General features: G+C 68.8%; 46 protein-coding genes (1 of these 46 running past the window's edge). 27 read left to right on the top strand and 19 right to left on the bottom strand.

The window, feature by feature from the left end; all coding sequences use genetic code 11:
* From FFK22_RS16595 to FFK22_RS16550, 10 genes are all read left to right on the top strand, one after another.
* A protein-coding gene (locus FFK22_RS16595) for an ABC transporter ATP-binding protein (RefSeq protein ID WP_138891330.1) crosses the window boundary here: on the top strand, positions 1 to 336 show its end. 801 nt of this gene lie to the left of the window's left edge; only the last 336 of its 1,137 coding nucleotides appear in the window; the start codon falls outside the window, past its left edge; it ends in the stop codon at positions 334 to 336.
* A 328-nt stretch (positions 337 to 664) separates the two neighbouring features.
* A complete protein-coding gene (locus FFK22_RS16590) occupies positions 665 to 2,224 on the top strand; it encodes an FGGY-family carbohydrate kinase (RefSeq protein ID WP_138891331.1) in 1,560 nt (519 codons plus the stop codon).
* The gene (locus FFK22_RS16585) at positions 2,221 to 3,261 is read left to right on the top strand and encodes a 2-hydroxyacid dehydrogenase (RefSeq protein ID WP_138891332.1); all 1,041 of its coding nucleotides are present in this window, start codon (positions 2,221 to 2,223) and stop codon (positions 3,259 to 3,261) included. Before FFK22_RS16590 ends, FFK22_RS16585 begins: the two co-directional genes overlap by 4 nt.
* A 16-nt stretch (positions 3,262 to 3,277) precedes the next feature.
* On the top strand, positions 3,278 to 3,934 hold the full coding sequence (locus tag FFK22_RS16580) for a class II aldolase/adducin family protein (RefSeq protein ID WP_138891333.1): 657 nt from the start codon (positions 3,278 to 3,280) through the stop codon (positions 3,932 to 3,934).
* Between the two features lie 30 nt (positions 3,935 to 3,964).
* The gene (locus FFK22_RS16575) at positions 3,965 to 5,488 is read left to right on the top strand and encodes a glycerol-3-phosphate dehydrogenase (protein WP_138891334.1); all 1,524 of its coding nucleotides are present in this window, start codon (positions 3,965 to 3,967) and stop codon (positions 5,486 to 5,488) included.
* 199 nt (positions 5,489 to 5,687) lie between these two features.
* Positions 5,688 to 6,740: a class II aldolase/adducin family protein gene (locus FFK22_RS16570; RefSeq protein ID WP_138891335.1), complete on the top strand. Its 1,053-nt coding sequence runs from the start codon at positions 5,688 to 5,690 to the stop codon at positions 6,738 to 6,740.
* 2 nt (positions 6,741 to 6,742) lie between these two features.
* Entirely contained in the window at positions 6,743 to 8,005 is a 1,263-nt protein-coding gene (locus FFK22_RS16565; protein WP_138891336.1) for an FGGY-family carbohydrate kinase, read from the top strand.
* The gene (locus FFK22_RS16560; RefSeq protein WP_138891337.1) at positions 8,005 to 8,853 is read left to right on the top strand and encodes a TIGR01459 family HAD-type hydrolase; all 849 of its coding nucleotides are present in this window, start codon (positions 8,005 to 8,007) and stop codon (positions 8,851 to 8,853) included. The genes FFK22_RS16565 and FFK22_RS16560 overlap by 1 nt, the downstream gene beginning before the upstream one ends.
* Before the next feature lie 94 nt (positions 8,854 to 8,947).
* Complete coding sequence (locus FFK22_RS16555) at positions 8,948 to 9,697, top strand: helix-turn-helix transcriptional regulator (protein ID WP_138891338.1); 750 nt, start codon at positions 8,948 to 8,950, stop codon at positions 9,695 to 9,697.
* A 94-nt stretch (positions 9,698 to 9,791) separates the two neighbouring features.
* Positions 9,792 to 10,571: an SDR family oxidoreductase gene (locus FFK22_RS16550; RefSeq protein WP_138891339.1), complete on the top strand. Its 780-nt coding sequence runs from the start codon at positions 9,792 to 9,794 to the stop codon at positions 10,569 to 10,571.
* Positions 10,572 to 10,577: 6 nt separating this feature from the next.
* Here FFK22_RS16550 and FFK22_RS16545 read toward each other — a convergent pair whose 3' ends face one another.
* Positions 10,578 to 11,306 carry a TylF/MycF/NovP-related O-methyltransferase gene (locus FFK22_RS16545; protein ID WP_306770119.1) on the bottom strand — a complete coding sequence of 243 codons (729 nt, stop codon included), beginning with the start codon at positions 11,304 to 11,306 and terminating at the stop codon, positions 10,578 to 10,580.
* Positions 11,307 to 11,568: 262 nt separating this feature from the next.
* Here FFK22_RS16545 and FFK22_RS16540 point away from each other — a divergent pair, with 262 nt between their 5' ends.
* The 4 genes from FFK22_RS16540 (at position 11,569) to FFK22_RS16525 (ending at position 14,218) form a co-directional block, all read left to right on the top strand.
* Complete coding sequence (locus FFK22_RS16540; RefSeq protein WP_143956831.1) at positions 11,569 to 12,375, top strand: thioredoxin family protein; 807 nt, start codon at positions 11,569 to 11,571, stop codon at positions 12,373 to 12,375.
* 8 nt (positions 12,376 to 12,383) lie between these two features.
* Positions 12,384 to 12,959 (top strand): hypothetical protein, encoded by a 576-nt coding sequence (locus tag FFK22_RS16535; RefSeq protein WP_138891464.1) that lies wholly within the window; start codon positions 12,384 to 12,386, stop codon positions 12,957 to 12,959.
* Positions 12,960 to 13,026: 67 nt separating this feature from the next.
* Positions 13,027 to 13,446, top strand: a complete 420-nt coding sequence (locus tag FFK22_RS16530; protein WP_138891463.1) for a GNAT family N-acetyltransferase — start codon at positions 13,027 to 13,029, stop codon at positions 13,444 to 13,446.
* A 4-nt stretch (positions 13,447 to 13,450) separates the two neighbouring features.
* On the top strand, positions 13,451 to 14,218 hold the full coding sequence (locus FFK22_RS16525) for an alpha/beta fold hydrolase (RefSeq protein WP_138891462.1): 768 nt from the start codon (positions 13,451 to 13,453) through the stop codon (positions 14,216 to 14,218).
* A gap of 66 nt (positions 14,219 to 14,284) precedes the next feature.
* Here FFK22_RS16525 and FFK22_RS16520 read toward each other — a convergent pair whose 3' ends face one another.
* From FFK22_RS16520 to FFK22_RS16505, 4 genes are all read right to left on the bottom strand, one after another.
* Positions 14,285 to 16,936 carry an S-layer family protein gene (locus FFK22_RS16520; RefSeq protein ID WP_138891461.1) on the bottom strand — a complete coding sequence of 884 codons (2,652 nt, stop codon included), beginning with the start codon at positions 16,934 to 16,936 and terminating at the stop codon, positions 14,285 to 14,287.
* 278 nt (positions 16,937 to 17,214) lie between these two features.
* The gene (locus FFK22_RS16515) at positions 17,215 to 20,076 is read right to left on the bottom strand and encodes a PD40 domain-containing protein (protein ID WP_138891460.1); all 2,862 of its coding nucleotides are present in this window, start codon (positions 20,074 to 20,076) and stop codon (positions 17,215 to 17,217) included.
* Positions 20,077 to 20,252: 176 nt separating this feature from the next.
* Entirely contained in the window at positions 20,253 to 21,497 is a 1,245-nt protein-coding gene (locus tag FFK22_RS16510; protein ID WP_138891459.1) for a glycerate kinase, read from the bottom strand.
* A gap of 109 nt (positions 21,498 to 21,606) precedes the next feature.
* Positions 21,607 to 22,695 (bottom strand): hypothetical protein, encoded by a 1,089-nt coding sequence (locus FFK22_RS16505; protein ID WP_138891458.1) that lies wholly within the window; start codon positions 22,693 to 22,695, stop codon positions 21,607 to 21,609.
* Between the two features lie 240 nt (positions 22,696 to 22,935).
* Here FFK22_RS16505 and FFK22_RS16500 point away from each other — a divergent pair, with 240 nt between their 5' ends.
* Positions 22,936 to 23,868 (top strand): DMT family transporter, encoded by a 933-nt coding sequence (locus FFK22_RS16500; RefSeq protein WP_186002497.1) that lies wholly within the window; start codon positions 22,936 to 22,938, stop codon positions 23,866 to 23,868.
* Positions 23,869 to 23,945: 77 nt separating this feature from the next.
* On the top strand, positions 23,946 to 25,037 hold the full coding sequence (locus FFK22_RS16495; protein ID WP_138891456.1) for a hypothetical protein: 1,092 nt from the start codon (positions 23,946 to 23,948) through the stop codon (positions 25,035 to 25,037).
* A 120-nt stretch (positions 25,038 to 25,157) separates the two neighbouring features.
* On the opposite strand, the gene FFK22_RS16490 is transcribed toward FFK22_RS16495, so the two are convergent.
* From FFK22_RS16490 to FFK22_RS16480, 3 genes are all read right to left on the bottom strand, one after another.
* Positions 25,158 to 26,135, bottom strand: a complete 978-nt coding sequence (locus tag FFK22_RS16490) for an L-carnitine dehydrogenase (RefSeq protein ID WP_138891455.1) — start codon at positions 26,133 to 26,135, stop codon at positions 25,158 to 25,160.
* Entirely contained in the window at positions 26,125 to 27,048 is a 924-nt protein-coding gene (locus FFK22_RS16485; protein WP_221938642.1) for a 3-keto-5-aminohexanoate cleavage protein, read from the bottom strand. The genes FFK22_RS16490 and FFK22_RS16485 overlap by 11 nt, the downstream gene beginning before the upstream one ends.
* A 107-nt stretch (positions 27,049 to 27,155) precedes the next feature.
* Entirely contained in the window at positions 27,156 to 28,112 is a 957-nt protein-coding gene (locus FFK22_RS16480) for a GlxA family transcriptional regulator (RefSeq protein WP_138891454.1), read from the bottom strand.
* A gap of 158 nt (positions 28,113 to 28,270) precedes the next feature.
* On the opposite strand from FFK22_RS16480, the gene FFK22_RS16475 reads away from it, so the two are divergent.
* Positions 28,271 to 30,031 (top strand): VanW family protein, encoded by a 1,761-nt coding sequence (locus tag FFK22_RS16475; RefSeq protein WP_138891453.1) that lies wholly within the window; start codon positions 28,271 to 28,273, stop codon positions 30,029 to 30,031.
* On the opposite strand, the gene FFK22_RS16470 is transcribed toward FFK22_RS16475, so the two are convergent.
* Positions 30,004 to 30,741 carry a creatininase family protein gene (locus FFK22_RS16470; protein ID WP_138891452.1) on the bottom strand — a complete coding sequence of 246 codons (738 nt, stop codon included), beginning with the start codon at positions 30,739 to 30,741 and terminating at the stop codon, positions 30,004 to 30,006. The genes FFK22_RS16475 and FFK22_RS16470 overlap by 28 nt on opposite strands.
* A gap of 131 nt (positions 30,742 to 30,872) precedes the next feature.
* Entirely contained in the window at positions 30,873 to 32,462 is a 1,590-nt protein-coding gene (locus tag FFK22_RS16465; RefSeq protein ID WP_138891451.1) for a gamma-glutamyltransferase family protein, read from the bottom strand.
* 288 nt (positions 32,463 to 32,750) lie between these two features.
* On the opposite strand from FFK22_RS16465, the gene FFK22_RS16460 reads away from it, so the two are divergent.
* Together FFK22_RS16460 and FFK22_RS16455 are read left to right on the top strand one after the other, a co-directional pair.
* Positions 32,751 to 33,905, top strand: coding sequence for a porin (locus tag FFK22_RS16460; RefSeq protein WP_138891450.1), 1,155 nt, complete (start codon positions 32,751 to 32,753; stop codon positions 33,903 to 33,905).
* 118 nt (positions 33,906 to 34,023) lie between these two features.
* Positions 34,024 to 34,908 carry a DUF72 domain-containing protein gene (locus FFK22_RS16455; protein ID WP_138891449.1) on the top strand — a complete coding sequence of 295 codons (885 nt, stop codon included), beginning with the start codon at positions 34,024 to 34,026 and terminating at the stop codon, positions 34,906 to 34,908.
* Positions 34,909 to 34,921: 13 nt separating this feature from the next.
* Here the strand turns inward: FFK22_RS16455 and FFK22_RS16450 are convergent, their stop codons facing one another.
* Positions 34,922 to 35,977 (bottom strand): LysR family transcriptional regulator, encoded by a 1,056-nt coding sequence (locus FFK22_RS16450; protein ID WP_138891448.1) that lies wholly within the window; start codon positions 35,975 to 35,977, stop codon positions 34,922 to 34,924.
* Between the two features lie 543 nt (positions 35,978 to 36,520).
* Between FFK22_RS16450 and FFK22_RS16445 the strand changes: the two genes are divergently transcribed.
* Positions 36,521 to 38,098, top strand: a complete 1,578-nt coding sequence (locus tag FFK22_RS16445) for an ATP-binding protein (RefSeq protein WP_138891447.1) — start codon at positions 36,521 to 36,523, stop codon at positions 38,096 to 38,098.
* A gap of 95 nt (positions 38,099 to 38,193) precedes the next feature.
* Here FFK22_RS16445 and FFK22_RS42995 read toward each other — a convergent pair whose 3' ends face one another.
* Complete coding sequence (locus tag FFK22_RS42995) at positions 38,194 to 39,129, bottom strand: hypothetical protein (protein ID WP_186002496.1); 936 nt, start codon at positions 39,127 to 39,129, stop codon at positions 38,194 to 38,196.
* A 125-nt stretch (positions 39,130 to 39,254) separates the two neighbouring features.
* Between FFK22_RS42995 and FFK22_RS16435 the strand changes: the two genes are divergently transcribed.
* The 4 genes from FFK22_RS16435 (at position 39,255) to FFK22_RS16420 (ending at position 47,794) form a co-directional block, all read left to right on the top strand.
* Positions 39,255 to 40,136 (top strand): GyrI-like domain-containing protein, encoded by an 882-nt coding sequence (locus tag FFK22_RS16435; RefSeq protein WP_138891446.1) that lies wholly within the window; start codon positions 39,255 to 39,257, stop codon positions 40,134 to 40,136.
* Between the two features lie 119 nt (positions 40,137 to 40,255).
* Entirely contained in the window at positions 40,256 to 40,999 is a 744-nt protein-coding gene (locus tag FFK22_RS16430; RefSeq protein WP_138891445.1) for a dienelactone hydrolase family protein, read from the top strand.
* A gap of 425 nt (positions 41,000 to 41,424) precedes the next feature.
* A complete protein-coding gene (locus FFK22_RS16425; protein ID WP_186002495.1) occupies positions 41,425 to 42,345 on the top strand; it encodes a DUF4365 domain-containing protein in 921 nt (306 codons plus the stop codon).
* A gap of 223 nt (positions 42,346 to 42,568) precedes the next feature.
* Complete coding sequence (locus FFK22_RS16420; RefSeq protein ID WP_138891443.1) at positions 42,569 to 47,794, top strand: ATP-binding protein; 5,226 nt, start codon at positions 42,569 to 42,571, stop codon at positions 47,792 to 47,794.
* A 377-nt stretch (positions 47,795 to 48,171) separates the two neighbouring features.
* On the opposite strand, the gene FFK22_RS16415 is transcribed toward FFK22_RS16420, so the two are convergent.
* Positions 48,172 to 49,008 carry an AraC family transcriptional regulator gene (locus FFK22_RS16415; protein ID WP_221938641.1) on the bottom strand — a complete coding sequence of 279 codons (837 nt, stop codon included), beginning with the start codon at positions 49,006 to 49,008 and terminating at the stop codon, positions 48,172 to 48,174.
* An 83-nt stretch (positions 49,009 to 49,091) separates the two neighbouring features.
* Between FFK22_RS16415 and FFK22_RS16410 the strand changes: the two genes are divergently transcribed.
* Together FFK22_RS16410 and FFK22_RS16405 are read left to right on the top strand one after the other, a co-directional pair.
* Positions 49,092 to 49,820 carry an alanyl-tRNA editing protein gene (locus tag FFK22_RS16410; protein ID WP_138891442.1) on the top strand — a complete coding sequence of 243 codons (729 nt, stop codon included), beginning with the start codon at positions 49,092 to 49,094 and terminating at the stop codon, positions 49,818 to 49,820.
* Positions 49,817 to 50,830, top strand: coding sequence for a DMT family transporter (locus tag FFK22_RS16405; protein ID WP_138891441.1), 1,014 nt, complete (start codon positions 49,817 to 49,819; stop codon positions 50,828 to 50,830). The genes FFK22_RS16410 and FFK22_RS16405 overlap by 4 nt, the downstream gene beginning before the upstream one ends.
* Positions 50,831 to 50,948: 118 nt before the next feature.
* Here FFK22_RS16405 and FFK22_RS16400 read toward each other — a convergent pair whose 3' ends face one another.
* The 5 genes from FFK22_RS16400 to FFK22_RS16380 all read right to left on the bottom strand — a co-directional run bounded on the left by FFK22_RS16400 (position 50,949) and on the right by FFK22_RS16380 (position 55,372).
* On the bottom strand, positions 50,949 to 51,647 hold the full coding sequence (locus tag FFK22_RS16400) for a GntR family transcriptional regulator (protein WP_221938640.1): 699 nt from the start codon (positions 51,645 to 51,647) through the stop codon (positions 50,949 to 50,951).
* Positions 51,648 to 51,666: 19 nt separating this feature from the next.
* Positions 51,667 to 53,184, bottom strand: coding sequence for a tripartite tricarboxylate transporter permease (locus FFK22_RS16395; RefSeq protein WP_138891440.1), 1,518 nt, complete (start codon positions 53,182 to 53,184; stop codon positions 51,667 to 51,669).
* A gap of 58 nt (positions 53,185 to 53,242) precedes the next feature.
* Positions 53,243 to 53,749 carry a tripartite tricarboxylate transporter TctB family protein gene (locus tag FFK22_RS16390; RefSeq protein WP_138891439.1) on the bottom strand — a complete coding sequence of 169 codons (507 nt, stop codon included), beginning with the start codon at positions 53,747 to 53,749 and terminating at the stop codon, positions 53,243 to 53,245.
* 87 nt (positions 53,750 to 53,836) lie between these two features.
* Positions 53,837 to 54,853, bottom strand: coding sequence for a tripartite tricarboxylate transporter substrate binding protein (locus tag FFK22_RS16385; RefSeq protein WP_138891438.1), 1,017 nt, complete (start codon positions 54,851 to 54,853; stop codon positions 53,837 to 53,839).
* Between the two features lie 327 nt (positions 54,854 to 55,180).
* The gene (locus tag FFK22_RS16380; RefSeq protein ID WP_138891437.1) at positions 55,181 to 55,372 is read right to left on the bottom strand and encodes a hypothetical protein; all 192 of its coding nucleotides are present in this window, start codon (positions 55,370 to 55,372) and stop codon (positions 55,181 to 55,183) included.
* A 324-nt stretch (positions 55,373 to 55,696) separates the two neighbouring features.
* Here FFK22_RS16380 and FFK22_RS16375 point away from each other — a divergent pair, with 324 nt between their 5' ends.
* Complete coding sequence (locus FFK22_RS16375) at positions 55,697 to 55,891, top strand: hypothetical protein (RefSeq protein WP_138891436.1); 195 nt, start codon at positions 55,697 to 55,699, stop codon at positions 55,889 to 55,891.
* A 79-nt stretch (positions 55,892 to 55,970) separates the two neighbouring features.
* On the opposite strand, the gene oxlT is transcribed toward FFK22_RS16375, so the two are convergent.
* On the bottom strand, positions 55,971 to 57,290 hold the full coding sequence (gene oxlT / locus FFK22_RS16370) for an oxalate/formate MFS antiporter (protein ID WP_138891435.1): 1,320 nt from the start codon (positions 57,288 to 57,290) through the stop codon (positions 55,971 to 55,973).
* Between the last annotated feature and the right edge of the window lie 381 nt (positions 57,291 to 57,671).

Here is a 57,671-nt window from a genome sequence, read left to right as displayed (position 1 = left end):
GGCTTCCGCCTGCCGCATGCCGGTCCCGGCCTGGCCGAGGGCGGAAAGGTCCATCTCGGCATTCGCGGCCATGAGATCCGCGTCGGCACCGCCCGGGCGGGCGAGACACAGCTGCAGGGCACGGTGATCGCCAACCAGTGGCTGGGCGACCAGAGCCACATCGCGCTGGACGTCAACGGCGTGCGTCTGACCATCGTCACCGACCGGGCGCTGGAGGCGGCGGCGGATACGAGGCTGGCGCTGGCCCTGCCGGAATCAGCGCTGCACCTGTTCGACAGCGACAGCGAGATGGCGATCGCCCATGGCGGCCGCCCGGCTGTGGCGGCCGCAGCATGAGCTCGCAGTCCATGGCATTCGCACATCCCTCGAGCGCTGTGCGCGTGGCCTCTCCCGCTTGCGGGAGAGGTCGGAGACGCGAAGCGGCTCCGGGTGAGGGCCAGCCGGCCGTGACACCAGGATCACCGCTTCAGGATAGGGTGGGTCCTGCGCTCGCTCGCGGCCAGCCCTGTGAGCCTGGCGAGGCCGCTGGCCCTCACCCGGACATCCTTCGGATGTCCGACCTCTCCCGCAAGCGGGAGAGGCCACGCTCTCCTATGCTCGCGACGGCTTCTGCTTCATTGAGGCGCGAAGATCAGCAGGGTCGCTCCTCATCCAGGTGCCTCTCATGAGCCGGGACGTCCTGATCGGCCTCGATTCCGGCACTTCGGTGGTCAAGGCCGTGGCCTTCGACCTGGAGGGCACGCCGGTCGAGCATGCGGCGCGGCCGAACACGACCATCCCGGTCGACGGCGCCGGTATGGAGCAGGAGTTCGACCGTACCTGGGACGACGCCGCGCTGGTGCTGCGCGAGCTGGCGGCGAAGCTGGCGGCGCGGGGCCTGCGCGTGGCCGGCATCGCCGTCACCGGCCAGGGCGACGGCACTTGGCTGATCGACCGCGACGGCGACCCGGTCGGCCGCGCCATGCTGTGGCATGACGGACGGTCGGGTCCGATCGTGGCCGAGCTGCACAAGAGCGGCACGGCCAAGGCGGTGCAGCGCTTCACCGGCACCATGCTGAACATGTCGAACCAGTCCGGCCAGCTGCTGTGGCTGAAACGGCACCGGCCGGAGGCGCTGGCCCGCGCCGCCACCGCCTTCCATTGCAAGGACTGGCTGTATTTCCGGATGACCGGCGAGCGGGTCACCGACGTCTCGGAAGGCACCTTCACCTTCGGCGACTACCGCAGCCGCGAATACGCGCCGGAGGTGCAGGAGCTGTTCGATCTCAAGGACGAGGCCCGGCTGCTGCCGCCGATGGTCGATGGCGTTCGCCAGAACTCGGCGCTGACGCCCCAGGCTGCGATCGCGACCGGCCTGCCCGCCGGCACGCCGGTGGTGCTGGCCCCGGTCGACCTGCTGTGCGGCGCCCTCGGCTCCGGCCTCTACGACCCCGAGGGCCGCGCCGGCTTCACCGTGCTGGGCTCGACCGGCGCCCATATGCGGCTGGTGTTCGGGGCCGACCGGGTGACCCTGGGCGACGAGGTCGGCTACACCATGCCGTTCGTCGTCCCGGGCAGCTATGTCTCCATGGTCTCGAACATGGCGGCAACGCTGAACATCGACTGGCTGTGCGGCGTGGTCGAGGAGGTGGCGGCGGCCGCCGGGGCGACGCTGCCGAAACGGTCCGACCTGATCCGCCTGCTCGACGCCAAGGCGGCGGCGGCCAGGCCGGGGCGGCTGCTGTACCACCCCTTCATCGCCGAGGCGGGGGAGCGCGGGCCCTTCGTCGACAGCGCCGCCCGCGCCTCGGTGATCGGCCTGTCCGGCAGCGCCGGCGCCGGCGACCTGCTGCGCGCGATCTATGAGAGCCTCGGCTTCGCCAGCCGCGACTGCTACGAGGCGGTCGGCGGCACGCCGGCGGAGATCCGCCTGGCCGGCGGCGCCGCACGCAGCGCCACCGTCCGCGGCATCCTGGCCGCCGCCACCGACGCGCCGGTCCGCCTGGTGAAGCGCGAGGAGGTCGGCGCCGCCGGCGCTGCCATGGTGGCGGCGCTGAGCTTGGGCATCCTGCCCGACATCGACGCCGCCTGCGCCCGCTGGGTGACGCCGCTGCTGGCCGAGGCCGAGATGCCCGATCCGGCGCTGGTCGCGCAGTACGACCGCCTGTTCCCGCAGTACCGCGCCAGCTATCGGGCCCTGCGCCCCATCTGGCATGCCCTGGAAGACCTGAGGACCGAAGGATGACCGGACGTCGCGTTGCCGTGATCGGCGACCGCTTCATGCTGCCCAGCCTGTTCGTGGAGGCGCTGGAGAAGATTCCGGCGGCGCTCGATATCCGCACGCAGGAGCAGCCCTGGCCGGACGAGCCGATGGTGCATGGCTATGCCGGCACCGGCCTGGACGGGCTGAAGGAGTTCATGGGCGACCCGGACGAGATCGTCGATTTCATCGGCGACGCCGAGATCCTGGTCACGCATCTGGCCCCGATCTCGGCCGGGATGCTGGAGCGGCTGCCGGCGCTGAAGCTGATCGGGGTCAGCCGCGGCGGGCCGGTGAACATCGACATGAAGGCGGCCAGGGCGCGCGGCGTGAAGGTGGTGAACGCGCCCGGCCGCAACGCCAGCGCGGTGGCCGAGTTCACCATCGGCGCCATCCTGGCCGAGACCCGGCTGATCACCCGCGGCCACACCGCGCTGTCGCAGGGCCAGTGGCGCGGCGACCTGTACCGCGCCGACCTGACCGGCCGCGAGCTATCCGAGATGACGGTCGGCGTGATCGGCTACGGCCATGTCGGGACCAAGGTGGTGCGCCTGCTGAAGGCTTTCGGCTGCCGCATCCTGGTGACCGACCCCTATGTCCAGCTCGACCCCGCCGACAGCGCCGACGGCGTGCAGCAGGTGGCGCTGGAGACCCTGCTCGCCGAGAGCGACGTGGTCACCCTGCATCCGCGCGTGACCGCCGAGACCACCGGCATGATCGGCGCCGAGGCTTTTGCGGCGATGAAGGACGGCGCGGTGTTCGTCAACACCGCGCGCGGCCCGCTGGTCGACTACGACGCGCTGTACGACGCGCTGGTCTCCGGCAAGCTGCGCGGCGCGATGCTGGAGACCTTCGCGGTCGAGCCGCCGCCGGAGGACTGGCCGCTCTTGAAGCTGCCCAACGTCACCCTGACCCCACACATCGCCGGTGCCTCGGTGAAGACCGTCACCTACGCCGCCGGGCTGATCGCCGAAGACGTCCGGCGCTACCTGGCCGGCGAGCCCCTGCTCCGCCTCTGCTGACCCTTAGGAACCCATCATGGCCACCGAACTCGAGCTACGCACCAAGATCGTCGACGCCTGCCGGCAGATGAACGCCAACGGGCTGAACCAGGGCACCTCCGGCAACATCAGCGCCCGTTGGGGCGACGGCATCCTGGTGACCCCGACCGGCGTCCCCTATGACGAGATGACGCCGGGCGACATCGTCGCCATGACGATGGACGGCAGTTGGGAGCATGGCGACCACCGCCCCTCCTCCGAATGGCGCTTCCATCTCGACATCCACCGCCGCAAGCCGGAGGTGAACGCCATCGTCCACTGCCACCCGATGTATTCGACCATCCTGGCGATCCGGCACCAGGAGATCCCGGCACTGCACTACATGATCGCCTGCGGCGGTGGCAATTCGATCCCCTGCGCGCCCTACGCCACCTACGGCACGCCGGAGCTGTCCGAGCATGCCATCGCAGCGCTGCAGGGCCGCACCGCCTGCCTGCTGGCCAATCACGGGCTGATCGCCACCGGCTCGGCCCTGGGCAAGGCAATGTGGCTGGCGGTCGAGGTCGAGACCCTGGCCAAGCAGTATGTCTACACGTTGATGCTGGGCGGCCCGAAATGCCTGCCGGATGACGAGATCGACCGGGTGATCGAGAAGTTCAAGGATTACGGCCCGCGCCCGAAGCAGGCGGCCTAAGCAGCGATGGCGGCTGGGGCGGAGCAAGGGATGGAACCCGTCGTCGACCTGCTGGTGGTCGGCGGCGGCGTCAATGGCGCCGGCATCGCCCGCGATGCGGTCGGGCGTGGCCTGTCGGTGCTGCTGTGCGAGAAGGGCGACCTGGCCGAGGGCACGTCGAGCCGCAGCGGCAAGCTGGTGCATGGCGGCCTGCGCTATCTCGAATATTACGAGTTCCGGCTGGTGCGCGAGGCGCTGATCGAGCGCGAAGTGCTGCTGGCGGCAGCGCCGCACATCATCTGGCCGATGCGCTTCGTGCTGCCGCATGACAGCTTCCTGCGCCCGGCCTGGCTGCTGCGGCTCGGGCTGTACCTGTACGACCATCTCGGCGGCCGCAAGAAGCTGCCGGCCAGCCGCGGCCTGGACCTGCACCGCGCCCCCGAGGGCAAGCCGCTGCAGGACCGCTTCCGCCGCGGCTTCGAGTATTCCGACTGCTGGGTCGACGACGCCCGGCTGGTGGTGCTGAACGCGATCGGCGCGGCCGAGCGCGGCGCCGGGATCCTGACCCGCACCGAATGCGTGTCGCTGCGGCGGCGCGACGGGCTGTGGCATGCGGTGCTGCGCCCGGCCGGCGGCGGGGCGGACAGGGCCGTCGTCGCCCGCGCCGTCGCCAACGCCGCCGGCCCCTGGGTCGACAAGGTGCTGACCGGCGCCGCCGGCTTGAAGTCCGGCAAGAAGATCCGGCTGGTGCGCGGCAGCCATATCGTGGTGCGGAAGTTCTATGACGGGCCGCAGGCCTATCTGGTGCAGAACACAGACAAGCGGGTGATCTTCATCAACCCGTATGAGCACGGCTACCTGCTGATTGGCACCACCGACATCCCGCAGACCGGCGACCCCGACCAGGTCGCGGTCGACCCGAAGGAGGTCGAGTATCTCTGTGGTGTGCTGAACCGGGCGTTCCAGCGCCAGATCGGGCCGCAGGACGTGGTGCATTCCTTCGCCGGGGTGCGGCCGCTGTTCGACGATGACGCCGCCAACCCCTCGGCCGTCACCCGCGACTATGTCTTCGATGTCGACGATGAGGGCGGCCGCGCGCCGATCCTGTCGGTGTTCGGCGGCAAGATCACCACTTTCCGCAAGCTGGCCGAGCACGCGCTGGACCGGCTGCGCCCGTTCTTCCCGGCGATGGGCCCGGCCTGGACCGCGGCGTCGCCGCTGCCCGGCGGCGACATGCCCGGCGCCGATTTCGAGCGCTGGCTGGCGGAGTTCCGCCGCCGCCACCCCTGGCTGCCGGAGGCGCTGGCGCTGCATTACGGCCGGCTCTACGGCACCCGGGCCGATGCGCTGCTGGACGGCGCCGGGTCGACGGCCGATCTCGGCCGGCATTTCGGCGGCCTGCTCTATGAGCGCGAGGCGGCCTGGCTGCGGGCGCAGGAATGGGCGGAGGACGCCGACGACATCCTGCGGCGCCGGACCAAGCACGGTCTGCACCTGTCGCCTGAGGAGACCTTGGCCTTCACCCAATGGCTGGACGCGGCACCGGCTCCGGCTGCCCAGGCGGCGGGGCGGTGATGGGCTGGTTGAAGCAAGAGCCATCGCTTTGCCTCTCCCGCCTGGCGGGAGAGGTCGGACGTCCGCCAGGACGTCCGGGTGAGGGCTGGCACCGGCCTCGACAAAATCCCCTCACCCGGTCTCGCTCCGCGAGCCCGACCTCTCCCGCAAGCGGGAGAGGCAACGCAAAACTCTATCTGCCGGTTCGGGAGCCCTGCCCATGACCCTCGACCCAGCGACCGATCCCGATCTCCGCGCCCTGCGCACCCTCTCCGCGCAACTCGGCCGAGATCCCGATCGGGTACAAGCTGCCGGCGGCAACACCTCGCTGAAGCGCGGCGGCACGATGTGGATCAAGGCCTCCGGCACCTGGCTGGCCCGGGCCGAGGAGGAGGAGATCCTGGTGCCGGTGCGGCTCGACCCGCTGCTGCAGGCGATGCGCAACGGCGACCCCGCCGCCGAGACCGCCCGCGACTTCGTGGTGGCGGAGCACAATCCCCGCGGGCTGCGGCCGTCGATCGAGACCACGGTGCATGCCGTCTTCCCCTTCGCCGTGGTGCTGCATGTCCATTGCGTGTCGACAATCGCCCTGGCCATCCGCGCCGATGCCGAGGTGCTGTTGGCCGAGCGGCTGGACGGGCTGCCCGGCGTGGACTGGGCCTTCGTGCCCTATTGCAAGCCGGGCCTGACCCTGTCGCAGGCGATCGCCGCGCGGCTCAAGCCCGCCACCAATGTCGTGGTGCTGGGCAATCACGGGCTGGTGGTCGCGGCCGACGGCATTGCCGCGGCGGGCGAATTGCTGGACCGGGCCTGCGCCGCCCTCGCCATGCCACGCCGCCCCTCCCCTGCGACGCAGCCGGAGGCGCTGGCAGAACTCATCCGCGGCACGCCCTACCGGCTGCCGCAGGACCCGGTGGCGCATGACGCGGCGACCGATCCCGACAGCTTGGCGCTGGCCACGGCTGGGGCCTTCTACCCCGACCATGTGATCTTCCTCGGCGCCGCCCTCGCCATGGCCCGGATTCCGGCCGAGCTGGCGACTTTGGGCGAAGGGCCGCGCGCGCCGGCGATCGTCGGCGTGCCGGGCCACGGCGTGGTGCTGCACCAGGGCGTGTTGCGCGGCGCGGACGAGATGGCGCGATGCCTGGCCGATGTCGCCGGGCGGGTGCCGGCCGGCACCCCGGTCCAGGCCTTCACCCAGCCGCAGATCGACGAGCTGACCCAGTGGGATGCGGAGCAGTACCGGCAGTCGCTGAGCCGGCGGGAGGGGTGAGCATGACTGCGCGCGCGATCGGCATCGATGTCGGCACCTCCGGCGTGCGGGCGGTGGCGGTGGATTCCGCCGGCCGCCCAGTCGGCCGCGGCGCCATGGCGACCGACGGCCCAGGGCTGGACCCGCGCGACCCGGAGATGTGGTGGCTGGCCACGGTGGCGGCGCTGCGCCGGCTGGCGGCGGAGGCCGACCTGTCCCAGATCGGCGCCGTCTCGGTCGACGGCACCTCCGGCACCGTCCTGGTGACCGATGCGGCGGGACGGCCGGTCGGCCCGGCGCTGATGTACAACGATCCCTGCCCGGACGATGCGGTGGTCGCGCGGATCGACGCCGCGGCCCCGGCCGGCAGCGCCGCCCGCGGCCGCAGCTCCGCCCTCGCCCGCGCTTCGGTGCTGCTGCGCCGGCCCGGGGCGGTCAGAGTTCTGCACCAGGCTGACTGGGTCGCCGGCCGCCTGTCCGGCCGCTTCGACGTCACCGACGAGAACAACGCGCTGAAGACCGGCTACGACCCGGTGGCCCGGCGCTGGCCGGACTGGATCTTCGGGCTCGGCATCGACCCCGCCGCCCTGCCGCGAGCCGTGGCGCCGGGCACGCCGACAGGCCCGGTGGATGCGGCGGCCGTCGCGCTCGGCCTGCCGGCCGGCGCGCGGGTGGTCGCCGGCACCACCGATGGCTGCGCCTCCTTCCTCGCCACCGGGGCGGATGCGGTCGGCGATGCGGTCACGGCGCTGGGATCGACCCTCGTCATCAAATTATTGTCCGATCGACCGGTCGATTCTCCGCAGCACGGCGTCTACAGCCACCGCATGGGCGACCGCTGGCTGGTCGGCGGCGCGTCCAACAGCGGCGGCGCGGTGATCGCCCAGCTGTTCGGCCGTGACCGGCTGCCGGCGCTGACCGCGGCGCTGCAGCCGGACCGCCCGACTGGCCTGTCCTACTATCCCCTGCCCCGCCCGGGTGAACGCTTCCCGGTGGCCGACCCCGCGCTGGCGCCGGTGCTGGAGCCGCGGCCGCAGGACGAAGCATTGTTCTTCCAGGGCGTGCTGGAGGGCATCGCCGGGATCGAGGCCCGGGCCTATCGCCTGCTGGGGAAGCTCGGCGCGCCCGCCGTGACCTCGCTGCGCAGCGTCGGCGGCGGTGCCGCCAATGCCGGCTGGACCGAGATCCGCCGCCGGCAGCTCGGCGTGCCCTTCCTGCCGGCCTTGTCGGAGGACGCGGCAGAGGGTACAGCCCGGCTGGCCCTGGCCGGACTTGGAGCGTCTTGATGCCGATGATCGAACAGGTGGATGGGATCGGCGGCCTCGTCGACCGCTTCGGCACCTTCTTCATCGACCAGTACGGCGTGCTGCACGACGGGCGCCACCCCTATCCCGGCGCGATCGAGGCGCTGCGCCGGCTGAAGGACGCCGGCCGGCACATCGTGCTCTTGTCCAATTCCGGCCGCTCCGCCGCCTACAATGCGCGGCGGATGGAGACGCTGGGCTTCGCCCGCGACAGCTACGACCATTTCGTCACCTCCGGCGACGTCGCCCTGGCGCTGCTGCAGAGCGGCACGCTGCCGGTGTCGCCCGGCAGCGGCGCCCGCTGCCTGGTGATCTCCAGCGGCGAGGACCGCGGCTTCGCCGAGACACTGGGCTTCGCCGAGGCCGAGACCGGCGACGGCGCCGACCTGGTGCTGATCGCCGGCAGCCGCGGCCACCTGATCCCGCTGGACAGCTACCGCGACCTGCTGGCCCCGGCCGCGGCGCGCGGCGTGCCGGCGCTGTGCACCAACCCGGACAAGATCATGCTGACCCCGCTGGGCCCTGCCTTCGGCGCCGGCCGCATCGCCGAGATGTACGAGCAGCTGGGCGGCACCGTCACCTGGGTCGGCAAGCCGCATCCGCTGATGTACCGCCACGCCGCCGCCACCGCCGGGGTGGAGCGGCCCGGCGACGTGGTCTGCGTCGGCGACAGCGTCGAGCACGACGTCGCCGGCGCCCGCGGCTTCGGCGCCGCCGCCGCGCTGGTCCGCACCGGCATCCATGCCGGCATGGCAGAGGACGAGATGGCGCGGGAATTCGCCATCGTCGGCTGCGCCCCGGACATCCTGCTGCCCTCGTTCCGCTGGTAGTCTCGCCGCCCCGACAGGGCCTGCGGAACAATCCCGGCCTTGTTTCGTTTCTGGAACGATCTTTTCCGGGGGCAGGACGATTTTCTCACCCATCATGCCGGACGAACGCACCCTCAGCGACCTGATCGGGCGGGCCTATGACGCCGCCGTCGGGGACGAGGACTGGACCACGCTGGTCGCGGGGATGGCGCAGGCCGTCGGCGGCACCTCCGCCGTGCTGCGCTGGTTGGCGCGGCCGGCGGAGACGGCGGTCACGGTCAATCTCGACCTCGCCGCCCATCAGGCCTACGACGCCTATTACCACACCATCGATCCGGTCTGGCCGAAGCTGTTCGAGCTGCCGCCGGGCACGGCCGTCGACGATTGCGCCCTGGTGCCGGAGCCGGCGCTGGAGCGGACGGAGATCTACAACGACCTCTACCGCCAGAACCATCTCTGGTTCTGCCTGTCCTGGTACACGGTGGACATCGCGGCACAGCCGGTCTGCCTGGCGATCTACCGGCCCCGCCAGCGGCCGACCTACACGGCCGAGGAGCTGCGGCTGCTGCAGGCCGTGACGCCGCATCTCGACCGGGCGGTGCAGATCGAGGGGCGCATCGCCGCCGCCGCGGACCGGCGCAGGGCCGCCCAGCTGGTGCAGGCCGGGCCCGAGCTGACGGGGCGTGAGCGCGACTGCCTGGCGCGGATCGCCCAGGGCGCGTCGAGCAAGGGCATCGCCCGCCAGCTGACGCTGTCGGTCCACACCGTCAACGAATACATCGCCTCGGCGATGCGCAAGCTGCAGGCGTCCAGCCGCTCCGAGGCCGTGGCCACCGCCATCGCCCTCGGCCTGCTGGGTCCCTGAGCGACGCCCGCATCCATGGGGTGACATCCGCCGCCGGACGTCGCACCCTGCCCGCTCCGCACGAAGCACCCGCCGGGGCGGGAGGAGACGGACGATGGATCTGGGACTGGCGGGCCGCAAGGCCCTGGTGTGCGCCGCGAGCAAGGGCCTCGGCAAGGGCTGCGCCCTGGCGCTGGCGCGCGAAGGCGTCGAGCTGACCATCACCGCCCGCGGTGCCGAGGCGCTGGAGGCGACGGCCGAGGCGATCCGCCGCGCCACCGGCGCCAAGGTCACGACCGTCGCCGGCGACATCACCACGGAGGCGGGCCGCGAGGCCGCCCTGGCCGCCTGCCCCGAGCCGGACATCCTGGTCAACAACGCCGGCGGCCCGCCGCCCGGCGATTTCCGCGACTGGGACCGCGACGCCTGGATCAAGGCGGTCGACGCCAATATGCTGACCCCGATCTTCCTGACCAAGGCGGTGGTCGACGGCATGGCGGCGCGCGGCTTCGGCCGCATCGTCAACATCACCTCGAGCGCGGTGAAGGCGCCGATCCCGGAGCTGGGCCTGTCGAACGGCGCCCGGTCCGGCCTGACCGGCTTCATCGCCGGGGTCGCCCGGCAGATGGCCGGCAAGGGCGTCACCATCAACGGACTGCTGCCCGGCGCCTTCGACACCGACCGGCTGCGCGGCGGCATCAATGCGGCGGCCCAGCGCTCGGGCCAGGATGCCGAGGCCATCGCCGACCGGCGCCGCGCCGCGATCCCGGCCGGCCGCTTCGGCCAGCCGGACGAGTTCGGCGCGGCCTGCGCCTTCCTGTGCAGCGTCCATGCCGGCTACATCACCGGCCAGAACATCCTGATCGACGGCGGCGCCTTCCCCGGCACGCTCTGACCTGGATCAGGCGCGCCGGCGCAGGATCGCGTTCGGACCGTCCTCGAGCGCGAAGTCGGGGCGGCTGCGCAGGAACTCGTCCGTGGCCGTGCGGCAGCCGGCATAGTCGTGATAGTCGTCGATGATGACCATGCCGCCCGGCGACAGCCGTGCCCCGAGGAAGTCGAGGCAGAGCTTGACCGGGTCGTACCAGTCGCAATCGACATGGGCCAGCGCGACCTGCTGCACCTGCACATGGGGCAGCGTGTCCTCGAACAGCCCCTTGTGCAGGGTCACGGTCTTCCCGTCGACGGGAACGCCGTGGCCCGCCATGGCCTTGCAGACATCGCCGAAGAGATCCTTCCGGTAGCCGTAATAGTCATCCCCTTCGATGCCGACCGACTTGCCGCTGACGATCGTCTCGTAGCGGGACTTGGCGTCGGTCTCGTCCTTGTCGGAGGTCGGCGGCGGGATCATGCCGAACACGTCGAAGCCATGAAAGTGCCGGCCGCCCCTCTTCGCGAAATCGGCGAGGAGGATCGCGCTGCCGCCGAGGGCGACGCCGAATTCGAGGATGTCGCCGGGGATCCGCTTGTCGACCACGGCGGCACCGGACGCCTCCAGCCGCGCCAGCTTCTGCGGCGTGAGATAGGTCAGCTTCTCCTTCACCACCTCCCGGGTCAGCGACGACAGCCGCGCCGATGCCATCATGCTTTCGGCGCGCCGGACCACGCGGCCTATGACTGAGTTGCTCACCCGACTGCCCCCATTCTGATCAGGCCGGCATGCTGCCGTGCGGCCCTTCGCCGGACAAGGGGAATTGCGGGCCGGCCGCCAACCAGGCTTGACGCAGAAGCCTGCCGCCCCTAAAGTTAACTTACAGGTTAAGTTTATACCTCACCACTGCCGACGGGCAGGGCTGCCGAAAAATTCGTGACGGCCGCCGTCGAGATCGAACCGGCCCGCTCGACCATATCGAGAGGCAATTCGCCCGACCACCCGAACCCTGGAGGACTCCATGCAACCCACCCGGATCGCATCCCGCGAGGACTGGCTGTCCGAGCGCAAGGCGCTGCTGGCCGAGGAGAAGGCCCTGACCCGCGCCCGCGACGAGATCAGCAGCAAGCGCCGCGCCCTGCCCTGGGTCCGGATCGACACGCCCTATGTCTTCGACGGGCCGCAGGGCCGGGAGACTCTGGCCGATCTGTTCGCCGGGCGCAGCCAGCTGATCATCTACCATTTCATGCTGGCGCCGGGCTGGGAGCATGGCTGCCCGAGCTGCTCGTTCCTGGCAGACACCGTCGACGGCACGCTGGTGCATCTGGCCGCCCGTGACGTCACCTTCACGGCGGTGTCGCGCGCACCCTTGGCCGAGATCCGGCGGTTCCAGCAGCGCATGGGCTGGCGCTTCAAATGGGTGTCGTCGCATGGCAGCGACTTCAACCACGATTTCGGCGTCTCCTTCACGCCGGAGCAGATCGCCGGTGGCACCACGCCGTACAATTACGGCGAATTCCCCTTCCCGGCCGAGGAGCTGCCCGGAACCAGCGTCTTCGCCAAGGACGATGCCGGCGCCGTGTATCACACCTATTCCTCCTACGGCCGCGGCGGCGACCTGCAGCTGACCACCTACAATTATCTCGACCTGGTGCCGAAGGGCCGCGACGAGGACGGGCTGGCCTTCACCATGTCATGGGTGCGCCATCACGACCGCTACGAGACCGGCCCGGCGCTGGACCCGGCCGCGACCTACCAGCCGCCGAAGCAGGTCGAGTCATGCTGCGGCCCGGCCGAGGCCAAGGTCGACGCCCAGACCTTCGCCTGAGGCGGGCCGTGGAGGCGCTGTGGCCCTGGCTGGCGGTCGCCGGGCTGGGAGCCTGGCACGGGCTGAACCCGGCGACCGGCTGGGCCTTCGCCACAGCCCTCGGCCTGCGCCACCGCAGCCGGCGGGTGGCGCTGCGCTCGCTGGCCCCGATCGCGGCCGGCCATCTGCTGTCGGTCGCGCTGGTGGCCGCGGCAGCGACCGCCGGGCTGGTGATCGACCCCGCCTGGCCGCTCGCCGGTGCCGGTGTGGTCCTGCTTCTCTGCAGCGCGGCCCATGCCGTGCGCCGGCACCGGCCGCCGCCCGGCCTCGCCATGGGCTTCGCCGGGCTGACCTTATGGTCGTTCCTGATGGCGACGGCGCATGGCGCCGGGCTGATGCTGGTGCCGGCCCTGGTGCCGATCTGCCTGTCCGGCGGCCCGGCCCTGACCGCCTCCGGTTCGCTCGCCCTCGCTTTGGCCGCCGTCGCCCTGCACACCGCGGCGATGCTGGCGGCGACCGGACTGGTTGCCGCGGGGGTGCAGCGCGGCATCGCCCGCTGGTCAGGCCGACTTGGGCACGGGATCGGACCAGTCCGTCGGTCCTGACCGCTCGGGCTTTCGCAAGCCTCGGAATCCGTTTCGAATCCGCCCGGGATGGTGCAGTCTCCCGGCCATGAGCGAACGCATCCTCTACGGTCGCGAGCAGGACCTCGACGTCGCCGAGTTCCGGCGCGTGCTGGTCGAGTCCGGTCTCGGCCGCATCCGCCCGGTCGACGACGAACCGCGGCTGCAGGCGATGATCGACGGCGCCACCCTGATCGTGACCGCCCGGCTGGACCGGCCCGGACGGCCGCTGGTCGGGGTCGGGCGCGGCGTCACCGACTCCGTCTGGTGCTGCTACCTGTCCGACCTTGCCGTCTCGCCCTCGGCCCAGGGGCTCGGCGTCGGCAAGGGACTGCTGGACGAGGCGCGCCGGCAGCTCGGGCCGCAGGTGAGCCTGTACCTTGCCTCGGTGCCGGATGCGGTCGGCTTTTACGAGCGCGCGGGGATGACGCGGCTGACCGATGCCTTCTCGTACAAGCGCGAGCGCTGACATCATGACCGATCTTCCAGCCCGTCCGTTCCACGGCCGCGACGGCGTCCAACTCGCCTATCGCGAGTTCGGCGAGGGCCGGCCGCTGGTGCTGATCCACGGCTTCTTCTCGACCGCCACGGTCAACTGGCTACGCTACGGCCATGCCGCGGCGATCGCGGCGCGGGGCTATCGCGTGATCATGCCGGACCTGCGCGGCCATGGCGACAGCGCCAGGCCGCACGATCCCGCCGCCTATCCGCCCGACATCCTGGCCGATGACGGTCTGGCGCTGGTCGAGCAGCTCGGCTTGACCGACTACGATCTCGGCGGCTATTCGCTGGGCGGGCGGACAGTGGTGCGGATGCTGGTGCGCGGCGCCGCGCCGGGGCGGGCGATCGTGGCCGGGATGGGCCTCGACGGCATCGTCAGCGCCGGTGGGCGCAACGCCTATTTCCGCCATATCCTCAGCAATCTCGGCAGCTTCCAGCGCGGCACGCCGGAATGGCTGGCCGAAGCCTTCCTGAAGACCGTCGGCGGCGATCCGGAGGCGCTGCTGCAGGTACTGGGCACCTCGGTCGACACGCCGCGCGACGCGCTGGCGAAGATCGCAATGCCGACCCTGGTGCTGGCGGGCGCCGAGGATGACGACAACGGCTCGGCCACGGATCTCGCCGCCGCCCTGCCGCTGGGCCGCTCCGTCACCATTCCCGGCAACCATATGAGCGCGGTGGCGAAGCCGGAGCTCGGCACGGCGATCGCGGAGTTCCTGGGGGATGCGCCGGGGGGCTGACCGCGGCACTCTCAGGCCATGATGGAGAGGAAGGCGCCGCTCAGCCGGTGGCGCCTCCCGAGGGGCTCAGAGCAAGAAATCCGACGCGGTGAGGGCGTGGTCGGAGATCACGTTGATGGCGAAGTCTGGCTGCTTGTCGCCGGTCGCATCGACATAGACCACCTGGATCGCCCCGGCCGTCACCACCCGCAGCTCCCCGGCCGTGCCGGTGAAGGCGCCGGTGCCGAAGGTGAAGGCGGTATCGCCATTGCCCGAATTGCCGTCGGCGTCGATCAGCGACAGGTCGATCTTATCGCCGGTGGTGAAGTCGGCGATGGTGTCCTTGCCGGCACCCGAGACCGTGCTGTCGGACAAGGCGGTGTAGACGAAGCTGTCGTTGCCGGCGCCACCCTTCAGCAGGTCGCCGCCGCCGCCCCCGGTGAGCACGTCGTCGCCGCCCATGCCCCACAGCGTGTTGGCGTTGCCGTCACCGGTCAGCGTGTCGGCCTGCGCCGAGCCCAGCACCTGCTCGATGCTGCTGAACGTGTCGCCCGCGGCGTCGCCGCCGGAGGCCGCGCCGGTGCCCAGGTTGACCGTTACCCCGGCGGCCGAGCCGGCATAGCTGGCCGTGTCGACGCCGTTCCCGCCGATCAGCGTGTCGGCCCCGGCCGCGCCCTCGAGCTGGTCGTTGCCGTCGCCGCCGTCGAGCTGGTCGTTGCCGGTGCCGCCATAGAGCACGTCGTTCCCGGCCTCGCCGAAGACCTGGTCGTTCTCGCTGCCAGCGTCGACCGAATCATCGTTGTTGCCGCCATGGATGGTGTCGATCCCGGCGCCGCCGACGAGGCGGTCGTTGCCGTCGCCGCCGCTGAGATTGTCGTTGCCGGCTTCGCCGGAGAGCGCGTCGTCGCCGCCATTGCCGACGAGCGTGTCATTGCCGAGCTCGCCGCCGATGATGTTGCGGGCGTTGTTGCCGGTGAGCTGGTCGTCGAAGCTCGACCCGTACAGGTTCTCGATGCTGGTCAGCGTGTCGCCCGCGGCGTCGCCGCCGGAGACGGCGCCGGTCAGCAGGTTGACCGACACCCCCGCCGTCGAGCCCTGATAGTTGGCGTAGTCCGAGCCGTTGCCGCCGGCGATGACATCGGCCCCGGCGCCGCCGCGGAGCGTGTCGTCGCCGTCGCCGCCGGTCAGCGTGTTGGCACCGGCGTCGCCGTAGAGATGGTCGGCCTGGGCAGAGCCGGTGAGGTTCTCGATGCCGCTGAGCGTGTCGCCCTGGGCGTCGCCGCCGACACCGGTGCCGAGCACCAGATCGACCGTGACCCCGGCCGCGGAGCCCGAATAGTCCGCCGTGTCGGTGCCGGCGGCGCCGGAGATCTGGTCCGCCCCGGCGCCCCCGGTGAGCACGTCGTTGCCGAAGCCGCCGAGGAGGATGTCGTCGCCGGCCAGCCCGTCGATGGTGTCGTTGCCGTCCGAGCCGATCATCCGGTCCGCCCCGGCCCCGGCCACCAGCGAGACCCGGAACACGTCGAAGCCGGTGCCGTTGCCTTCGGCGCCCACGCCGGTGTCGGTCGCCTGCGTCTGGAAGGTGACGTAGTGGCCGTCGGCCGAGATCGAGGGCGTGTTCGACAGGTCGTTCAGCTCCGACCCGTCGGCGGCGACGGACAGGCGCGTCACATTCCCGGTCACCATGTCCTTCAGGAAGATGTCACGGAGGCCGTTGGTGTCGCCCTGCACCAGGTTGCTGGCGAGGCTGAAGAAGACGACGTAGCGCCCGTCGGCCGAGATCACCGCCTGGCCCGAGAGATCGTTGCTCTGGCTGCCGTCGGTGGCGGTGGAGACGCGGGTGGTCGTGTTGGTCTGCAGGTCGCGGACGAAGATGTCGGTGGCGCCGTTGCTGTCGCCGGCGACCAGGTTGGTCGCGTCGCTCTGGAACACGACGTAGCGGCCGTTGCCCGAGATCGAGGCGCCGGAGGAGCCGGCGTCACCCGACCCGCCGCCGATGGCGACCGAGGCGAGAACAGTGGTGCCGGCAGCGATGTCGCGGACGAAGATGTCGGTGACGGCGCCGTTGCTGTCATTCGCCGTCAGGTTGCTGGCGGTGCTGACGAAGGACACCCGGTTGCCGTCGTCGGACAGGCGGGCCACCAGGGAGTTGCCGTTCGCCTGCGACTCGTCATCCGCGACCGAGACGCGGGTGACGGCACCGGTCGACAGGTTCTTGACGAAGACGTCGCTGAAGCCGTTGCTGTCGGCGCCGACCAGGTTGGTCGCAGTGCTCTGGAAGCCGATGAAGGCGCCGTTGCCGGTGACGTCGACATTCTGGCTGGCGCCGTTGGCCTGGCTGCCGTCCGACGCGGTCGAGACCCGGGTGGTGACGCCCGTCTGCGTGTCGCGCATGAACACGTCGAGAACGGCGTTGGTGTCGCCGCCGACCAGGTTGGTCGCGGTGCTGTTGAAGAACACGTAGCGGCCGTCATCGGTGATCGCGGCCACACTGGAGACGTTGTTGCCCTGCGTGCCGCCGGTCGCGGTCGAGAGCAGCGTGGTGGTGCCGGTCACCGTGTCGCGCAGGAAGACGTCGAAGAAGCCGTTGACGTCGCCGCCGACCAGGTTGGTCGCGGTGCTCTGGAACACGACGTAGCGGCCATCGGCCGACATCACGCCGCCGGTGGCGACGTTGTTGGCGCTGGTGCCGCCGGTGTCGACAGAGATCCGGGTGAGCGAGCTGGCATTGACGGTCATATGAAAAGCCTCCCCATCGATTCTGCTGGCGATGACGGCCCTTGCCGGGAAAAACGCCACCGGGAAATTCAGAAGGAAAACAGAGTTATACGAACGGCAGTTATACGAATAATGGACGTGGGTTCACACGCTGGATCCCAGGGTTCTACACGCCCCGGCCCAGTTCGGCAATCGTGCGGCACTTGTCTCAAAGCCGACATATCCGGTGATGGCGGCCGGCGAAGAGGCGCAGCCGGGCTGCGCCTCCCGCGGATTTTACCCCTTCCGGCCGGGCGGGATCAGAGCACGAAATCCGCCTCGATCAGGGCATGGTCAGACAGGACGACGATGATCGAGTCAGGGTTCTTGTCGCCATCGGTGTCGAGATAGACGCCCTGGTAGCCGGTGCCGAAATCCACCACCCGCAGCTCTCCGGCCGCGCCGGTGAAGCCGCCGGTGCCGAAGCTGAAGGCGGTGTCGCCCGACCCGGCGCCATTGGCGTCGATCGCCGACAGGTCGATCCTGTCGCCGGTGGTGAAATCGTTGATCGTGTCCCGGCCGGCCGCCGCCACGGTGCTGTCGGCCGTGCTGGCATAGACGAAGCTGTCATTGCCGGCGCCGCCCTTCAGGGTATCGGCGCCGGCGCCGCCGGTGATCACATCGTCGCCATTGCCGCCCCACAGGGCGTTGGCCCCGGCATCGCCGGTCAGCTGGTCGCCCTGGTTCGAGCCCAGCACCTGCTCGATGCTGTTGAACGTATCGCCCGCGGCGTCGCCGCCCGAGACCGCGCCGGTGGCCAGGTTGATCGTCACCCCGGCGGCGGAGCCCGCATAGCTCGCCGTGTCGATGCCGTTGCCGCCTTTCAGCGTGTCGGCGCCGGCGCCGCCGACGAGGATGTCGTCGCCATCCTGTCCCGACAGGCTGTTGGCGCCGGCGTCCCCGGTCAGCTTGTCGGCAAAGGCCGAGCCGGACAGCAGCTCGACGCTGCTGAAGGTGTCGCCCTGGGCGTCGCCGCCCGCGGCCAGGCCCGTGGCGAGGTTCACCGTCACCCCGGCAGCTGAGCCGGTATAGCTCGCCGTATCGTCGCCGGCCCCGCCGGCCAGCATGTCGGCCCCGGCGCCGCCGTCGAGAAAATCGTTGCCGTCGCCGCCGTCGAGCTGGTCGTCGCCGGTGTTGCCGCCGAGGCTGTCGACGCCGGCCTCGCCGAAGACGATGTCGTTCCCGTCGCCGCCGTCGACACCGTCATTGTCGTTGCCGCCATGGATGGTGTCGGCCCCGTCGAGACCGACGAGCGAGTCGTTGCCGTCGCCGCCGTCGAGGGTGTCGTTGCCGGCCTCCCCGATCAGCGTGTCCGCGCCGCCATTGCCGACGAGCGTGTCGTTGCCGAAATCGCCGCGGAGGGTATTGCCGACACTGTTGCCGGTCAGGTGGTCGTCGAAGGCCGACCCGTACAGGTGCTCGATGCCGATCAGCGTGTCGCCCTCGGCGTCGCCGCCCGTGCCGGTGCCGGCCAGCAGGTCGACCGTCACCGCCTTGGCGGAGTACTGGTAGCCGGCGTTGTCCGAACCGGCGCCGCCATCCAGGCTATCGGCACCGGCCCCGCCCCAGAGCGTATCGTTGCCCGCCCCGCCGGTCAGCCGATTGGCGCCGGCGTCGCCATACAGCTGGTCCGCGAAGGCCGAACCGGTCACGTTCTCGATCGAGATCAGCGTGTCGCCCTGGGCGTCGCCCCCGGTGGCGGCGCCGCTCTTCAGGCTCACCAGCACACCCGCGGCCGAGCCCGAGTAATCCGCCGTGTCGGAACCGTCCCCGCCATACAGCCGGTCCGCCCCGGCGCCGCCGGCCAGCGCGTCATCACCGGCGGCCCCGGTGAGGATATCGCTGCCCGCCAGACCGTCGAGCGTGTCGTTGCCGTCGGAGCCGATCCTGTGGTTGGCCCCGGCCGTGGCGCGGAGCGAGACCTGGAACCCGTCGATATTGCTGTTCGTATCCGGGCCGATGTCCAGATTGGTCGCGAAGGAGCGGAACACGACCGTGCTGCCGTCGGATGAGATCCTCGGCTGGGCGGAGTCGCCATTGGCCACCGAACCGTCGGGCGCCACGGAGAGGCGAGTCACCGCGCCGGTCTGCATGTCCTTGACGAAGACGTCGTATGAGGAGGCGTCATCGCCCGCCACCAGGTTCGACGCCTTGCTCACGAACACGACGTAGCGGCCGTCGGACGAGATGTCGGCGTTGACGGACGCCGCATCGCCCTGGACCCCGGCGCCGGAGGTGGAGACGCGGACCGTGGTGTCGGTCTGCAGGTCGCGCAGGAAGACGTCGACCTCCCCGTTGGTGTCGTCCGCCACCAGATTGGTCGCAGCGCTCTGGAACACGACGTAGCGGCCATTGCCGGAGATCGCGGCCTGGTCCGAATAGTCGTTCGCCTGGGTGCCGTCCGTGGCGACAGTGACGCGCTCGGTGGTTCCGGCTGCGAGGTCGCGGACGAAGATGTCGGGGTTGCTGTTGGTGTCGCCGGCGACGAGATTGTTGGATTCGCTGTAGAAAGCCACGCGCTGGCCGTCATCGGAGACCCGGCCATTGGTCGACATGAAGTTGCCCTGGGCTTCGTCGTCGCCGACGGAGATTCGGGTCGTGGTCCCGGTCTGCAGGTCGCGGATGAAGACGTCCACCTGGCCGTTGGTGTCCCCGGCGACCATGTTGGTGGCAGTGCTGTTGAACACGATGTAGCGCCCGTTGGCCGAGAGATCGGCATTGCCGGAATGCGAATCGCCCAGCCCTCCCCCGGCGGGGACCGACACGAGGGTGGTGGTGCCGGTCTGGACATCCCGTACGAAGACGTCCGTGACGCCGTTGGTGTCGCCGTCGACGATGTCGTTCGCCTGGCTGTGGAAGATGACGTAGCGCCCATCATCCGAGATCGTCGGCAACGTCGACTGGCCGTTGGTGTTGCCGCCGGTGGTGTCCACCGAGATCCGCGTCGTCGTGCCGGTCAGGGTGTCGCGCAGGAAGACGTCCGGTACGCCGTTGGTGTCGCCGGCGACCAGGTTGGTCGCATAGCTGTCGAACACGACATAGCGGCCGTCCCCCGAGGCCGCCACGCTCTGGGTCCTGGCATTGGCTTCGATATTGCCGGTGCCGACCGTAACTCGCGTCATGACATGAATCCCCCCTGAAATCGACGAAGAAGACGGCCCGGCTTTCCGAATCTTCTTCTGTCGTTGAAATAAAAATACAAATAAATACTATCCCCCCGAGCCATGTGCTTTGTACACGCGGCCTCGGTTTCCAGCAATCGATTGCAGTTTCGTTTCGGCCGGGCGGCCCGCCGGCGCTACCGCACCAGGATGGCGCGGAAGTCGTTGACGTTGGTCAGGGTCGGCCCGGTCACCACTAGCCGGTCGAGCGCCGCGAAATAGTTGTAGGCGTCGTTGTTGGCCAGGTAGTCGGTCGCCACCAGCCCCTGCGCCTTGCCCTGCGCCAGCGTCTCGGCGTCGGCCCAGGCGCCGGCATTGTCCTCCGACCCGTCGATGCCGTCGGTGTCGCAGGCGATGGCGGCGATGCCGGGCCGGCCCTGCAGCTGGATCGCCAGGGCCAGCAGGAACTCGACATTGCGGCCGCCCCGACCCTGCCCCTTCACCGTCACCGTGGTCTCGCCGCCGGACAGCAGCACGCAGGGCCGCGCCGCCGGCTGGCCGTGCCGCAGCGCCTGCTCGGCGATGCCGGCCAGGACGCGGCCGACCTCGCGCGCCTCGCCCTCCAGCGCGTCGCCCAGGATCACCGGCGCCAGGCCCAGCTCCCGCGCCTTCGCCGCCGCCGCCTCCAGCGCCATCTGCGGCGTCGCCAGCATGTGCAGATCGGCTTCCGGCAGCGCGGCCGGCGCGGTGTTGGCGCGGATCGCCCGCTCAACGGCCTCCGGCACCGCGATCTCGTAGCGCCGCAGGATCGCCAGCGCCGTCTCCGGGTCGGCGCCGCCGGCGACGGTGGGGCCGGAGCCGATCACGCCCGGCTCGTCGCCCGGCACATCGGAGATCAGATAGGTGACGACCCGGGCCGGCGCCGCGGCCGCGGCCAGGCGCCCGCCCTTGATCGCGGACATCGCCTTGCGCACCGCGTTCATCTCCTGGATCGGCGCACCGGAGCGCAGCAGCGCCTTGTTCACCGCCTGCTTGTCCTGAAGGGTCAGCCCTTCGGCCGGCAGCGACAGCAGGGCCGAGGCGCCGCCCGAGACCAGGCACACCACTAGGTCGTCAGGCCCAGCGGCGCGGGCGAGGTCGAGGATGCGCTGGGCGGCTGCGCGGCCGGCGGCGTCCGGCACCGGATGGGCGGCCTCGACCACCTCGATCCGATCGGTCGGCGTGCCGTGGCCGTAGCGGGTGACGACCAGTCCCTCGCAGGGATGCGGCCACAGTGTCTCGAAGGCCCGGGCCATCCGCGCCGCGCCCTTGCCGGCGCCGAGCACGATGGTGCGGCCCTTCGGCGGCTGGGGCAGCAGGTGCTGCATCCGCGTCTCCGGATAGGCGGCGCTGAGCGCAGCCTGGAACAGGGCCTCGAGGACGGCGCGATCGGACGCGGACATGGATGCAGTTTCCCTACGACATCGGCCCGGCCATCGAAGGCGAGGACCGGCCGCGGTTCAAGCGCGAATCGCAAGCGGGCGGTAGGGGCCGTTCCACCCTGCGAGAAAACTACAGCCCGATCCGCCCCGCCTCGAAGGGCAGCGTCACGGCCGGGCCGCCGGCGATGCGGAGGTCGAGGCCAGCCGGGCCGTGAGCGATTGCCTCGACCCGGTCCCAGCCCGGCTCGGCCGGCACCGCCCCGAAGGCGTAGGCGATCTCGACCCGGCCCGCCGGGTCCAGCGCGATCGCGGTCGGATAGCCCTCGGCGGTCAGCGGGTTCGGTTGCATCGAGGCGCGGTGGCCGAGATGCAGGTACATGCAGCCCTCCTCGATCCCCAGCACATGGCGGTGCCGGCCGGAGAAAGGCGGGTAGTCGCGGCCGCCATTGCTCATCCACAGCATGGTGAAGGGCAGCCGCCGCGGGTCCTTCAGGCCGAAGAACAGGAAACCCTCGCGGGCCGCCAGCGCCGCCGACCAGCCGAGCGGCGTGCCCGGCGCCTCGGCCAGCAGCACGATGTCCTCATGGCTGTCGGCGAAGGGATAGCGCGAGGCGTCGACGGTCCGGCCATCGGCCAAGCGCACGGCTTCGAGCCCGGCGATGCGTTGAGGATAGGCCAGCACCGAGCGCCCGCGCGCGGCATCGGGTTCGACCGGCGTCGGCGGGGTGGTGCCGAAGGCCTTGGGCGAGAAGCTGAGCGCCGCCCCGCCGGGCGCCCGGATCATGGCGTGATGCGCCATCGGCAGCGCCCCGGCCCCGCCCTCGAAGACATGGCGCTGATAGACGATCGGCTGGCCCCGGCGCAGCGTCACCACCTTGCGCACGGTGGCGCCGAAGACTTTTTCCTGCAGGGTGAAGCGCGCGGTGACGCCGCCGGCGTTCTCGTCGATGCCGTCGAGGTCCCAATGGCCGTTGGCGGTCCAGCCATGGCCGGGGGCGCCGTCCAGGTCGCTGTCGGCGAAGGGAGCGCAGAAGAAATCGCCGGCCAGGTTGCGCAGGCCGAGCGGGATCTCCTCCTGCAGCGTCTCGCCGCTATCGATCCAGGGCGCCCGGTGCAGCGGCCGGATCTCCCGCCCGTTCCAGCGCATCACGACATCGTGCAGATGCCCCCCCGCCGGGTTGAACACGACCTGCACCGCATCGACGCCGAACTCGATCATCGCCCTCACCCGAATGATGCCGATGCCTCTTAACCCGTATTTCCCGTTCCGCCTATGGCCTCGTCGCGCTGCCCCGGCCCGCTCCGCAACCGTCGCCCCCCGCGCATGCCAGCCCTTCCGGCTTTCGCCACCCGTTTTCCGCCGGCAGGCGTATGTCTGACATACGGGGTGGGCGGCTTCTGCCCCGGAGGGGACGGAACGACCATGCGATTCTGGCGGCGCGGCGACGAGAATGTCCCGATGGCCCCTGCAGACGTGCCCGCGGCGCCCCCTGCCCCTGCGGCCGCCTCCGGCGTCGAGACGCCGCTGCTCGGCGTGCTCTGCTCGCTGCTCGCCAACCTGATGTTCGCGTCCAGCGACGCGCTGGTGAAGGGGCTGACGGCCAGCTATTCGATCTTCCAGATCATCCCGATGCAGGTCGCCTTCGCCTGCATCCCGATCCTGATCATGCTGCGCCGCGACGGCGGGCTCAGCCGCATGCGGGCGGCGCATCCGCGGCTGATCGTGCTGCGCGGCTTCCTGGCCGGGATCGGCACGATCTTCGGCTTCTATGCTTTCTCCGCCCTGCCGCTGGCCGATGTCTACGCCATCGCCTTCTGCACCCCGATGGTGGTGACCATCCTGTCGATCCCGATCCTGGGCGAACAGGTGCGCGCCCATCGCTGGGCCGCGGTGGTGGTCGGGTTCCTGGGCATCCTGGTGATGGTGCGGCCGGGCTTCGAGTCGCTGACGCTGGGCCATCTCTCGGCCCTGGGCTCGGTGTTCACCGGCGCCGGGGTGGTGCTGATCATGCGCAAGATCAGCCGGGACGAACAGCGTGCCGTGATGGTCACGGCGGTGATGCTGGGGCTGCTGGTCACCAGCCTGCCGGTCGCGCTGTTCGTGTTCAAGCTGCCAAGCTGGTTCGACCTGCTGCGGGTCGGCGCCGCCGGCCTGCTGATGGGCTCGGCCCAGTTCCTGGTGGTGCGGGCGCTGTCGCTGGCGCCGGCCAGCACCATCGCGCCGATGCAGTACACCATGATCGTCTGGGCGCTGGCCTATGGCAGCCTGTTCTTCGGCAACGAAGTCGAGCCCTTCGTCGTGCTCGGCGCCGGCATCGTCATCGCCTCCAGCCTCTACATCATGCACCGCGAGCGCATCCGCGGCCGGACCCTGCGGGCGCATGTGAAATAGCTTTCGGAATATTGCCCAGATGCTAAAATAATATTTGCCTGATTCCCCAATTTTATTATTAATTCGAGGAATTGATCATGCCCAATCCGATCGCTGCGGCCGATCCCGCGAGCATCAGCCTGTTGCAGCTGTGCCAGATCTCCTATCTCAACCCTTCCGCCATCCCCGCCGCCTTCCCGCTGGGCTGGCCGGTGCCGGGCGGAGGCAGCTGGTCGCTGGCCTGGGGGCCGGCGCAGGACCCGTCCCAGGCCAACCTGGCCTATGTCGCGGTCCGCACCGGCGGTGGCCAGACCCTGTCCGTGGCCGTCGTCGTGCGCGGCACGGACTGGGACGGGTCGTTCCTGGGGCTGTGGAACGAGATCGTCGAGGATCTCGGCGCCGACAGCCAACAGGCGCCGCCCTGGGCCGCCCCAAGCGACGTGCTGATTTCCTCCGGCACGGCCGCGGCGCTGACCCGGGTCATCGGCATGACCTCGGGCGGGCAGTCCCTGGCCGCCTTCCTGGCCGGCTTCTACGGCAATGCCGCCAACCGGCAGGTGCCGCTGCAGGTGACCGGGCACAGCCTGGGCGCCTGCATCACCACCGTGCTGGCGCCCTGGCTGCAGGCGCAGCTGGGGCAGCAGGGCCTGTCCCCTGCCATCGTGCCGACCACCTATGCAGGACCGACCGCCGGCAACCAGGCCTTCGCCGACGCCTTCCGCAGCGCCTTCCCGACGGCGGCCTGCTACCGCAACACGCTGGACGTCGTGCCCAAGGCGATGGCGGAGCTGCTGGAGATCCCGCTGATCTACCTCGATGTCGGCCCGGACATCCTGCCGCCGGTCGTCATCACCAGCGCGGTCGTCGGCTATGACGGCTGGCTGGACTGGTGCGGCGTCTCCTATGCCGACATTCCGGACAGCGTCGCGCTGCCGGGCGGCTGGCTGACGCCCGATGGCAGCGACCCGCTCGGCCCCTGGGCCGACGAGGCGCTGCAGCAGCACCACACCACGACCTACATGGCCCTGTTGGGCGGTGCCTCGGTGACGAAGGGCGAGGTGGCGATGATGCAAGGAAGGCTGGCGCCGGCGACGCGGCCGCTGACCGCGCGCACAGTCTCGAACAATCCGGCCTATGCCGCACGGCTGAAGTCGTTCCTGGCCGCCCGTCGGGTTGGCGGCACGCGCTGACCGCGTAAAAAAGCCCGGCCGGGGGAGAGCACCGGCCGGGCGGAGTCAGGCGAACGACGGCCGGGGCTCGCAACCGTCCCGGCCGCGCCATCCCCGCTGGCGCGGGGATCGGGGGACGGCTCAGGCCGAGCCCGGCCGCGGATCGTAGGTCGGGTGGCCGGTGTCGCGATCGGCGCCTTCCAGAGCCTGCAGGATCCGGATGATGCGCTCGTCGCGCCAGCGCTCGATCTTCTTGATCGGCCAGCCGCCGGCCTGCTCCTGCGTGCCTTCGACCATGCGGTCGATCAGGGTGTCGGTCAGCTTCGGCGCCACCAGCTTGGTCCAGGGCAGCTCCAGCGCCGGGCCGAACTGCTCCAGCATATGCCGCATGCCGCCCTCGCCGCCGGCGAGGTGATAGGTCAGGTTGGTGCCCATGAAGGCCCAGCGGATGCCGGCGCCGAAGCAGATCGCCTCGTCGATCTCCTTGGTCGTGGCGATGCCGTCGGCGACCAGGTGCAGCGCCTCGCGCCACAGCGCCTCCAGTAGGCGGTCGGCGATGTAGCCGTCGATCTCGTTGCGGACATGCAGCGGCTTCATGCCGAGCGAGGCGTAGAAGGCCGCGGCCGCCTTGATCGTCTCCGGCGCCGTCTGCTTGCCGCCCACCACCTCGACCAGCGGCAGCAGATAGACCGGGTTGAACGGGTGGCCGATGACGATCCGCTCCGGGTGCCGCGCGCCCTCCTGGATCTCGCTGGGCAAGAGGCCCGAGGAGGAGGAGCCGAGGATGACGTCGGCCGGCGCGGCCGCGGCCATGGCGTGGTGCAGCTTGCGCTTCAGCTCGATCCGCTCGGGCGCGCTCTCCTGCACGAAATCGGATTCGGCGGCGACCGCCTCGGCCGAGCCGACCACGCGCAGCCGGTCCGGGCTCGCGCCTTCGGCCAGGCCGATGCGGGCCAGCGCCGGCCAGGCATTGGCGACGGCGTCGCGCAGGGCCTGCTCGCCGGTCGGGGACGGGTCCCAGGCGACGACGTCGAGGCCGTGGGCCAGCGCGCGGGCGGCCCAGCCGCTGCCGATGACGCCGCCGCCGACGATGCCGAGGGTGCGGATGTCACGCGGCATGGGCCTGCCCCTTCACCTTGAGGCCGAGATGGCTGCGCGCCTCGGCCGGAGTCATCACCTTGGATCCCATCGCCTCGATGATGGTCCGCGCCCGCTCGACCAGGGTGCCGTTCGAGGCATAGACGCCCTTGTCGAGATAGAGGTTGTCCTCGAGCCCGACCCGGACATGGCCGCCCAGCAGCACCGCCTGGGCGACGAAGGGCATCTGCAGCCGGCCGATGGCGAAGCCGGCCCAGACCGCGCCGTCCGGCAGCATGTCGCGCATCGCCAGCATCATCCGCGGGTCGGGCGGCGTGCCCCAGGGGATGCCGAGGCAGAGCTGGAACAGGGGCGGCGCGTCGAGCAGCCCCTCCTCCACCATCTTCCGCGCGAACCACAGGTTGCCGGTGTCGAAGATCTCGAGCTCGGGCTTCACCCCGAGCTCCTGGATCCGCTTCGCCTGCTTGCGCAGGATGTCGGGGGTGGAGACGTAGACCAGCGAACCGTCGCCGAAGTTCAGCGAGCCGCAGTCGAGGGTGCAGATCTCCGGCAGCAGCTGCTCGACATGCGGCAGCCGGTCGATGCCGCCGACCAGGTCGGTGTCGGGACCGAACTTCGTCGGGTCGTCCTGCGGCCCGATCACCAGGTCGCCGCCCATGCCGGCGGTCAGGTTGATGATGATGTCGACGCCGGAGGAGCGGATGCGGTCCACCACCTCGCGATAGAGCGCCGGGTCGCGGCTGGCCTTGCCGGTCTCGGGGTTGCGGACATGGATGTGGGCGACGGTGGCGCCGGCCTTCGCCGCCTCCAGCGCCGCATCGGCGATCTGCTGCGGCGTCACCGGGATCGCCGGATGCTTGCCCACCGTGTCGCCGGCGCCGGTGACGGCGCAGGTCACGATCACGCGCCGGTTGATGTCAGTCTGCAGGGCCATTGCCCACCGCCTCCCCGTATTGCCGGCGCACCGGCCTCTGGGACGAGGCTACGCCCTCCAAGTTGCTTGGATCTTGACCAAGAGCGACAGCGGCTTGACGCTTTCCGCTAAGCTGCGGAGGCGCGACGGTCGCGGCTGGGCGGCACGCCGAATTCGCGGCGGTAGCAGCGGCAGAAATGCTCGTAGCTGCCGAAGCCGCAGGCCACCGCCACCTCCAGCAGCGGGTCGTCGGAATACTGCACCATCGACCGCGCCCGCTGCAGCCGCAGCGACTGGTAGAAGCCCTGCGGCCCCTTGCCGAGATGGTGCGCGAACAGCCGCTCGACCTGGCGCGGCGACATGTCGACGGTGCGGGCCAGCGCGGTGACCGCGATCGGGCTGGCGACGTTGCGCTCCATGATCTCGACCATCCGCGCCAGGCGGCTGTCGCGGATGTCGAGCTGCCGCGGCACCGACAGGCGCTGCCGGTCCTCGGCATGGCGCAGGGTGTTGTAGATGAACTGCTCCGACACCGCGGCCGCCAGCCTGGCGCCGTGATCGGTGCGGATGATCTGCAGCATCAGGTCGAGCGCGGCGGTGCCGCCGGCGCAGGTCAGGCGGCGGCGGTCGGCCTCGAACAGACAGGCACGCGCCTCGACCCGCGGGAACTGCTCGGCGAAGCCGTCCAGAGCCTCCCAATGCGCGGTGGCGCGGTAACCGTCGAGCAGCCCGGCGGCCGCCAGCGCGAATCCGCCGGTGTCGATGCCGCCCAGCACGGCCCCGGCGCGGTCGAGCCGGCGGAACCAGCGGATCAGTGCCGGGGTCACCGCGGCCAGCGGCTCGAAAGCGGCGCAGACGATCAGCATCGGCAGGTCGTCGGCGCTGCCGGCCACGGCGTCGGCCGGCAGCGCCAGCTGATTGGACGCCGGCACCGGCGCCCCGTCGGCGGAGAAGATGGTCCAGCGATAGACCTCGCGCCGCGACAGCCGGTTGGCGACGCGCAGCGGCTCCAGCGCCGAGGCGAAGGCCATCATCGAGAATTGCGGCAGCAGCAGGAAGCCGATGCGGCGGGGGGCGTCGGTCATTGCAGGCCCGATCGGAAACGTCGCCTTTCATCAAGCCGGCGGGGCTGAGCGTCAAGTCCGATCACTCTCGGCGCACCGCACCGCCACCGGCGCGACATCGTCCCGCCATCTTCCAGGCGCCCACTCTCCGTTCGGCCGGTATGGGGCGCGGGACGGTCATGGCGATACAGGCGGAGCACAGGATCCCGTCGCGGTGGGGCGCGCTGGTCTTCGGCGCCAAGGCGGCGCTGCTGCGCGGCCGCCGGGCCCTGCGCGAGATCAACGGCCGGCCGCCGCGCCATCCGCGTGCGGATGGGCTGCGCGATGCCGCCGTGGTGGCCGAGATCCGCTCGCCGCTGTGGTCCGGGCCAGGCGGGGCCGCCGAGCACGACCTGACCGCCGGCAAGATCCACAATCTGCGCCACGCCCTGCGTGCCCTCGACGGCGTCGAGGTGCCGGCCGGCGGCGTGTTCAGCTTCTGGCGCCAGATCGGCCGCGCCTCGCGTCGGCGTGGCTTCGTCGCCGGGCGCGAGCTGCGCGAGGGCTGCCTGGTCGCCAGCGCCGGCGGGGGCTTGTGCCAGCTGTCGAACGGCCTGTACGAGGCGGCGCTGGCCGCTGGCTTCGAGATCGTCGAGCGCCACGCCCATAGCCGGCTGGTGCCGGGATCGCGCGCCGCCGCCGGGCGCGACGCCACCGTGTTCTGGAACTATGTCGACCTGCGGTTCCGCAGCCCGGCAGCCTTCCGCATCGAGGCGCGGCTGACCGGCGCGGAGCTGGAGATCCGATTCCGCAGCGCCGCCGCCGCGGCGTCCGGCGTCGTGGTCGCCTTCCCGGCCCTGCGCGAGGCCGCCAATGACTGCGTCGGCTGTGCCCATGAAGATTGCAGCCAGCAGCTGCCGAAGGGTGCCGTGATCACCCGGCGGCCGACCGCCTGGCTGGTCGACGGCGCCTGGCCGGAGTTCGCGACGCTGCTGCGCGCCCAGGCCGGGCCGGAGGACAAGCTGTTCCTGCCGATGCGCTGGCGGGCCCGCTACGCTTGGCCGGAGCTGGCCGGCGGCGAGAGCCGCGCCACCCTGGTCGCGCTGGCCCGCGCCCGGGCGCTGCGCCGCCTGCCGGCGGTGGGCGGCGCCCTGCCCCGCGCGATGCTGGGCTTCGACCGGCGGCTGGCCGAGGCCTATGCGCGCCGCCTGTCCTATCGCCACACCCATCTGGTGGTCGGCCAGGGGCTGCTGCCGCATCTCTGGCGCCTCGGCTGCCTGCAGGGCCGCAGCTTCGACGTGCTGATGGAGCGCTGGCCGCTGGCGGCGCTGCAGGCCCGGCTGGACCGGGCTCTGGCCCGCTATCCGGAGAGTCCGACGCTGGGCGATTTCCGGGCGCCGGAGGAGATCGTCGCGGCCGAGGCCGAGGCGCTGGCCGCGGCGTCCCGCCTGTACACCCCGCATGGCGGCATCGCCGCGCGCTTCGCGGACCGGGCGGTGCATCTGGACTGGGCGCTGCCGGACGTCGCCGCGGCGCCGCGGCCCGCGGTCGGCGGCCGCACCATCCTGTTCCCGGCCTCGGCGCTCGGCCGCAAGGGCGCCTATGCCCTGCGCGACGCGGTCGAGGGGCTGGACATCGACCTCGTCGTGACCGGCCGGGCGCGCGAGCAGGACGATCTGTTCTGGCGCAACGTCGCGGCGCGGTCCCTGCCCGCCGGCCCGTGGCCCGACCCGGTGGCGGCGGTGGTGCTGCCGGCAATCGTCGAGCACCAGCCGCGGGCGCTGCTGCGCGCCGTGGCGCTGGGTCTCCCGGTGATCGCCACCGCCGCCTGCGGCATCGACCCCGGACCGGGCGTCACGCTGGTGCCGGAGGACGACGCCGCCGCCCTGCGCGAGGCGCTGCTGCAGGCCCTTGGCGACGTGTCACAGCAGCATCAGGTCTCGGCCAGGAACTCCGCATAGGTGCCGGCGATCGCCTCGACCGCCGCGTCGTAGAACTGCTCGCCATGCTCCGGCGTCGCCAGGCCGGGGTTGGAGCCGATGCGGCCGTCCGGGAAGCGGCGGCGATAGTCGGCGGCGTCGTAGAACCGGCCCGACGGCGCGATCGGCGGGTCCAGCTCCGCCGACTTGATGTGGTCGGGGAACAGGTGCTGGGTGACCGCCACCTCGCTGGCCGTGGCGTGGCTGCCCTCCGCGACGCCGTACAGCTCCTTCGACAGGCGCTGCACCCCGGCATTGTCCCACCAGTTGACCAGGCGGCAGCGGATCGACGGGCTGCCGAGCGCCCGCCGCTCGGAATAGATCTCGTAGAAGGCGGCCTGGATGGTGGCGATGTTGCCGCCATGGCCGTTGACGAACAGGAAGTGGTCGAAGCCGTGCTCGGCCAGCGCCATCACATAGTCGCGGATCACCAGCACCAGGGTCGACGGCTTCAGCGTCATGCTGCCCGGGAAGGTCATGTGGTGATGCGCCATGCCGACGCCGATGGTCGGGCCGACCACCGCCCCGGTCTTGTCGCCGACGCCGCGGGCAATGCCCTCGGCGCATAGCGCGTCGGTGCCGATCAGCCCGTTCGGGCCGTGCTGCTCGGTCGACCCGATCGGCATGATGGCGCCGCGCGAGGTCTCGAGATAGGCCTCGATCTCCGGCCAGGAGCTGAGCTGAAGCTGCACGATGGGTCCTCCGTTTCCTGGGCTCGCCTTGTCCAATCCGGGAGCGCGTCAGGAGTTCCTAGAAATATGGGCGGCCGCCCGATCCGTTTCACCGCCAGGCCCGGCAATGACGGCAAGAGGAACGGCCCGTCTCAGATCCCCAGCGCGCAGCCGTCCTTGCGGGGGTCGGAGCCGGCGACCAGCACGCCGCGCTCATGGTCGATCAGGATCGCCTGGCCGCCGCCCAGCGGCTCGTCCCGGACCGCGACGCTGTGGCCGCGGCCGGCGAGGTCCGCCGCCACCGCCTGGCCGATCCGCGGCTCGAGCTGCAGCTCGCCGTCGAAGACGAAGCTGCGCGGCAGGTCCAGCGCCGCCTGCGGGTCGAGGCCGCGGTCGATGATCGAGGACACGAACTGCGCCTGGCCGGCCGCCTGGTAGTGCCCGCCCATCACCCCGAAGACGCCGGCGGTGCGGCCGCCGCGGCGCAGCAGTCCGGGGATGATGGTGTGCATCGGCCGCTTGCCCGGACCGATCGCATTCGGATGGCCCGGCTCGACCCGGAACGACCGGCCGCGGCTGTGCAGCAGAACCCCGGTCTCGGGGTCGAGCAGGCCGCTGCCGAAGCTGTCGAAGATCGAGTTGATGAAGGACACGGCATTGCCGTCGCGGTCGACGACGCAGAGATAGATGGTGTCGCGGTGCTCCGGCTCGGTCCACAGCGCCGGCCGTCCGGCCCGCTTCGGATCGATCCGCCGGCGCAGCGTGCCCAGCACCTCCTCGGACAGCAGGGTGCGCGGGTCGTGCGGCATGTGATCGGGGTCGCCGATCAGCGCGTCGCGGTGGTGGTAGGCGATCCTGGTCGCCTCGGCATGCAGGTGGATGCGGTCGGCCTCCGGCATCTCCGCCGCCAGGTCGTGGCCGGAGAGCAGGCCGAGGATCATCAACGCCGCCAGGCCCTGGCCGTTCGGCGGGCACTCCACCACCTCGGTGCCGTGATAGTCGAGCCGGATCGGGTCGACCCAGTTGGCGACCCCGCGACCGGCGGCGAAATCGTCGAGCGTGTGCAGCCCGCCCTGGGCCTTGAGCAGGCGGACCAGCGACTCCGCCACGGGGCCTTCATAGAAGGCGGCAGCGCCATGGGCGGCGATGTCGCGCAGCCGGGCGCCGAGCTTCGGCTGGGCATGCCGGTCGCCGACCGCCGGGATCCGGCCGCCGGGCAGGAACACGGCGCGGCAGCCGGCGTCGCCGGCCAGGAAGCCGGCATCCTCGGCCCAGTCCCAGGCGACGCGCGGCGCCACCGGATAGCCCTGCTCGGCATAGAGGATGGCGCGGGCGAACAGCCGGTCGAGCGGCAGCGATCCGTGCTCCTCATGCAGCCGGCACCAGGCCGAGATCGCGCCCGGCACCGTCACCGCATGCGGGCTGCGCTGCGGGATTGCCGCGAGGCCCTGGGCGGCCAGCGCCTCCGCCGAGGCCGCGCGCGGCGCGCGGCCGCTGCCGTTCAGCGCCAGCGCGTCCTGCCCGGCCGGGGCATAGAGCACGAAGCAGTCGCCGCCGATGCCGGTCATATGCGCCTCGACCACGCATTGCACCGCGACCGCGGCCAGCGCCGCATCGACCGCGTTGCCGCCATCCATCAGCACCTCGAGCCCGGCGGCCGAGGCCAGCGGGTGCGAGGTGGCGATCGCCGCCTCGCCCGCGATCAGCGCCGAGCGCCCCGGCTGGCCGAAATCCCGCTGCATGCCCCGTGTCCTTTCCGGTTCGAACCCCTGGTTGATATCGGCCATGCGGGCCATTGGCAACCGCACCCGGCGGCCCTCGCCCGCTCCACCGGCCCGACCAACTGCCCGAGGCCCGCCTTCGGACAGCATTCCTGCATGTCTATTTTATGAAATTTGTCGACAATCCACCGTTTTACCGGCGGCGACGATTGATTTTAAAATTTACCGTTTTGTATAAGCCTCGCCGTGACAGAGGGGGACGGCGTTTCGACAACGAAACCGCGCGTCCGACACACGAGGGGAAGTAAAATGCGGAAGTTTTTGTTGCTCGGGGTGTGCCTTGCGGCCGCCGCGGGAGGGACGAGTATTGCCCAGGCCGCGGACGCCCCGGTCACTTCGGGCCTGTCGCTGAAGATCAACGGCTGGATCGGCTTCATGGCCGGCCTGTCGCTCAGCAACACCGACGACTCCACCTTCGACCGCGACTATGACTTCGTGTCCAACGCGCGGCTGCAGTTCGACGTCAAGAACGTCACCGATTCCGGCCTGGAATACGGTGCCCGCATCCGCTTCAACAATGTCGACCGCCGCAACAACGTCACCGTCGACCGCACCTATGTCTACCTGAAGGGCGGCTTCGGCACCGTCACTCTCGGCGACGCGCCCTATGCCATCGCCGATTTCGGCTATGTCTATGCCCATGACACGCTGAACGGCAAGCTGGGCCTCGGCGCCGGCTGGGGCGACGGGCTGGACGGCAAGTTCAACCTGTTCGGCGGCTCCGACACCTTCTACGCGGTGGATCCGAGCTACGGCATCGGCGGGCTGAACGGCAAGGACACCAAGGTCAAGTACACCTCGCCGAGCTTCTCCGGCTTCTCCTTTGGCGTCGACTTCACGCCGCTGGCCGGCGGCAACGGCCATGCCGGCAATGGCGGCCGCAACGACCTGTTCAACGACAGCACCGCCCGCTACGAGAACATCGTCACCGCCGGCGTCCAGTACGCCAACACCTTCGACGGGACGACGGTGACGGTGCGCGGATCGGCCGGCACCGGCAACGGCGTCAGCGGCAACGAGGATTACGAGGCCTACAGCCTGGGCGGCCAGGTCATCCATTCCAGCGGCTTCGCCGGCAGCGTGAACTGGGTGCATTTCGCCAGCACCTTCCGCGCCGACAAGGCGATCGACTCGATCGTCGGCGACCTGTCCTACTATGGCGGCCCGTATGTCGTCTCGATCGGCTACGCCTACACCACGGCGGAGAAGAACAACGGCCTGAACTCGTCCTTCACCAATGGCGAGGATCTGAAGACCAACCACAGCGTCATCGGCTCGTTCCTCTACAACTTCGCGCCGGGCCTCAGCAGCTTCACCGAGCTGGCCTATGAGCTGAATGAGTTCCGCACCGGCCAGGACTATGAGGCGACCGCCCTGACCACGGGCGTGGTGCTCGCCTTCTGATCGAAGACCGGCTTCCTGACCGAGCGAGCGAAAGAGAGGGCGGCGCCAGGGGCCGCCCTCTCTGCTTTCCGGGGGCACGGCATCGCGTGCCATGGCGTTCCCTCAGCGGAGGAGCGCGATGGGCGGCAAGCAGGTGCGGATCGGGATCTCGGGCTGGACCTACCGGCCCTGGCGCGGCGTGTTCTATCCGAAGGGCCTGCCGCAGAAGCGCGAGCTGGCCTTCGCCGCAGAAACCTTCCCGACCATCGAGATCAACGGCACCTTCTACGGCAGCCAGCGGCCGGAGAGCTATGCCCGCTGGGCCGCGGAGACCCCGGAGGACTTCGTCTTCGCGGTCAAGGGACCGCGCTTCATCACCCATCTGCGCCGGCTGCGCGAGGTGGAGACGCCGCTGGCCAATTTCCTCGCCTCGGGCGTACTGCGCCTCGGATCGAAGCTGGGGCCGGTCCTGTGGCAGTTCCCGCCCAGCTTCCGCTTCGACCCGGAGCGGATCGAGGCCTTCCTGGCCCTGCTGCCGAAGGACACCGAGGCCGCCGCCGAACTGGCCCGCCGCCATGACGAGCGCTTCGCCGGCCGGGCCTGGACCAGGACCGACCGCAAGCGCCCGCTGCGGCACGCCCTGGAGATCCGGCACGACAGCTTCCTCGACCCCGCCTTCATCCGGCTGCTGCGCCGATACAAGGTGGCGCTGGTCTGTGCCGACACGGTGGACTGGCCGCGGCGCATGGACCTGAGCGCCGACTTCGTCTATTGCCGCCTGCACGGGTCGGAGCAGCTGTATGTCAGCGGCTATGGCGACGCGGCGCTCGACAGCTGGGCCGACCGCGTCGCCGCCTGGGCCGCCGGGCGCGAGCCAAAGGATGCCGAGCGGGTGATCGACAAGCCCGGGCCGAAGCGGGCCAGGCGCGACGTCTATGTCTATTTCGACAATGACGCCAAGGTGCGCGCGCCAGCCGACGCCAAGGGGCTGATTCGCAGGGTCGATCACCGGCTCGGCCGCTGACCCGGCGGCACCGTCAGGAGGCCGCCCTGCGGCGCGGCTCCATCGCCTCGGCGGACCGGCGGCCGCTGTCGACCGCCGCCAGCGCCGCCGCGGCGATCTCGGTGCGCAGCCAGCTGTGGTCCGGGTCGCGATGGCGCCGCTCGTGCCAGATCAGCGCCACCTCGTAGGGCGGCAGCTCCAGCGGCGGCTCGACCACCGCCAGCGGCAGCATGGCGGCGACCCGGGTGGCGACGCGGTGCGGCACGGTCAGCACCAGGTCGGTCTCGGCGATCATCGCCGGCGCCGTCAGCATGTTCGGAACCAGCATCGGGTCGCGATCCGGCAGGTCCAGCTTGGCCAGCCCGTCATAGACCTGGCCGAAGCCGTCCTCGGAGCCCGAGGCGATCACGGCATGGCGCAGGGTCGCGAAGCGTTCGATCGTCCAGTCCTGCGCCAGGGCCGGGTGGTCCTGCCGCAGCAGGCAGGCGAAGCGGTCGGAATAGAGGCTGCGCCGCAGATAGCCGGGCGGGGTCTCGCCGATCTGCCCAACGGCGAGGTCGATCTCGCCCTGCTCGAGCCGCCGCAGCGCGCCGGCCAGCAGCGGATCGGTGACGATGTCGAGCTGGGGCGCGCGCTCGCGCAGCCGCGGCAAGAGGCGCGGCAGCAGGACCAGCGCCTGGTGGTCGGGCATCGCCATCGTCACCTTCGACCGCCACTCCTCCGGGGCGAAGCTGCGGCTCGACACGATCTCGCGGATCGCGCCCAGCACCGACGGCAGCATCGCGGCCAGGCGCTCGCCCCGCGGTGTCGGCGCCAGGCCGGTCGAGGTGCGGACCAGGATGTCGTCGTTGAACATGCCCCGCAGCCTGGCCAGCGCCCGGCTCATGGCCGGCTGGCTCTGGCCGACATGCTGGGCGGCATGGGTGACGTTGCGGTGCTCCAGCAGCGCGGCGAGCGCCACCAGCAGATTGAGGTCGACCGAGGCCAGGTTCATCGCCGGCCGCTGCGGCGCGGCCTGGCGGCCGCCGGTGACCAGGGCCTGCCGCGCCTGTGGCGTTGCAGGCGCCGGCGTGAAAGCACAGTCAAGCATGCATTCTTCCCTCTTCCAGGCAGGGAGCGGGCGAAGGACCCGGGCGGGCTTCTTTCTCGCTCGGCGGGAAACGCCGGAAATCGTCAGGACTTCCGGATGAGGCGGGGCCGTGGAATCGGACCTCTCATTCGGCAGCGCGAACATGATCTTATGCTCATTTTGTGAACAGAAGCTCAGTCGAGATCGGGCCGGAGTCAAGCGCGGAGGTGAGCCTTCCGCGTCCCCAGCCACCGGGATTTGTCCGATAATTCTCAAGCGGTTGAGGGGTGCATGGGGGCGGCCGCGGGCCGCAACCCCAGCAGGCCGGCCAAACCCGGCCATAGGATCGCCGCCTGGCCGCCGGCTTGCCCCGCGCCTCGGGGTCAGGTTCCCGCATCATGCTATCCACTATTGATATGGTTCCGGCCGGCGCGGCCGGTCGGCGGGTCCATGCCCGGGTATGCCGCGACCCTGCCCTGCCCCCATCGGGTTGCCCCCGGCCCGCCCGGTCGTGATAGACCATGCCCGGCCCCGCCGTGCCCGGGGGGAGTGCGCGGAGGGGTGATGACGGTCCAAATCGACATCGGAACGCTGTCCGACGGGGCATCGGCCATGATCGATCTCGAGGAACTGCTGGCGACGCGGCTGCTGGTGCAGGGCAATTCCGGCTCCGGCAAGTCGCATCTGCTGCGCCGTCTGCTGGAGCAGAGCGCAGCCTGGGTGCAGCAGGTGGTGGTCGACCCCGAGGGCGACTTCGTCAGCCTGGCCGACCGCTTCGGCCATATCGTGGTCGATGGCGACCGGTCGGACGAGGATTTGTACCGCATCGCCGGCCGGGTGCGGCAGCACCGCACCTCCGCCGTGCTGAACCTCGAGCGCTGCGACATCGATTCGCAGATGCGCGCAGCCGCCGCCTTCCTGAACGGGCTGTTCGACGCCGAGCGCGACCTCTGGTACCCGATCCTGGTGGTGGTCGACGAGGCCCAGCTGTTCGCCCCGGCCGCGGCCGGCGACGTGTCGGAGGAGGCGCGCAAGGCGACGCTGGGCGCCATGGCCAATCTGATGAGCCGCGGCCGCAAGCGCGGCCTGGCCGGGGTGATCGCCACCCAGCGCCTGGCCAAGCTGGCCAAGAACGTCGCGGCCGAGGCCTCGAACTTCCTGATGGGCCGCACCTTCCTCGACATCGACATGGCCCGCGCCGCCGACCTCTTGGGGCTGGAGCGGCGCCAGGCCGAGATGTTCCGCGACCTCGGCCGCGGCCGCTTCGTCGCGCTCGGCCCGGCCCTGTCGCGCCGGCCGATCGAGATCCGCATCGGCGCGGTCGAGACCGGCGCGCGCTCGACCAGCCCGAAGCTGCTGCCGATGCCCGAGACGCCGCCCGAGGATGTGCACGAGCTGATCTTCAAGGCGGCCGAGTCCGAGCCGCCGATGCCGCGCCCGACGCGGCCGCCGCCGCAGCAGCAACCATCGACGGCGGAGCTGCTGGCCCAGCTGATCCGCAGCCGGCCCGACACCGCCCCGGCGGCTGAGGAGGAGCCGGACCCGATGAGCCAGGCCGAGCGCGACGCCGCGATCGACGCGGTGCTGCGCGACCTGGTGGCGGCGGAGGATTCGGCCTTCCGCCCGATCGCGGTGCTGTACCAGGATTTCCTGGTGCGCTGCCGGATCCAGCGGGTCGGCAGCCGCAGCGCCCCGGCGCTCGACCTCGCCGGCTTCCGCGGCCGGCTGGCCGTGGCCCGCGCCGGGGTCGACACCGACACGGCGGAGAGCCCGGCCTGGCAGCACGCGACCGGGCTGTCGCGCGAGCTGCCGGAGGACATGCAGGGCATCTTCCTGCTGCTGGTGAAGGCGGCGATGGCCGGCGCCCCCTGCCCGTCCGACGCCACCATCGCCCGCGCCTACGGCACCCAATCGGTCGGCCGCACCCGGCGCCTCTTGTCCTATATGGAGCAGCGCAGCTTCATCATCTGCCGCACCGCCGGCCGCGGCGGCCACCGCATCGTGGCGCTGCCGGACCTCGGCCTGGAGACCGCGCCGGGAGATCCGAATGCGCCGGAGGAGATCCGGGTCCCGGGCGATCGCGAGGCCGCGGCCGGCGACGAGACGGCCGACGAGATCGAAGCGGCCCCGCCGCTCTCCTGAGACGCACGGGCTGCGGCCCTCGACGCCGCAATGGCGGCCGAATCGGACATGCGCCCGGCGAGGCCGCCTGACGGCGGCCTCGGGGCGTCTGGTGCTCAATGCTTCCTGTCCGCCGCGCTGCGGCTTTCGCTTCCGCCGCCGGGCGCGGGCGGCGCGGTGGCGGATGGCGGCCCGGTTCCGGCGGGACCGGGCGCCCGGTTGCTCACAGGCACCCGTTTGAGGACCTCGCGGGATCCGGCCCGGGAGACCTCGCCGGTGTCGGTGTTGAGCAGGTAGATGTGGCCCTCCGGCAGGCCGACAGCGGCCGCCGGGATGGGTTCGAAACGCCCGGAGGCGGCGGGGCGATCGTGTCTGTCCGGCGGGGCCGCGGCGGGACCCGGGCCTGCTTTCGCCGGCCTGACGGCCGGGCCGGCCGGGCCGGCCGCCGTCGTCCCGTCGGGGTCGAGGGCGGCGGCGAGGGCATGGCGGGAGAGGCCGATCTCGCGGCAGAGGCGGCGGATCAGGGCCTCGATCGGCAGGGCGGTGTCGGCGAGATCGGCGTCGATGCGCTCGTCCTCGGTGAGCCGTTCCCAGAGGTCGGCCGTCAGCTTTTCCCTGGCCTCGGGCTTCCCGGCGGCAATGCCGCGGGAGACGCCCTCGGCGACGGCCTCGCGCCGGTCGTCCTTCTCGTCCTGCCGCCGGTCGCGGTCGGCCTCGGCCTCGCGCCCGGCCTCCTCGTGCCGCTTTCGCAATTTCATCTTGAGGGCGATGGCACGGCGGATGCCGAGGAAAAGGCTGCTGAAGCGGGTCTCGGCCTCCCCGGCACGGTCGAGATCGTCGGCCTCGAGGGCGGCCATGCCCCGGGCCTGGAAGCCCGTGGCCAGCGCTTCGGCGAGATGGGCCATGCGGGACAGCATCGCAGCCTCTTCCGTGGCCGGCGAAGCGGCGGAGGGAGTCCCGGCATTGATCGCATCATCGACCATCCCCGGATTAGAACAAATCGCGAACATAAAGTCAAGCGGAACCGTATGGCGATGGCGTCGTCGGCGCATCGCCTGGGCCGGTACCGCCGGATGGCGGGGCGGCGCCCGGTGACGCCCCGTGACAAAACCGCAAGATCCGCCGAGCGTGTCATGCCGGCCTGCGCTGAACTGGCGCGGCCACGGAGGACGGACCAATGAAGGCGGCGCTTCGCAACCACCATGCCCGGATGCAGCGGGTGCTGGATCACATCGACCGGCATCTGGACGAGGATCTGGACCTGGACGCGCTGAGCGGTGTCGCCGCCTATTCGAAATATCACTTCCACCGGCAGTTCACGGCGACCTTCGGGCTGTCCGTGCATCGCTATATCCAGCTCGCCCACATGAAGCGCGCGTCATACCGGCTGGCCTACCGGGACGCCCAGAGCGTCACCGACATCGCGATGGATGCCGGCTATGACGCGCCGGATGCCTTCGCCCGCGCCTTTCGCCAGCGGCTCGGGCAATCGCCGTCGTCGTTCCGGAAGTCTCCCGACTGGGAGCCGTGGCTTGCGGCCTTCGGGCCTCTCGACGACGCGAGGAGCAAGCTGATGCAGAAGATTTTTGCCGCCGACGACGTGACGATCCGCGACGTGCCGCCGACGCCGGTGGCGATCCTGGAGCATCGCGGCGACCCGGCGACGCTGGGCGCCACCATCCAGCGCTTCATCGCCTGGCGCAAGGCGGCCGGCCTGCACCCCGGCACGAGCCCGACCTTCACCGTCTGGCGGTCCGAGCGGCGCCCGGCGTCGCCGGCCGATTACAGCGTGGACCTGTGCGTCGGGACCGACCGGCCGATCGAGGCGAAGGACGAGCCGATCAAGGCCGGCGAGATCCCCGGCGGGCGCTGCGCGGTGCTGCGCGTGGTCGGCCACACCGACAATCTGGAGCCCGCCGCGCTGTTCCTGTATCGCGACTGGCTTCCGGCCAGCGGCGAGGACGCCCGCGACTTCCCGCTCTATTGCCAGCGGCTGAGCTTCTTCCCGGAGGTGCCGGAGCACGAGGCGGTGGCGGAGCTGTTCCTGCCGCTGACATAGCGCCCTCCGGCGGCGGCCTGCCCCGCCCGGTCGCGGGACACGGGCAGGCCGCGATCCACCCTCTGGTCTTCACGGGCTCGCGGCCTAGACTGGCGGCCTGCGCCTGAGGAGACGGGACGATGGAAACGCGAGCGATCGCCTATGACTGCGACGGGGCCAGGCTGACCGGCTATTTCGCCGACGCTGCGCCGCACCGGACCAAGCCGGCAATCCTGGTCGCGCATGAGGCCTTCGGGCTGAACGATCATATCCGGGCGCGGGCGCGGCGGCTGGCCGGGCTCGGCTATGCCGCCTTCGCGCTCGACATGTATGGCGCCGAGGGATTGGCGCTGCCCGAGGCGGTGAGCCGCCATGTCGCGCTGATGTCGGCGCCGGGGCTGATGCTGGCCCGGGCGAGCGCCGGGTTCGGCGTGCTGACGGACCAGCCCGGCGTGGACCGGGAGCGGACGGCCGCGATCGGCTTCTGCCAGGGCGGGATCACCGCCCTGGAGCTGGTGCGCGGCGGCGCGCCCGTGCGCTGCGCCGTCGGCTTCCATCCGGGCCTGATGCGCCCGGCGGGAAGCCCGGACCGGCCGATCCGGGCGAAGGTGCTGATGATGATCGGCGACCAGGACCCCGACGTGCCGCCGGCGGACCGGGCCGCCTTCGCGGCGGAGATGCAGGGAAAGCAGGCGGACTGGCAGCTGCATCTCTTCGGCGGGGTCGGCCATGCCTACACCAACCCCGACATCGATCGATTGAACCGCCCCGGCTACGGCTACGATGCCGCTGCGGACAGGCGGTCATGGACGATGATGCTCGCGCTGTTCGAGGAGGTGTTCGCAGCGGCCGCGGCTGGCGGCGGCGGCGAGGGCCAGCGCTGAGGGCGCCCCTTCTGGTGACGAGGGAGGTGCGGCTGAACCTGGAGCACGGAGAGGCGACGGGCATCGTTGGACGGGGCCTCGGGGGTGGTCTCGTTCGCAGGGAAACGGAGCGGACCGAGCCCGGCAGAGGTGTGCCATATGCAGACGTTGCGTCGCCGTCCCGATACTGGACTTTCACTAGGTTGGCGAGGATCGGCATTGTTGCGCCGATTGGTCCGATTGTGGGGGAGAGCCTTGGATCGAAGCGGGCCGAGGGCACGCGCTTCAGTGTCGGGCGGTGAGGCCGGGACGAAGAATCGACCTCCCAGACGCCCCTACCCTTGCTGCTCCCTAACGATCGCATACCGCGCACTGTCGGCACGCTTTCCAACGTTATGGAAAGCGTCGATAGTTTCTCATTTCGGCGATGCTTTGAAGGTGCTTCCGTGTTCGACTTGCCAACATATTCGCAGGAAACTGAGTTGGGCGAACGAGGCGTTCGCATGGTGCAAGAGGCCGTGGAGCAGCAACTCCACTGGATACTACGGGTAAAACGAAAAGTCGACGTCGGCATCGACGCCGAGATAGAGATCATAAATAAAAATCGCAAGGCGACCGGCCTCTTAATCTCCGCTCAGATCAAATGCGGGAAAAGCTACTTTCGGGAGCGAAACAAGCGGAGCTTCGTCTTCCGGGGAGAATTAACACATCTCAGATACTGGCTTGATCACTCATTGCCGGTTATCGTTATTCTCTGTAATCCCGAATCCGGAAACTGCCACTGGACTGAAGTGACAGCGGGTTCGATGACGATACTTGAGGCAGGATGGAAGATGGAGGTGCCAAGAGCCAATCGACTCGATCGAGATGCCAAATGGCAGCTTGAGCGAGTGGCGCAACGGTCCCAGTTGCTCGACGATCTAATCAACCTCGCTGTCTATCGATGGTTGAATGAAAAATATTCTGGTCGAATCCAAATTGCTTCGATGTTCGAGATGCCTCGCGATTATCATTGGTACTCTCATCTCACGAGGATCGATGGAACAATGGTGATGGTGCATCATATCTACGATCGCTATGGTCGTTTCGACCCCGATGAACTTCAGGAGGCATTGAGCTATAAGCCATATAACGAGCGCCAATGCGGAGCGACAAAATTGATACTCTGCCTAGTGTCGTCTAGCCGTTCGGCATTCCGATTTCAGGAGCCCTTCGCGCGGGCGCTGCCAGACGACCCGGATGTCGAAATTGTACGATTGCTGCAAGACGGCGGAAGTTTTATTTATGAGATCACTGAGGATGACGAACTTGTTGACGGTTACGATGGCTGTGTACCATTGACATTTGGTCGTAAACTACTCGAATAGTTCGGCAGCGCCATCCCGCCTTGATAGACATGAGACCCCAAAGGGGAGCCGAGGCAAATGGGTGATCGGAATTGAATTCGCTGACAGTGCACTTAATGAATTTGGCGGCGCAAGCCCCCCTTCTATCAGCAAGCCGTCATTCCTTTTGCCGGGGCACCCGACATTCTTGGTCCGAGCGGGTCAAATTGCTAGCGTGTCATTAGATCACGAGAATGTAGAGACCATGACAAGTCCATACTCAAGTGGTGGAGGCGGGACCCATTTTGAAGCGCGGGTCGCGGCCACGTATCTCGCTGCCATTTTGAGCGAGGCGCCGGCACGTGGCTTGCCTGCTCCGTTGGCGATTGAAGTGCAAACCCAAAGGGCGGCTCAGGACGAGCCACTCGACGATATCATAATTGTCGGGCAGCTCGTTGACGGCACCAAGACGCGGTTGAGCCTGCAAGTTAAAAGCGACATCAGATTCACGACTAACGACGCTGAATGGATCGCCGTCGTCCAAGCAGCTTGGGATACGGTCTCGAAGCCTACGTTCGACGCCGCGCACCATAGGGTTGGCGTGGCGATTGCCAATTATAGCGCCAAGATCGACAAGCACCTTCAGTCAGTTCTCACCTGGGCAACCCATAGCGCCGACGCGGCAGACTTCTTTCAGCGGCTCGGGCGGAAGGATTTTTCGCACACCGAGAAGCGGACCTTCGTCGACAGCATCCGAACGATTATTGCGGATCATGACGGACGGGTACCCGCAGACGACGCAGTCTGGCGATTCCTGCAGGTATTCGTGATCCTTCACTTCGACATCAACCTCGAAGATCGATCCCGTGATGCTGCAGCCACCGTCGATCGGCTGCGGGATCTCCTCAAAACCGGTTGGCCCGAACAGGCACCTGCGGTTTGGTCCCATCTTGTCGAGCAAGCCGGACACCTGATTCCTGCCGGCGGGAGCGCAACGCGCGCGACCATCGCCGCTTCGCTGGCGAGTGCCGGGCTGCCGGCCGGCACACCGGTTTCCTATCGAGCTGACATCGAAACACTGGCCCGTGAGTCCATCCAGACTCTCGCCCAGATTAGTGACGAAATTGATGGCCTCAATCTCTTTAGGGCCAGCAGCTACGAGCGCCTTTGGGATGCGCTGGGTGAGGCGCGTCTCATCCAAATTGATGGCGAACCTGGCGTAGGAAAGTCAGCACTTCTAAAGCTCCTGGCTCAAGAGTGCGCACGCACCGGGCCCATCTTCGTCCTTAAGGATCGTCGCATACATCCGAGGGGCTGGAGCGCGCACGCCCACGTGCTCGACGTCTGCAACGACCCCGCGACGATTCTCCGCGAATTCGGGTGCAGCGGGGAGCCGATCCTGTTCATCGACGGGATCGACAAGATCGACGAGCCATCTGAGCAGGTGACGGTGAACGACTTGATTCGCACGATTGCGAATTCCGAATGCCTAGAACGCTGGCGGATTGTCACGACCGTGCGCGCTCAGAATCTGCAACACATCGAGACTTGGCTTGACGTCGACGCCTTAAAGCGACTGGGCATCGCAACCGTCACGGTCGAGGCGCTCGGCCGCACGGAGTTGTCGGTCATTGCAGCGGAGCAAGCGCGCCTGGCGCCGCTGCTTCGGCAATCAGGCGGGCTCGACGTGATCCTGTCGCGCCCATTCTTCATCGATGCGCTACTGAGCCTCGCTCACAACACTCCGGACGCACAGCTGCCTGCAACGGAGGTAGAGCTCCTTCAGCTTTGGTGGCGCCTCGGTGGATCTGATCGTCAGGATTTTTCGGCGGCTCAACACCGACGAAATGCGCTTATGCAGCTCGCAGCGCAGTTGGCTTCCGCTCCCAACAAGCCGCTCCGCATCTCCAGCGTCTCACCCGAGGCGATTGCGGAATTGAAAGCCGCTGGCGTGCTTAGAGATAAAGACCTCGGGCACTCAGTCGTTTTCACACACGACATCTATGAAGAATGGACGCTCTGCGAGTTTCTCATTGTAGACAGAGATGGCATCGTCGCGGCGCTGACACAAGCTAAGGAGCCCCAAGCTCTCATCAGGCCCGCGCAACTTCTTGGCACTTACCTCTTGGAAACCGAGCCTTCGTCCGATGCGTGGGAAGCCCTACTTCGGGCGACGGCAGACGAAGCGCTTCGACCGGTTTGGCACCGCGCAGTCCTGACCTCATGTCTCCAGTCTACCCGGGCTGCCCTTCTTCTTGAGAAGCTCACCGATTTCCTTCTCGCCGACGATGCGGCCCGACTGCGACGGCTCTTAGTCGCGGTGCGGACCATAGAGGTTGTTCCGAATCCTATATTTCTCAACGAGAAAATATTTCCTGACCTTGAGCCCGCGGATCGCGTGAAGATGGCGGAGCACTCTGCCATTCCCAAAATTCCCACTTGGCTTCGCTTCTTAGATTGGCTAATTTCTCACCTTGATTTTCTTACCCCAAAGCTCATCCCCGATCTGATTCCAACGCTGTATACTTGGCAGATTGCATGGCAAGGGCAGAATGTCCGTCATTGCCGCGAAATCGGCCGAGAAGCGTTTCGATGGCTTCAGGAGTTCGAGGAGGCGAATTACCCTCTAGAATTTCGCGACCGGCGCGACCCCTTCGGGATGCATTTCCCGCACAACGAGGGAAGGGACCTCGAAAGCGAGATAAGGCAGCTCGCTCTCGCCGCCGCCGGCGATGTGCCGGACCTCGCGAGCGCCTATCTAGCTTCAACTGCTCAGCTACCGCGCCGCTTTCGCCAGGTTCGGGAGAGCGTGCTTGCGAACTGCGGTCAGCTCATCAGGCATCTTCCCAGAGAACTGGTTGACTTCATACTTGCGGTCTTCCTGGAGAAACCAAGCGACCATACTGATCCATACAGCAGTGGCGTTCGCCATATGATGGAAGAATTGGGCGTTGCTGGTCATCAGAGCTTCTATCCAGCATCGCCAGCCCAACCGCCCTTCCTTGCGCTGTTGCGACTCCACGAGTCCGAAGGAATTCGCCTCGTGAAGGGAATCTGTAACCACTCCATCGCTATATGGAGGCGGAGCAAAGCCCAGCCACATCGCTATGCGCCCGCAAAGCCGCTGCCAATTACTTTCAAATTTCCGTGGGGCAAACAAACCTTCTGGGGTGACACTCAGGTCTATCTCTGGTTCCGCGGCATTTGGGGAAACGGAGCCGTAAAGTCCGCGCTCATGGCCCAGGAGCAGTGGGCGCTCGAAGCTATCGAGAAGGGCGCCGACTTCGACGCGATCTTTCAGAAGTGCATTGAAGGCCATGAGAGTGTTGGCGCTCTAGGCCTAGGTCTCAGCCTCTGTTTAGCCCACCAGGACAAATCCATCGTGCGGTCGTTTCCGCTCGTCACGTCACCGCACGTTTGGCTCTGGGATATCGCTCGTTCGGTCCAGGACCATCGCGGCATCCGGCCCAACGAAATGGGTGATTGGCACCGATATCGCTATCAGCTCCAAGCAGTCCGCACCCTCAATGAAAAGCCGCACCGTGGTCTTGAAGTCCGCGCTCTTGTTCCGTATTTCGTATTTTGGCATGACAAGATTCTCAAGGGCCGATACACGCGGGCTATCCGCCGGTTCACGAAGGACCTGCCGTTCGAATATGAAGAGCAGAAGGGACCGGAGGGCGTCGAAGATCTGCGGGAAAGGATGCAGATCTTCTCGGAGCAAGGCGACCCGAGGTACTGGAAGGCTAAGCCGTCTCCGGACGGCAAGGACACACTCCTCTACAGCGACCCTCCCTCGCTGAGGTCACCAAAGATTGTCGCTCAGCAGCAAGAAACTGCCCTCTTGAATAAAGCTTCGGGTGTCGCGTTATGGGCGCAACGGACACTTGAGAATAGCACGGTTGATGATCGCTTCACTTTGGCCGAGGGCGTCGCCCTTGCACGTGAACTCGACAGTCCCGACCTCTTTCATTTCCAGTTCGGTCCAGACGACTTGGTCAAAAGCCAGAGCGCATCTGCGGTCTCTGGTGCGGCCTACGCGTTTGCTCGCCATTGCCAGGACGTGGATTGGACTCCTGAGATGGCTGGCTGGAGCCTTGGCATCCTTGAGCGCGCCGCCACCGTTGTCGAACGGGACGACGCCATGTCTTACCGAGGCTCTCTCTCATTGATGCACCCGAGTGTCTTTGCTGCGCATGGGTACAGTTCCTTGATTGCCCGAGCCTTCGAAGTGAGGCGGGCTCAAAGCGGCCTCATCAACCTCGCCGTCGATGCACTCGATGACGTGGTGAAGGCGGTGTTTGTCTCATCAAAACAGTATGCCGCTGCCCATCTTGCCTTTGTCCGTATCCTGCTGGTGCTCGGCATGAAGCAGTGCATTTCCACACGAGCGGACTTGCCGAACCTCCATTCTCTCCATTGGGACGAGAAAGAAGCGAACGAGCAGAGCCATTTGATCGAATGGGCGGAGAACGCCCTTAACGCAGACGTTGCTCCAGCATTTCCTGCAATTCCGATGCCATGGATTAAACGGCCTGCGAACTGGAAAGGGAAAGACAAGTACGGGGGCTTCGTCCAGAATGAGTTGCTGTTCCGCTACGATCTTGCTGAAAAAATTCTGTTCGAGATCGATCTGCCGAGCATCCTGGCCGAACCGGCATCTCGCGCCGCATTTCTCGATCTCCTGTCGAACCTCGTCGACTGGACGATCCAGGAAATTCTGCCGCCGTTTGTCGAGAGGCGTCGCCAGAACCGCGATTCCAACCCACCCTTCGAGTGGATTTATGCATTCGCAGCTTGGAGCGGAAAGTTGTCTGCCCATCTTAGCGCCGCTGAGACCAAGTCGCACGCCCTCGACAGGATGCTCTCGACAGAAACAGATACAGCGCTTCTGCTCCTTCAGAGTTTCATGCGACTCTTTATGATCTACGCCTTCTTGAAGGTTGATTCGATCAACTCTGGTCATCTGGCTCTGTGGCAAGAAATAACCGATTGGCTGTATTCAAATCGCCAATGGCAGAACCAAAAAGGCTCCGACCATTTAGATCGGGAATTTCAGAGCTGCGCCCTAGCTGTGTTGTTCTGCGTGCACAGCGACTTCGGACCGCTAATGTGCGTGATCGATGAAGGATGGCCGCACCTTCCAATCTTCATGCCGATCCTGGAACGTGCTGTCCAAGAGTTTGGCCAAAATGCGTCGTTGTTCTATGCCGTCCTCACCTTCTTCAAACGAGGTGGTTTGGATCTTCTCCCTGAGCCTGGGATAGGCTGGTTGCGAGATATCGCTGTATCAAAGAAGGCAGATCAGTCCTTCTGGGAGTCCAATGGGGAGGAGCTAGTCGGCCTTCTCAGACTCGTGACAGAAAGGCGGCATACGGCCCTCACCAATGACCACCGGGCGTCCATAGTCGCAATGGCCGACATCATGGTCGACAACGGGATTCGAGGCGCTGGCTTCCTGCAGCAAGAGTTGCTTCGGGAACGTAGCTGACCGTTTGCATTCCCGAGGAAGGCACCTGCCCTTTCGTCGCTAGGGATTCGGAACGTCATCTGCCCAGAACCATCTGGCTAGGCCAACGCTTGGCTGCCCCTCCACGCAATCCGGAGCAAAGATATCGCGGCCGGTGGCGCGTGCAGGTCGCCATTCCTCTATTCGACACGGACTGAACCGTTCCTCCATCCCGACCGATATCCACACCGACTCCGCTGAACAGCGGAGGTCCGGTATCGGAGCGGACCTGCATGTCCGGTATTGAGGAGTTCTGAAAGCCTTCGAACGTTCCCAAAAGGGGAAGGAGCGAACTCCAGAGGCATCGCGGGGCATCGGTGCGCAACGAGCCGAAGCCGCAGGAGGCAACAGTTCTCTCCTCAGTCGCCGCGCGTCGCCCCAGCGTACTGCAGCGGCGTGATCCCGTGGCAGCGCTTGAAGTGGCGGGTCAGCGCGCTCTGGTCGTAGAAGCCGGCGGCGACGGCGACCTCGGCGAGCGGCAGGCCTTGCGCCAGGTACCCGGCCGCACGGTCGACGCGCAGCTGGGTGACATAGGCGTGCGGGGTCAGGCCCGTCGTCCGCTTGAACAGGCTGATCAGCTGGTACTGGGTCAGCCCGACCGCCGCGCTCAGCTCCGCCAGCGAGATCGTCTCGCTCAGGCGCGCCCGGATGATCTCGGTGACGGCCCGCAGCCGGGTGCGGTCGCGCGGCCCGGGCTGGATCCGCGCCTCGCCGCTGCCGTGGCGGCGGAACAGGGTGCCGAAGGTCGACACCAGCAGCTCGCGCTCCAGCAGCGGGTCCTGCCCCGCCTGCAGGGCCCGATGCAGCGCCAGGAAGCCGGCGATCAGGTCGCGGTCGGCATAGGCGTTGCGGGTGAAATAGGTCAGATCCTCGACCCCGAGCGACCGCGCCACCTCCTGCAGCGCCGCCTCTTCCAGATACAGCGCGCGGTACAGCCAGCGCCGGCTCTCGCCCATCCAGCCGGCATGCGGCTCGACCGGGTTGAACACGAACAGCGCCTGGTCCTCGCTCGCCGGCTCGGTCACGCCGCGGGTCTTGATGATCGAGCCGCCGCCCTCGGTGACGGCGACGACCAGCGCCTCGTGCCGGTGCGGCGGATATTCCTGGGTGCGGAAATCGGCCTGCATCAGGCTGAGGCCGGGGACGGTCCGGTCCTGCCAGTAATGCGCGATGTTCAGCCGATCGACCCGGGCCATGCCGCAAAAACCTCGATTTCCGCCAATAGCGCCGGTGCGGCCGGCGCGAGACTGCCCCGGTTCACTCCACCGGGTCTTTCATCATGGCACGCTCCTTCTATCACGAGAATCCGGAATGCCTCGTCCTCGAGACCGAGGTGATCGATGCCCGGCCCGGCCGGGTGCTGCTGGCGCAGTCCCCCTTCTATCCCGGCGGCGGCGGGCAGCTGGCCGACCGCGGCACGCTGCGCTGGCAGGGCGGCGAGCACGCCGTCGCCGGCCTGGAGCCCGCGGGCGGGCGGCTGTGGCACCTGCTGGAGGATCCGGCGGCCGAGGTTTCCGGCGCGGTCGAGGCCGCGGTCGACCCCGAATTCCGCCGGATGATGCGCGAGCTGCACACCGGCACCCACATCCTGAACGCGCTGGTGTTCCGGCATTTCGACGGGGCGCTGGTCACCGGCGTGCAGTTCGGCGCCGACGGGACGGCCCGGCTGGATTTCGACCTCCCGGATGCCGACAACGACCGGCTGCGCGCGCTGGACGCCCCGATCAACGACGTCATCCGCCAGGACCTTGCGGTGCGCGACGACTATGTCACCATCGCCGCAGCCCATGCCACGCCGGGGCTGATCCGGTCGAAATCGGTGACGCCGCCGCCGACCGCGGACGGGCTGATCCGCATCGTCGATATCGCCGGGCTGGACCGCCAGGCCTGCGGCGGCACCCATCTGGCCTCGACCGGCCGGTCCGCGCCGATCCGCATCCTCAAGGTCGACAACAAGGGCCGCCACAACCGGCGCATCCGCATCGGCCTGGCCGGGGCGGCGCCGTGACCGCCACGCGCGGCCTGCTCGACCTGGTGTGGCGCCGGCCCTATGCGCTGCTGCCGCTGCCGCCGCTGTTCTGGGCCGGCAACCTGGTGATCGGCCGCGCCTTCGCCCAGGAGCTGCCGCCCTTCGGCCTGACCTTCTGGCGCTGGGTGGTGGCCTCGGCGGTGCTGCTGCCCTTCGTCTGGCGCGACCTGGTCGCGCATCGGCGCGCGTTGCTGGCGCATTGGCCCGTCATCATCGGCTGCGCCGCCAGCGGCTTCGCCGGCTACCCCGTGCTGAACTATCTCGGGCTGCACAGCACGCCGGCGGCGACGGCCGCGATGCTCAACTCCACCCTGCCGCTGATGGTGCCGATCTTCGCCTGGGCGATCACCCGGGAGGCGCCGCGCCCACGCGTCGTCGCCGGCATCGCCCTGTCCTTCCTCGGCGTCGGCTGGATCGTCGGGCGCGGCGATCCCGCCACGCTGGCCGCGCTGTCGATCGGCGGCGGCGAGATCCTGGTGCTGCTCGCCGTCGCCGGCTTCGCGCTGTACTCGATCCTGCTGCGCTGGCGTCCCGGGACCGTCCCGCCGATGGCGTTCCTGGCGGCGACGACGCTGGCCGCGTGCGTGCTGATGGCGCCGTTCTGGATCTTCGAGGAGGCGGCGGGGCGGTCGGTGCCGTTCGCGCCCTGGGCCATCGCCTCGCTGCTGTTCATCGGCGTCTTCTCCTCGCTGCTGGGGAACCTGTTCTGGAACCGCTGCGTCGCGGCGCTGGGGCCGGCGCTGACCGGGGCGTCGTTCCATCTCATGGCGGTCTATTCCGCGGCACTGGCCTTCCTGCTGCTCGGCGAGCCGGTGCATGGCTTCCATCTGGTCGGCATCGGCCTGATCCTGCTCGGCTTCGCCATCGCGGTGCTGCCGGGGGGCACGGCTGCGTCCATACTACGGTTGCCTTCACAGATCTCCCGGGCGTTCACCGATTGCCTCTCCCGCTCGCGGGAGAGGTCGGAGACGCGAAGCGGCTCCGGGTGAGGGGAGTTTGTCGAGGCCGGTGCCAGCCCTCACCCGCCAGCGCTGCGCGCTGTCGACATCTCCCGCCAGGCGGGAGAGGCAATTCGCTCCTAAGCCTATGGTCGCTGCTAGCCGTCGCTCACGCCAGGAAGTGGCAGTTCCGCTCGATGTGCTCGGCCAGGCCCAGCGTGTGGTCGCGGTCGAGGCGGGCGGCGAGGTCGGCGTCGCGCCGCTCCAGCGCCTCGATGATGCGGAGATGGTCCTGGATCGACCGGTCGGCGCGGTCGTCCTCGCGGATGGTGCGGCGGCGGATGGCGTCGATCTGCAGGAACAGGTCGGCCGTGCGGGCGATGATCAGCCCGTTGCCGCCGAGCCGGACGATCGCCCGGTGGAAGGCGATGTTGGCGTCGGAATAGCCCTCGATCTCCGCCGCCGGCCGGCCTTCGAAGCCCTCGAACAGGCCGCGCAGCGCCGCGATTTCCGCATCCGTCGCCCGAGCGGCGGCCAGCCGCGCCGACATGCTCTCCAGCGCCGCCCAGACCTGCACCATCTCGACGATCTGGCGCCGGGTCCGGCGGCGGACGAAGATGCCGCGGCGCGGCAGGGTCAGGACGAAGCCCTCCTGCTCCAGCACCGTCAGCGCCTCGCGGATCGGGGTGCGGCTGACGCCGAGGTCCCGGCACAGCTGGCGCTCGTCGAGCCGGATCTCGCCGGGATGGTCGTACAGGTCCATCGCCGAGATCGCCTGCTTCAGCGCCAGATAGGCCTGGGCGCGGAAGCTGTCATTGGCGTCGAGGCGAGAGAGCGCCAGCCGGGTGCTGATCCGCGCCTCGAGCACGGCCCCCTCCCCTGCCCCGTCAGTCCGCGGCGACGATCGGCTTGCCGCCCCCGCGCAGCCGCGCGATCAGCAGCGAGATCAGCGGCCAGAACAGCATCGCCAGGGCCAGGGCGCAGATGCCGCCGACCAGGCCGTTCGACCAGAAGATCGACAGGCTGCCCTGGGACAGCAGCATCGCCTGCCGGAACGACCCTTCCGCCATGTCGCCCAGCACCAGGGCCAGGACCAAGGGCGCCAGCGGATAGTGCAGCTTCTTGAACAGGTAGCCGACGACGCCGAAGACCAGCATCACGCTGATATCGGCCAGGGCGTTGTTGACCGTGTAGGCGCCGACCGCGCAGATGGTGATGATCACCGGCGCCACGATGCTGAACGGGATGCGCAGGATCGAGGCGAACAGCGGCACCGTGGTCAGCACCACGATCAGCCCGGCGATGTTGCCGAGATACATGCTGGCGATCAGGCCCCAGACGAAGTCGGGGTGCTCGACGAACAAGAGCGGCCCGGGCTGCAGGCCCCAAATCAGGAGGCCGCCCAGCAGCACCGCCGCGGTCGGCGACCCGGGGATGCCGAGGGTCAGCATCGGCAGCAGGGCGCTGGTGCCGGCGGCATGGGCCGCGGTCTCGGGCGCGACCACGCCCTCCATCTCGCCGCGGCCGAAGCGCTTGCCGTTGCGCGAGAAGCGCTTGGCCAGGCCGTAGCTCATGAACGAGGCCGGGGTGGCGCCGCCCGGGGTGATGCCCATCCAGCAGCCGACGATCGCGCCGCGCACCGCCGTGACCCAGTATCGCGGCAGCTGCTTCCAGGCCTGCAGCACCACCGTGGCGTTGATCTTCGCGCTCTTGCCGCGGAAGGCCAGGCCCTCCTCCATGGTCAGCAGGATCTCGCCGATGCCGAACAGGCCGATCACCGCGATCAGGAAGTCGAAGCCGCGCAAGAGCTCGGTCGACCCGAAGGTCATGCGCAGCTGGCCGGTGACGGTGTCGAGGCCGACCGCGGCCAGGGCGAAGCCCAGCATCATCGAGGCGATCACCTTCAGCGGCGCCTCGCGGCCCATGCCGATGAAGCTGCAGAAGGTCAGGAGCTGGACCGCGAAGAACTCCGCCGGCCCGAAGCGCAGGGCGAAGCTGGCGATCAAGGGCGCCAGGAAGGTCAGCAGCACGACCGCGACGAAGGCGCCGAAGAATGACGAGGTGAAGGCAGCGGTCAGCGCCTCGCCCGCCTTGCCCTGCTGGGCCATCGGATAGCCGTCGAAGGTGGTGGCGACCGACCACGGCTCCCCGGGGATGTTGAACAGGATCGAGGTGATGGCGCCGCCGAACAGCGCCCCCCAGTAGATGCAGGACAGCATGATGATCGCCGAGGTCGGCGACATCGCGAAGGTCAGCGGCAGGAGGATGGCCACGCCGTTGGCGCCGCCGAGCCCGGGCAGGACGCCGATCAGCACGCCGAGCGTGATGCCGACGAACATGTAGACGATGTTCATCGGGTCGGCGAGCACGCCGAAGCCGTGAATCAGAGAATAGAGAGCGTCCAACGGTCCCTCCCAGCGTTTCGCCTCGCCCGCTGCGCGCGGGTCTGTCTTGATCGGCCGGCTAGTAGCCGAGCATGGTCTCGAGCGGCCCCTTGGGCAGCGGCACCAGGAACCAGATCTCGAACATCAGGAACAGCGCGGCCGGCACCAGGATCGCGACGGGCACGATCTTCATCACCGGGTACTTGCCGAGCCAATGCATGAAGAAGGCGATGAACAGCGCCGCGGCGACATAGAGGCCGATGAAGCCGATCAGCGCCACGAACACGATGGTCGGCGCCAGCACCTTCATCACCAGCTTGAGCTGCGACCGGCCGACGAAGGCGCCGAGGTCGGCCGACCGGCCGAACAGGTTGGCCAGCAGCGTGCCGGCGCTGGCCAGGAGCAGGGCGACACCGACATAGAACGGGAAATAGCCCGATTCCGGGCCGTCATAGGCCCAGCCGATGCCGACCCGCAGGCTGTCGGCCATCACCACCACGGCGATGATCATCAGGACGGCCGCGACGACGATCTCCATCGTCCGCACGCTGACGGTGCTCTCGGATCCCTGGTCGTGGTTCGCCATGCCTGATCCTCCTCGGGGACGGGGCGGCGCCGGCCGGCGCCGCCGGGAAGCGAAGGCCCCGGGGGCGCAGGCCCCCGGGACCGGGCCCTACTTCGCGATGAAGCCGGCCACTTCCATCAGGGTCTTGTGGGTCTGCTCGGTCTCGGTCAGCCAGGTCTTGAAGGCGTCACCGGTCATGGTGGTGGTGTTGAACGCCCCGGCCGCCATGAACTCCTTCCACTCGGGCGTCTCGCGCACCTTCTCGAACAGGCCGACATAGTAGGCCACCTGCTCCGGCGACGCCTCGGGCGGCATGAAGATGCCGCGCAGCATCAGGTACTTCATGTCCAGGCCGGCCTCCTTGCAGGTCGGCACGTCGCTCCAGGCCTTGCCCTCCGCCTGCGGCGTGGTCACGGCGATGCGCTGGTCGTCGAACACGCAGAGCGGGCGCAGCGCGCCGGCGCGCCATTGCGACACCGCCTCGATCGGGTTGTTGACGCTGGAGTTGACGTGGTTGCCGACCAGCTGGGCCGCGACGTCGCCGCCGCCCTTGTAGGGGATGTAGGTCAGCCGCTTGCCGATGATCTGCTCGAGCCCGGCGGTGATGATCTGGTCTTCCTGCTTCGAGCCGGTGCCGCCCATCTTGAAGGCGTTGTCGCCCCCCGCCTTGATCGCGGTGACGTAGTCCTGCGCCGACTGATACGGCTCGGAGGAATTCACCCACAGGATGAACTCGTCCAGCGCCAGCATGGTGACCGGCGTCAGGTCCTTCCAGTTGAACGGCACGCCGGTCGCCAGCGGGGTGGTGAACAGGTTCGACAGGGTGATGATGATCTTGTGCGGATCGCCACCCGACCCCTTGACGTCGAGGAAGCCTTCCGCTCCAGCGCCGCCGGAGCGGTTGACCACGACGATCGACTGCTCCATCAGCCCGTGCTTCTGGATGATGCCCTGGATCATCCGCGCCATCTGGTCGGCGCCGCCGCCGGTGCCCGCGGGCACGACGAATTCGACGTTGCGGGTGGGTTTCCAATCCGCCTGGGCGATGCCGGCCCCCAGCAGGGCCACCGCAGCCGCGGCACAGGCAAATCCATGCACAAGCGCTTTACGCACTTTCCCGGTCATTGGTGCCTCCCCAGAGCCGCGGCTTCGCGTCAAGCGCGGCCGACTGTCTTGTTGGTGGATGGCCAGGTCGGTGACCGAGACTGGCTGGTATCCAATATATTGTATCTGGAATGTAACGCAATGGATCTTTTTGAATTCGGGACGATCTGTTTCGATCGCCATTTCGCAGCGCAATAGAACGAAATTACAAAGGGCGAGAACCCGCCCCTTTCCAGGTCATTGGGACCGGCGTCATCGTTTCGCCCATGCACAAATGCCGGAAACGACGACAGGCGGCCCGAGGGGCCGCCTGTTCAAAGATACGGAAGGATTGAAGCCGGAAAGCGGTCAGGCCGCCTTGCGCCAGATGTTGCTGTTGGCGGGTTCCCGGGCCTCGGCCACGCGGCGCTGCGGCGTCGCCATGCGGCGGACATCGGTGGCGATCGAACCGAACAGGTCGGGCGCCTTCACGGCGATCTCGGAGACCACGGCGGCCAGGCCGGCGCCGGCGATGATGAGGGCGATCAATCCGAGGGTCATGACGGACTCCATGAGGTTGGCTCTCTTGCGCCGCATCATATGGCAGAGGAACTGACCTTCATCAAGCTCAGGCATTATGGATTTTGTATGCCAGACAACCATGGCTGATCTGCGGATTCCGGGACGGATCGGGTCGCTCGCCCTACCCTTCTGAATTCGTTGATGATTTCGAGACAATGCCGGCTCAGTCCAGCTGAGCGCGAGCATGTGATCGAATGCATACCCGTTTTTCGTATTCTGTATACCAGTTTGCCTTGCCCGCTCGCCGGACGGGCGTATATTGCGTCGCAACAGGAACCCGAACCCATTCGAAAGGACTTGATCATGACCGGCCTGTTGATCGGAACCGCACTGGCTTTCGTCGCCCTGCTGGGCCTCGTCACCGCCCCCCGCCTGGCGGCGGTCCAGGGCGCCCCGCTGTCGCGCAATGGCCGGCTGCGCCTGGCCCAGACCGGCGGCGAGGTCGACGAGTCCGAGACCGCCGACCCGACCTGGGCCAGCTTCATGCGGGCGCTGTAATCCGCGCAAAAAAAGAGGGAGGCGATGGCTCGCCTCCCTGGGGATTGTCTCGGCTGCCGGGCCCGTCCCGGCCCGGATTTCAGTTGGCGAGGCGCGGCGCCCCTTCCGGGGTGACGCCGGCATCGGCCCGCGCCTGTTCGAGCGCCCGGGCCCGCATCGGCTTGAGCACGAACATCGCCATCACCGCCGCGATCACATTCACCAGCGCGGCGAAGATGAACACCATGTCCCAGCTGCCGAGTTGGGCGACCGCGATGCTGGCGAGGGGCACGACCAGCGAGGCCGTCCCCTTGGCGGTGTAGAGCAGTCCGGCATTGGTGGTGGCGTAGCGCGCCCCGAAGGTGTCGCCACAGGTCGCCGGGAACAGCGAGTAGATCTCGCCCCAGGCGAAGAACACCATCGCCGTCAGGATCACGAAGGCCACCGGGTCCTGGCCGAATTCCATCAGCATGACGATGCCGACCGCCTCGAGGAAGAAGGCGATGAACATCGTGTTCTCGCGGCCGATATGGTCCGAGACCCAGCCGAAGAACGGCCGGGTGACACCATTCAGCACGCGGTCGAGCGACAGGGCGAAGACCAGGGCCGGCATTGTCAGACCCAGCAGGCTGACCGGGGTGTCGCCGATCTTGAAGTCGGCCGCGATCGGGGCCAGCTGTGCCGTCGCCAGCAGGCCGCCTGAGGCGACCATGACGAACATCGCGTACATCACCCAGAACACCGGGCTGCGCAGCATCTCCGACGGCGCGTAGTCGCGGCGGGTCTGCGCGATCTTCGGCTTCACCATCGGCAGCTGCCCCTTGGCCGGCGTCGCCAGGAAGAAGGACAGCAGCACCACCGCCCCGCCCTGGATCAGGCCGAAGGTCATGAAGGTGGATTCATAGCCGGAGGAATGGATCATGTTGGCGATCGGCACGATGGTGACGGCCGAGCCGGCGCCGAAGCCGGCTGCGGTCAGCCCCGCCGCCAGGCCGCGCCGGTCCGGGAACCATTTCAGCGCCGCGCCGACGCAGGTGCCGTAGACGGCGCCGGCACCGACGCCGCCGATCGCCGCGGCGACATAGAGCAGGGTCAGCGAATCCGCCACCGAGTTCAGCGCCCAGGCGATGGCGCAGAGCAGGCCGCCGATCAGGACCACGATGCGCGGCCCGAACCTGTCGACGAACCAGCCTTCGACCGGCACCAGCCAGGTCTCGGTCAGCACGAAGATGGTGAAGGCGACCTGGATCGCCGCCTTGCCCCAGTGATGCGTCGCATCGATCGGGCCGACGAACAGGGTCCAGCCGTACTGCATATTGGCCACCATCGCCATGCAGACGATGCCGACGAGCAGCTGGAGCCAGCGTCCCCCTGGCGGTCCTTTGATCGCCGGTCCCTGAGTTGAGTTTTCTGTCAGCATTTCCGTCCCAATCCTTCGCATGTCGGTTGAGGCAACCCCATGGCATCGGAGGTGACGGCCCGTGACGGACGCCATCGTCCTCGAGGAGGGGTGCGCGGAATGCTGTCGCAGCCGGCCTTCGACCGGATTCGCTGGTCAACAGTACCCCTCGCGCCGATGTGTGAATCGGCTGCCCCTCCCCTCGGTTATGTCGTTGTTAACAGGGGCCGTTATGGCCGGCCCTCTGGCATACCAAATGCAGAACCTGAGATACCAAAGACCGTTTCCGCTGCGCTGACAAGCCGGAATCGTGGCTGCACCGCAGCAACTCGTGGCCGCTATTCCGCGGCCGCCCGGCTGCCTTCGCGCAGCGCCCGGACCATGGTCTTGCCGAGCGAGGCC

It is taken from the genome of Mycobacterium sp. KBS0706 (assembly GCF_005938675.2).
Taxonomy (GTDB): domain Bacteria; phylum Pseudomonadota; class Alphaproteobacteria; order DSM-16000; family Inquilinaceae; genus Inquilinus.
The sequence above is the reverse complement of the archived record's forward strand: the minus strand, read 5'-3'. Positions and strand labels throughout refer to the sequence as shown.

Bases quoted from the DNA above. Each gene is read 5' to 3' on its own strand.
- FFK22_RS16590 (WP_138891331.1), top strand. From the start codon at position 665: ATGAGCCGGGACGTCCTGATCGGCCTCGATTCCGGCACTTCGGTGGTC.
- FFK22_RS16585 (WP_138891332.1), top strand. From the start codon at position 2,221: ATGACCGGACGTCGCGTTGCCGTGATCGGCGACCGCTTCATGCTGCCC.
- FFK22_RS16580 (WP_138891333.1), top strand. From the start codon at position 3,278: ATGGCCACCGAACTCGAGCTACGCACCAAGATCGTCGACGCCTGCCGG.
- FFK22_RS16575 (WP_138891334.1), top strand. From the start codon at position 3,965: ATGGAACCCGTCGTCGACCTGCTGGTGGTCGGCGGCGGCGTCAATGGC.
- FFK22_RS16570 (WP_138891335.1), top strand. From the start codon at position 5,688: ATGACCCTCGACCCAGCGACCGATCCCGATCTCCGCGCCCTGCGCACC.
- FFK22_RS16565 (WP_138891336.1), top strand. From the start codon at position 6,743: ATGACTGCGCGCGCGATCGGCATCGATGTCGGCACCTCCGGCGTGCGG.
- FFK22_RS16560 (WP_138891337.1), top strand. From the start codon at position 8,005: ATGCCGATGATCGAACAGGTGGATGGGATCGGCGGCCTCGTCGACCGC.
- FFK22_RS16555 (WP_138891338.1), top strand. From the start codon at position 8,948: ATGCCGGACGAACGCACCCTCAGCGACCTGATCGGGCGGGCCTATGAC.
- FFK22_RS16550 (WP_138891339.1), top strand. From the start codon at position 9,792: ATGGATCTGGGACTGGCGGGCCGCAAGGCCCTGGTGTGCGCCGCGAGC.
- FFK22_RS16540 (WP_143956831.1), top strand. From the start codon at position 11,569: ATGCAACCCACCCGGATCGCATCCCGCGAGGACTGGCTGTCCGAGCGC.
- FFK22_RS16530 (WP_138891463.1), top strand. From the start codon at position 13,027: ATGAGCGAACGCATCCTCTACGGTCGCGAGCAGGACCTCGACGTCGCC.
- FFK22_RS16525 (WP_138891462.1), top strand. From the start codon at position 13,451: ATGACCGATCTTCCAGCCCGTCCGTTCCACGGCCGCGACGGCGTCCAA.
- FFK22_RS16520 (WP_138891461.1), bottom strand. From the start codon at position 16,936: ATGACCGTCAATGCCAGCTCGCTCACCCGGATCTCTGTCGACACCGGC.
- FFK22_RS16515 (WP_138891460.1), bottom strand. From the start codon at position 20,076: ATGACGCGAGTTACGGTCGGCACCGGCAATATCGAAGCCAATGCCAGG.
- FFK22_RS16510 (WP_138891459.1), bottom strand. From the start codon at position 21,497: ATGTCCGCGTCCGATCGCGCCGTCCTCGAGGCCCTGTTCCAGGCTGCG.
- FFK22_RS16505 (WP_138891458.1), bottom strand. From the start codon at position 22,695: ATGATCGAGTTCGGCGTCGATGCGGTGCAGGTCGTGTTCAACCCGGCG.
- FFK22_RS16500 (WP_186002497.1), top strand. From the start codon at position 22,936: ATGGCCCCTGCAGACGTGCCCGCGGCGCCCCCTGCCCCTGCGGCCGCC.
- FFK22_RS16495 (WP_138891456.1), top strand. From the start codon at position 23,946: ATGCCCAATCCGATCGCTGCGGCCGATCCCGCGAGCATCAGCCTGTTG.
- FFK22_RS16490 (WP_138891455.1), bottom strand. From the start codon at position 26,135: ATGCCGCGTGACATCCGCACCCTCGGCATCGTCGGCGGCGGCGTCATC.
- FFK22_RS16485 (WP_221938642.1), bottom strand. From the start codon at position 27,048: ATGGCCCTGCAGACTGACATCAACCGGCGCGTGATCGTGACCTGCGCC.
- FFK22_RS16480 (WP_138891454.1), bottom strand. From the start codon at position 28,112: ATGACCGACGCCCCCCGCCGCATCGGCTTCCTGCTGCTGCCGCAATTC.
- FFK22_RS16475 (WP_138891453.1), top strand. From the start codon at position 28,271: ATGGCGATACAGGCGGAGCACAGGATCCCGTCGCGGTGGGGCGCGCTG.
- FFK22_RS16465 (WP_138891451.1), bottom strand. From the start codon at position 32,462: ATGCAGCGGGATTTCGGCCAGCCGGGGCGCTCGGCGCTGATCGCGGGC.
- FFK22_RS16460 (WP_138891450.1), top strand. From the start codon at position 32,751: ATGCGGAAGTTTTTGTTGCTCGGGGTGTGCCTTGCGGCCGCCGCGGGA.
- FFK22_RS16455 (WP_138891449.1), top strand. From the start codon at position 34,024: ATGGGCGGCAAGCAGGTGCGGATCGGGATCTCGGGCTGGACCTACCGG.
- FFK22_RS16450 (WP_138891448.1), bottom strand. From the start codon at position 35,977: ATGCTTGACTGTGCTTTCACGCCGGCGCCTGCAACGCCACAGGCGCGG.
- FFK22_RS16445 (WP_138891447.1), top strand. From the start codon at position 36,521: ATGACGGTCCAAATCGACATCGGAACGCTGTCCGACGGGGCATCGGCC.
- FFK22_RS42995 (WP_186002496.1), bottom strand. From the start codon at position 39,129: ATGCGCCGACGACGCCATCGCCATACGGTTCCGCTTGACTTTATGTTC.
- FFK22_RS16435 (WP_138891446.1), top strand. From the start codon at position 39,255: ATGAAGGCGGCGCTTCGCAACCACCATGCCCGGATGCAGCGGGTGCTG.
- FFK22_RS16430 (WP_138891445.1), top strand. From the start codon at position 40,256: ATGGAAACGCGAGCGATCGCCTATGACTGCGACGGGGCCAGGCTGACC.
- FFK22_RS16420 (WP_138891443.1), top strand. From the start codon at position 42,569: ATGACAAGTCCATACTCAAGTGGTGGAGGCGGGACCCATTTTGAAGCG.
- FFK22_RS16415 (WP_221938641.1), bottom strand. From the start codon at position 49,008: ATGGCCCGGGTCGATCGGCTGAACATCGCGCATTACTGGCAGGACCGG.
- FFK22_RS16410 (WP_138891442.1), top strand. From the start codon at position 49,092: ATGGCACGCTCCTTCTATCACGAGAATCCGGAATGCCTCGTCCTCGAG.
- FFK22_RS16390 (WP_138891439.1), bottom strand. From the start codon at position 53,749: ATGGCGAACCACGACCAGGGATCCGAGAGCACCGTCAGCGTGCGGACG.
- FFK22_RS16385 (WP_138891438.1), bottom strand. From the start codon at position 54,853: ATGACCGGGAAAGTGCGTAAAGCGCTTGTGCATGGATTTGCCTGTGCC.
- FFK22_RS16380 (WP_138891437.1), bottom strand. From the start codon at position 55,372: ATGACCCTCGGATTGATCGCCCTCATCATCGCCGGCGCCGGCCTGGCC.
- FFK22_RS16375 (WP_138891436.1), top strand. From the start codon at position 55,697: ATGACCGGCCTGTTGATCGGAACCGCACTGGCTTTCGTCGCCCTGCTG.
- oxlT (WP_138891435.1), bottom strand. From the start codon at position 57,290: ATGCTGACAGAAAACTCAACTCAGGGACCGGCGATCAAAGGACCGCCA.